The sequence below is a fragment of the Glutamicibacter sp. JL.03c genome (assembly GCF_025854375.1).
Classification (GTDB): Bacteria; Actinomycetota; Actinomycetes; order Actinomycetales; family Micrococcaceae; genus Glutamicibacter.
This window is the reverse complement of record NZ_CP107575.1, coordinates 2925433-2981985: the sequence shown is the minus strand read 5'-3', so window position 1 is coordinate 2981985 and position 56553 is coordinate 2925433. Positions and strand designations below refer to the sequence as shown.

Here is a 56553-nt window from a genome sequence, read left to right as displayed (position 1 = left end):
GGCGTCCATCCTGCAGGAGCCAGCGATGCTGCTCGACTAGCACGACCTGGCCGACACCCCCGGGGAAGACTTTGAAAAGTTCTTCCTCGGGGGGTGTCACAGTTAAGCTCCCTGTTTCGACGTATGTAGTGAGGGCACAAACAATGCCTCCAACATCGATTGAAGGGGAGCAATGCCATGCGCATGAACTTGAGCAAGACCCATAAGAAGGGCTACGCAGCTGTCTTGGGATTGGAATCCTATGCCAGCTCGTCGGTGCCGAAGGAACTCTACGAACTGGTCAAGCTGCGCGCTTCGATCCTCAACGGATGCTCATTCTGCACGGACATGCATTCGCATGACGCGATGGCCATGGGCATCCCGGCAGCGAAGCTCTTCGCCGTCGCCGCATACAACGATTCGCCGCTGTTCAGCGATGCAGAGCGCGCCGCACTGCGCCTGACCGATGAGGTCACGAGCCTGGATTCCTCGCGCGGGGTCAGCGACGAAGTCTGGAATGACGCCGCCGAAGAATTCAGCGAGGAAGAAGCGGGGAATCTGATCTTGGCTATCGCCACGATCAACGTCTGGAATCGTATCGCCATCACCACCCAGCTCGAACCACCCGTCCGCGGTTAATGCCCAAAGCTGCTGCTACGATCGGGCGCGTGGAACAACCGGAAACGACCGCCGCACTGGAGCATTGGCACGAGTCCAAGCCCCGGCTGACGGTGCTGGCCTACAACATGCTCGGTGTCTGGGCTCAGGCTGAAGACGTGGTCGCCGCAGTCGGCGAACAGGTCTTCAAGCTTGAGCCTGTCCAGGCGGCTGCGGTGCAGAACTGGCCGGCATTCCTCACGACCTTGACCACCCGCCGATCCATCGACGTCCTGCGCTCAGCCCAGCACCAGCGCACGGACTATGTCGGTTCCTGGCTGCCGGAGCCTATCGACCAGCAGATGCTGCCTGAAGAAGCCGCGATCAATGATTCGATGCTGCGACTCGGGGTCCTGCTGCTGCTCGAGGAACTCTCCCCGCCATCCAGAGCCGCCTACGTTCTCCACCATGCCTTGGGGTATTCGGCCGCCGACATCGCGCCAGTGCTGGAAAGCTCGCCGGTGGCCGTGCGGCAGATGCTGAGCCGGGCGGCCAAGAAGCTGGGGCGGGCCCGGACTGCGCAACTCGACGTCTCAAGTGTCTCGTCGATCCTGACGGAGATTGTCCAGGCCATCCATCGTGCCGACATCGAGGGAGTAATCAAGCTTCTGGCCCACGATGCAGTGTTGTACTCCGACGGCGGAGGAAAAGTCCGGGCAGCGCGCAACCCCGTTGTTGGAGCCCAGCGGATTGCGCGTTTCCTGATCGGGATCGAGCGGAAGAACCCGGGACGCCAGATATCCACCGGCATGGTCAACGGCGAACCGGCTTTGCGTTTCGCTGTCCAAGATCGGGAAGACGTGCTGGTCATCGACGTGGTTTCCGGGTCGGTTCAGCGGATATTGCAGGTCTCGAACCCCGATAAATTAGGCCTCGTGGGCGGGAACTGGGACGCGCTCGCGACGTAGCTGAGACGATGGCATGCTGCAATAGTTAGTCAACGCTCTGTTGATACAGTAGTTTTCATGACTCGCACCAGCCTAAAGAAGCCACTGCGCCGCGCTGTTTTAGTAGCCTGCACGGTGGCCTTGGCCGGCACCATTGGTCTTGCCGCGCCCAGCCTTCCGGCACATGGTGCAACGCAGGGTACTGCAACGCAATCCGCGGAACCCGTGTATCCCTCGGCCTCGCCAAGCAGTGAGGAGGAGGATGAGGGCACCATCCTCATCCCATCGGTGACTTCCCAAGAAGGCAAGATGTACCTCGCCGTCACCGATACCGCGATCGACGATGTTGATTCGCAAAAAATCATGGATGCGGTCCGTGAAGCCGTCGACGGGCAGAACGCAAAAATCCTGTTGGGCGTGGATAAGAAACCCAATAATCTCAAGGGTGCCAGCCAACTGGTGCGAGGCATGTTGATGTTCGGCGACAGCGACGCCATGAGCGATGACTGGCTGGAGAACGGAAAAACCAAAGGCTACGTGGGGGAGGGCTGGATTGCGGTAGGCGTAATGCTCCCCGAATCGCCCGGTGGCGAAGTCGAAGTCTTCGTTGATCCGGGGCGCAACGTGAAGGAAACCGAAACCGGAAGCAAAGACAAGATCCTGGACGCCGGCACCCAGCATTTCGAAGCCGGTGACTACACCGCTGGAGTCAGTGCCGTCGCCATCTCCACCACCGAGAACCTCCGAGCTCCGCTGGATAAGAAGATCGCCCTGGGTATTGTTTTCGGCGTGCTGCTGCTGATCGCCGCGGTTCTCGCCTTCTTCGGGCTGCGCCAGAAACGCCGCAACGCGGTGCACGCCGCAGCCAAGAAGCGCCTGAAGCAAGCTGAAGGCTGGGATGCTTTGATCCAACAGGATCTGAATGCGCTGTGCCGAACTCCAGCGACCGCTGTTGATGCAAGGGTGTCGAACCGCAGCACCCGGACGCTCAAAGAGATCCAGGTGCAGCGCGAAACTGCACTTGGCGCGAACGGGTCCGTGGCCGCTGGCATCCAAGACGCCATTGTCGAAGGGAAGATTTCCGAAAAGCAGGCGCAGCAGCTTGCAGGGCAAGCCGAGCACCTGGCCCTGCTGCGACGCGCGGTGGAACTGGCCCGGGGCCTGAACGGCACCGCCGGCAACTCGGTGAAGTCATGGAACCAGATCATCGAACAGCATCGCGGGGGACTGCAGCTGCTGGTTCAAATGATGGACCGCGAAGGGGCGGCCCGGCTACAGGTCGCGCCGCAGATTCGCACCGCGATCGTCACCCACACCGATGCGCTTGACCAGATGCATCAACGTGCCAGGGGCAAAGCCGGACCTGGGGAGTCCGCGCAGCTGCTGGAGGACTTGTGGGAGCTTCGCGATGAACTGGATTCACTGATTGACCTGGCGCTGTCCCAAGCCAAGGCTGCCCAGGTGAAAGTTGACGCGAAGCTGGTTGAGCAACTGCTCGACTTCCTTCCGCGCGCGGGAGCCAAAGCCAATGACCCGATTTCGGTACTGCGCGTATTCGCACCCGTTGGCGGGCAGAAATAATGGCCGCACGGTTGATGCACGATTCCATGGGGCGCCGCTTGCGCAGGCCCTATCAATGGACGGCTTTCGTCGCGCTCCTCCTTGCGGTGGTTACCGCCATGCTGGGTGTTCGCGCGGTGTTCGCGGTCCACGCGGCCAGCGTGCCGCTGCCATATGAGGTCACCGTCCAGGTCCAGGGAGAGCACGATTTTAATATCACCCAGGAACGCGTCAACGCCGAGCTGGCTGAGCATCCGGTGCGTTCCTCGCAGCCGTTGACCGTGATCCTGGTGGACCGCTGGCTGACCGGCGATGAGACTCTTCGCGGCCAAGTTCCTGATGGCCAGATCATCATCTCGTCCAAAATGGAGAATCTTGATCCCAAGAACACGGAGGCGGATGAGCGTTTCAGCGGGGTGGCGGTGGCCGAGTACCTGGCCGGCAGCAAAGACGAGCGGACCGACGCCCGCTACGACATCGAGAATGCCTTCACCAAAAACGTCTCCGTAGGCCACGGCGCCAAAGCCGTGGTGGCCGCGGCGCATACCGCCTCGGTGGCGCTGGATCGATCCCCGACAAGTTCGGTTATGTTCTGGTTCTCGGTGGTGGGTCTGAGCGCCATGCTCACAGCCGCGTTCCTCGTGCCAGCGTTGCGTTTCCGTTCGCGGTGGGAGTCCCGGCATCGCCGGCTGGCCGTAGCCCAACGCAAGCTGGCCCGCGTGGTGCTGGATCTGGAAGCCTTGGAAGCCACCTACGTCGCCACCGATGAGTCGAAGCGCCCCGAAGGGTTCACCACAGCCTGGGACCAGTTGCAGAAGCTGTCCCTGAATGCGGCCCGCAATGAAGATCCGCTGGTGGCGGCGATCTTCGATGGCGAACAATGCCTGGCTGAGAAGACCGGGGAACAGCTCGCCGGGTTTGAAGCAACTGCCCGAAAGCTCACCACGCTGGCCGACAGCCTCATGGGTGCCGGGTCGGTCCATGCGCGCCTGGCCGGCACCGGGTCCACCTTCGATCAGCTCAGTACCCCGATCAATGATGCCGCCACAGAACTGCTGATCCGCTTGGACAACGCCCCCGGGAAAATGGTGGATGGCGCCGATCTGGAAGCGCTTCGCAAAGCCCTGGGCACCTTTCTGGATGCCGCACAGGAAGATGCCAAGCAGAACAACGCGGTGCAAGCCTGGGCGAGCGCCGAAGAAGGATTGTCACGGATTGCTGCTCGGGTCATCCGCCAGTTGCGCCGCTATCCCCATGGGAAGCGTCCACCGATCCCCGAGGTGGCGGCAGGGCACAACCAACTGCGCTCGACCCTGGGTTTGGCACCGGTCTCGCAACAGGGTGCCTTGCATCAATTGCAGGTGGCCAACAGCGTCGCTCGGTCAATTCTCGGCGATACGCTCAGCACCGATCAAGGCCAGAAAATAGAAACCAAGCGCGCCTCGCGGCTAGCTGCACTGCTGGACAGATTCGCAGCGGCACGTCCCGGCGGCACAGATGAACCGGGCAAGCTCAGCCGAGCCAAGATCATTGGACTGCTCGCCGTACTGTTGTGCGCCAGTTTGATTGCCGCCGGAAGCGTCGTCTATAACGCCACCAAAAAACCTCGGGCCACCTATGACGGCTCGGGCCAGGGCATGGTGCTGGAAATCGATGACAAGAACGGACTGGTTGATGAATCCGAGATCCGCAAGTACATGGAAGAGGACTTCGAGGTAGAACAGCACCTCTTGGTGGCGGTACGTGATGCTGAATCATACTTGGAATTGCAAGCCATGGAAGGCTCCGAATATCGCGAGTCAACTCCGCGCAGCGTGCAGCAGGCGATTTGGCGGATCAAGAACGAGTACCAGGATCGCATGGATCCGGGCGATCAGGAATTGCCTGAAAACCTGACCATTATTCCCTTGCTGATCACCGATGAAGGCAAGGGCATCATGCCTGGGCTGATTTCAGGCGCAGTGATCAGCGGAACCGCCTCGTGGGGATCCACGATCGGGTGGGACTACGGGAGCATCCATGAATCCCAATACCCGTCTATGGAAGTGGCCCATGCCGCGGAAGACTTCGCGACGGTGCTCAAGCGGGCAGGATACGAGGAGCCCGACTACAACGCGGCCTTGCTGTTCTGGATCCTCGCGTTCATGTTCTTCTTCACCGTGCTCAACCTGATCCAGCTTGTTGCCTACCTGTTGGGTGCGACGTCGCGGATCAACCGGTTCTCCCGCGGTTCACGGACCCTGGATAAGAGCCGCAGGCGTTTGGAACAGCTGGCTTTGGGGCTGGAGGATTCGCAGATCAACGCGGTGGCCGTGTTGGGTTCCGCCGAGTCCGGCCGGGCGGATGAGGCCGGGCAGCGTTTGTTCGAGCGTGCGCTGATGATGGCTTGGCGTGAAGCCGAAGAGCTGTCCACCATGAGCCTGTCCGAACGTCTTGGCTCCAGTTTCGGGGCACGAGCCGAGCACCTGCAGCGCCTGGTGGCATTGCTTGATGAACGAGATGCCGACGTGGCCAAGCGCGCCCGCGATCTGGTGCTGGCCAGCCGAGGTGCCGGCGGCGATGCGCCGGCGAAGGTGGTTTTGCCGGGGCAAGCGTAGGGCTCGCCCCGGCACTGCCTGCATGCTTTAGCCCAGGAGCTCAGGCAGCTCGCCAGGGGCGTTGCCCAAGACCTTCTGCGAGAGGAACTCGGTAACCACCTCGTACCAGATCTTCGCGTGCTGCGGGCTGAGGATCCAGTGGTTCTCCTCCGGGAAGTACAGGAACTGGTGCTCAGTGCTACCGTCTTCCTTTTGCGGCAGACCTGAATCGGCCAGCAATTCGTACCATAGGCGCAAGCCCTCGCCGATGGGCACCCGGTAGTCCTTGTCGCCGTGGATGACCAGCATCGGGGTGACGATATTGCCGATCGAATGATGAGGGGAATTCTGCTCGCGCATTTCCGGGCTCATCTCGCGGGTCCAGTAGAAAGCCGCATCGGTGGTCTTGCCGAAGCCTTCCAAGGCCCACAAGCTGGCGTGGGTGACGATGGCCTTGAAGCGGTCGGTATGCCCGGCCACCCAGTTGGCCATGTAGCCTCCGAAGGAACCGCCCATCGCCGCGGTGCGTGTTTCGTCGATATCCTCGCGGGCTTCGGTGGCATCGGTGATGGCCATGAGATCCGTAAAGGGTGCTTGGCCCCAGCGGCCCCAGCCGCGCTGGATGAAGTCCTGGCCGTAGCCGGTGGACAGGGCGGGGTCTGGCAGCAAGACCGCGTAGCCGTGGGCCACCAGCAGCCAGGGGCTCCAACGCCAGCTCCACGCATTCCACGAACCCAGCGGTCCGCCATGGATCCACAGCAGCAGCGGCACCTTGTTCTGTGCCGAGGCCGAATCCGGCAGGGCCAGCCAAGCGCGGATGACGGATCCATCTTCGGCGGTGGTGCTGACTTCGGTCAGGGTGCCGGGAAGCGCAGGACGCTCGGCGGGCGAGAGCAGCTGCGTGGCTTCTGCGAAGTCGCCGGCTTCGAGTTCGTGGACGTGTGTCAGATCCACCGCCACCGGCTCAGCCGGGTAGAGGTAACTGGAGCGCAGCGCGTAGGCGGTGCGTGAATCACGGCTGATGGCCACATCGGTGAAGCTGCCTTCATCGGTGAGCCGGGTGATCTTGTCGTTGTACAGGCTCAGGTGGAAGATCGGGCTGTGCCCGTTGTCATCCGCGGTGAGCAGCAGCGAACGCCCATTGGGGACCCACTGGATGTCGTTGACCCAGCGATCCCAGCCGGCGGCGATCTGGTGGGTGGAACCATCGGCCAGGTGCATCAGCCACAGTTCGAAGACCGGGGCGGTCTCCGCGGTGGAGCGGTGCCAGCGTGCGTAGGCCAGCTCCTTGGAGTCCGGGCTGATCTTGCCGATGGTGTATTCGTAGGTGTCATCCGGGGCCAAGAGCAGGTCCTGGGCTCCGGTGTGCAGGTCGATGCGCATGATCCCCGGCGCCAAGGAGGCGCGGCCCTCGTTCACATTCCATTCGGTGACCAGGAAATCCCCGTTGGGTGCGACATCAAAGGAGGTCTCTTGCAGATTGGCGCAGATGCCCGGGGTGAGGTCCGTGAGCTCAGCGCGCGAAGCCTCCTGCTGACCCGGCAAAACGCCGGTGTAGAGGTGCGGGGTGGAAGGACCCAGATCGTGGTCCCAGTAGCGCACCGGATAACCGGTATGCAGGATGGCGGAGACCTTCTTGTCCTTGCGGTCCTTGCGCAGTTTCTCTTCGGCCTCGAGATCCTTGGCGCGGGCGTGGGCGCTGGTGCGCAGCACGATGGTTTGCGGAGATTGCTCGCAGACCCGCAGGGACTGGACCCCGGCCGGGTGCGAAATGACCGGGCGGGCTTCGCCGCCGCCGGTGGGCAGCAGCCAGCCTTCGGATTGCGCGTCGTCCTTGCTGGAGCGCTTGGCGACGAAAAGCAGGTCGCCGTTGGCGGTGAACTGTGGCTGAGATTCGCCGTTCTCGCCGAAGGTTAACCGGCGTGCAGGCGTTTGCCCTTTGGGGTCGATGAACCATAGCGCGCTGTCGTAGCTGGTTTCATCCTCGGACAGAGTGCTCAGGGTGGTGACCAGGCGCGTTCCATCGGGGGAGAGCGCCAGGCCGCCGAGCCGGGGCATTGAGATGTACGAATCCAATTTATGAAATGAATGCTTAGAGTGTTCCACCTCACTCATCTTGCCATGCTTCGAATCTCAACTCCAGAGATTGACCGATGTACTCTTCGTAATTAGCGCTCTTGTTGAGGCGCATTTACGTTAGGTCTAAATGTTGGGCGGTTGGAAATACCGGCCGTTGGGATATACGTATTTCAGTTAGTTGGATGACTGAGAGGACATCGAACGATCCGCCGTGAATGGCATACCGGAACTACAAGGACATCGTCGCAGCAATGATTCCGTAGCTGGTCGGTATGGCCGGTTTGACGACCTATTGGATCGGAATGCTCCTCTCTGCGGAGCAGTATTTGGTTGTGTTGTCGTCAAGGAAATTCTGTCCAAGTCACCAGCTCTGTGGTGGCTGCACTTCGCTGGCTGCTCTGTGTGAGGAACACGCAGATACTTATGGGCTAGCGCACGACGCAATGTAAATGATGACCATTGTGGGATCATGCTGCTCGTGCCGGACTGCTCCCGATAAGTGATCTGAGTCCATTCGACGATAACCGCCGGACGCGGATCAGCACGGCTACTCTTTTAGGTTCGGTCTTGTTAGATGCTGATCCAACTCATGCTGTACGCCCGCGAAGTTATGGGGAATAAGATATCGATTCTGGTCTTCAGCGTTGCGGAATATCGTCCGAAGAGCCTCGGGCTCGCACAGGATGAAGTGAATCTCTGTTTGTCGAAAAGAGTTGGTGTCACTGAGTTGCGAGCGGTTGTAGTAGGGGATGATGCCGTGTGTGACTTCTACGATACCGGCGACTGGTAATTTTGGTTGAAGAGCGCATTCCGAAATCATGAGTTATTTCTCTTGGGGCAATCACCCGCCTGGACGCCGATAAAAAGTCTGCGATAAACCAATACTTCTAGTAGTTGCGCCCTCGAGTAATCGCCCGCGAGTCGCGTTCACCTCAGGTGTGTCTACCCATGATGGGTGGACACACCGGATCTGGTGCGAGGTTAGACTCTTGTGGGGTCAATAGCTGGTCTTAAGTTTCCGTCACAGAGGGCCTTGCGGCGAGACGAGAATACCGTGATGAGTTGGAAGACTGCCAGGATATCGACAATTATCAGCATGACGAGCGATCCATGCGCCGCCACCCACATCAGGTTGGAATTAGGGAGCATTTGGGCGACATCCATGCCACTGCCCGCCTCCATTCGATTGATTGCAGCAGTATCTGCAATCTGCCATAGCGTAAAGAAGAGTATGACTGCAACATTCAATCCGATCAGTGCGAATGCAAAAAGAATTCGGAAGGCTCTCACTGCGTTCTTTGACATTATTGCTCCTAGTTACAGTTCTTCTTCACGTGTCCCCAGTATCCGCGATTCGGAAGCCGTGAGTCCAACCCCCAGTATTCTTTATTAGGTGCTCGAAGACGAACAACATCGAAATGGCAAAGAAACTGATTTTTCATTGAAGTCGTGTCTGGGTTGGGCCACCCTTTTCGTGCCGTCTTAGACAGAGTCTCAGACCAAGCAGCCCACCTGGCAGCCAGCCCGGCGTGGTAACGGCCAAACGAAGTTGGATAGACCCTCAACGTGGGACTATATTGCCAAAGATCTCTGGCCCATGAGGTTTTGCTGATCAAGTTATATCCCAGCCAAGGATCGGCGACAACAGGAAAGTCTGTGTCGTTATCAAAAGCAACATGCTGTATCAGTTTGTCGCCAACGATCCGGTACTCTGTCGGAATTTCATTGCCGTTAGCATCCTTTGCCCATGGGCGCGCAACGCCAGCTTCCCATTCTCCGTTATTGTCAAGGATGGAGACACTCCCATCACGCTCCAGTACCATTTTCCCTCCAGAGTTACTGGCGACTGTGTACTCGTAGTCCTTTGGAGCATCGCTCGATTCAATAACGGTAGCGATTTGCAGAGAACCGTCCGCTTTTGGGAGGACGGTGCTCGTGCTGTCGTCGAAGTTGTCAAAGGTGACACCGCCCAAGTCGGATCTTTTCCCCTGGGATGCCTTAGCTGCATTCGGGAGCTTGACTTGTAGCTTCATTGTATTCGAGGAGTCCTCGTAAACTACTGGCTTTGCGGGGTTGGCGGTGATCAGTACAGAGGATTCCTCTGAATCGGCAACAAATGCAGCGCTAGTTTTGGTGACCGCAAAATTTTGGTCAGTGACCATTTCTCCAACGGAAGCAAGGGCTGAATTAGTGCTGTCAACTTCTTTAGCGTGCGAAAGCGGTGCGACTATGCCAGTCATAAACAAGGTCGCAACTATGGCACATGTAACCCGACGAAGGTGGTTCATCCTTTTCATGGGGTTAAAATTATCTATTCATCAAGGAACTGTTAAATCACGGAGATAATATGACTTCAAATCGAAAATTGTTACATGCGGCCAATATTCGGAGTGAGCATAGCGGCGAGGCATAAATCTCACCTTCTGGCTTTTGGGTCGCTGCGAACAAGGACCTAATGGGTTGGCAGTAGAAGGTCCTTAGGGCGAATTGGAAGAAAGAATCAACCGCATTGAATGGCACTCTGTATCAGGGAGATCTCGGCTCCGTAAGGCATAACCTGTCAACACCAGATTAGAAGTGAATGCCAAATCTTGAGACTCGATGTCGAGTTTTGGCTGAAATCTTGAATTCGCTGTGGTCATCCTCACCGGGGGTGCCATCCTAGTGTTCAGATTGATCAGGCCAGTTTGAGGGACACAATCTGTGATTCTGAGGCACGGGAAAAAAGCAGAAAATTTGGTTCAGTTTGCTTGGACTGCTTAGAGAAGGAGCGACGCAGAGGACAGAATCGGTCAGGTCCTCCGCGCCGCTTCAGAGATTAGGCGATCCTGATGTTCCGGGATTACTCCACGGGAGCCTTGGCGTTCATGCGGGCCTTGGCCAGCTCGTTGATGCGGCCGCGGCACAGGTACCAGCCGCCGATGATCATCGGGATGATGAAGACCAGCGAGGCAATGGTCCAGGTGCCTACCGGGTTATCGAAGGCCATCATGACCAGCACCATGACCAGGAAGGCCAGGGTGACCCAGCCGGAAATCGGAGCCAGCGGCATGCGGAAGCTCGGGCGCTCCTGCTCGCCGCGCTTGGCCGACTTCACCAAGGCCATCTGGCACAGCACGATCATGCCCCAGGAAGCGATGATGCCGATGGCGGCAAAGTTCAGCACGATCTCGAAGGCCGCAGCGGGAACGATGGCGTTCAGGATAACACCGAGCACTGCCACCACGGCGGTGATCACGATGCCGCCGTATGGCACGCCAGCCTTGTTCATGCGCCCGGCGAAGCGCGGAGCCGAGCCGTTCAGCGACATCGAGCGCATGATGCGGCCGGTGGAGTACAGGCCGGCATTCAGCGAGGACAGCGCCGCGGTGAGCACCACCAGGTTCATGATGACGTCCATGCCCTGCACGCCGATGGAACCGAAGAAGGTCACGAACGGGGATTCGCCCGAGCTGTAGGCGGTGTAAGGCAGCAGCAGCGAGAGCAGGACCAGGGAACCGACGTAGAACACGGCGATGCGGATGATCACGGTGTTGATGGCCTTGGGCATGACCTTCTCGGGGTTCTTAGCCTCGCCGGCGGCGGTGCCGATCAGCTCGATCGAAGCGTAGGAGAAGACTACGCCCTGCATCAATACCAGCACCGGCATGAAGCCGTTGGGCAGCAGGCCGCCGTTATCGGTGATCAACGAGAAGCCGACGTCGTGGCCCTCCACCGGGGTGCCGAAGATGACGAAGTAGCAGCCGATGATCAGGAAGGCGACCAGCGCGACCACCTTCACCAGCGCGAACCAGAATTCCATCTCGCCGAAGGCCTTGACCGAGATCAGGTTCATGGTCAGCACTACTGCCAGTGCCAGCAGCGCCCAGACCCACTGCGGCACAGCGTTGATCCAGGCCACGTACTTGCCGAAGAAGCCCATATACAGGGCCACCGCGGTGATGTCCACGATGGCGGTCATCACCCAGTTCAGCCAGTACAGCCAACCGGTGGCGAAGGCGGCCTTCTCTCCGTAGAACTCGCGAGCGTAGGAGACGAAGGAGCCGGTGGATGGGCGGTGCATGACCAGCTCACCCAGCGCACGCAGGATCAGGAAGGCGAAGAAGCCGCAAACTGCGTAGCTGATGACAATGCCCGGACCGGCATCGGCCAGTCGGCCGCCGGCGCCCATGAACAGGCCGGTGCCGATGGCGCCGCCAATGGCAATCATCTGCATCTGCCGGGAGGACAGGCCCTTGTGGTAATCATTGTCGCCGGCGGTAAGCGCGGCGTCAGGCACATGTGCCGCTGTGGCGTGCGGGGTGGATGAGTCCATGAGGATCCTTGAAGCTAGTCGGAGAGGTTTGCGAGGCGCTCGGGGGAGAGCAGCTCGTTGAGGTCTTGTGCGGAGAGCAGCCCGCGTTCGAGCACCAGCTCTGCCACGCCGCGTCCAGTGTGCAACGCTTCCAAAGCGACCGAGGTGCTGGCTGCGTAGCCCAAACGGGGGTTCAGCGCGGTCACCAAGCCGATGGAGTTCTCCACCTCGCGGCGCAGCGCTGCTTCATCGACGGTGATGCCGTCGATGCACTTTTCGGCCAGGGTCAAGCAGCCATTGGTCAGGTGCTTGAGCGAGAGGCCGATCGAGTGGGCGATCACCGGTTCGAAGGCGTTCAGCTGCAGCTGGCCGCCTTCGGCTGCCATGGTCACGGTCAGATCGTGGCCGACCACCTGGTAGGCGATCTGGTTGACGACTTCCGGGATCACCGGGTTGACCTTGCCGGGCATGATCGATGAACCGGACTGCACGGCAGGCAGCTGGATATCGTTCAGGCCGGCGCGCGGGCCGGAGGAGAGCAGGCGCAGGTCGTTGCAGATCTTGGAGATCTTCAAGGCCACGCGCTTGAGCACACCGGAGAGGTGCACGAAGGCGCCCACATCACTGGTGGCTTCGATCAGGTCCGGGCTGGTGGTCAGCGGCAGCCCGGTCAGCTCGCGCAGGTGGCGGCAGGCTGCTTCGGCGTAGCCGGCCGGCGCGTTCAGGCCGGTGCCGATGGCGGTGGCGCCCAGGTTGATCTCGGTGACCAGCGACAGCGACTCGGCCAAACGGGCCCGGTCCTCGCCCAGGGTCACGGCCCAGCCGCGGAACTCCTGGCCCACGGTCATCGGCACGGCATCCTGCAGCTGGGTGCGCCCCATCTTCACCACGGTGCGGAATTCGGCGGCCTTGGCGCTGCACGAATCCTGGAGCACCTCGATGGCTGCGAGCAGCGGCTGGGTGGCGAAGTGGGTGGCGATGTTCACCGCGGTCGGGTACGCGTCATTGGTGGACTGCGACAGGTTCACGTGGTCGTTCGGGTGCAGGTACTGGTACTCGCCCTTGTGATGGCCCAGGATTTCCAGTGCCAGGTTCGCGATGACCTCGTTGGCGTTCATATTGGTGCTGGTGCCAGCGCCGCCCTGGATCGGGTCCAGGATGAACTGGTCATGCAGGGAACCCTGGGCGATGGACTCGCAGGCCTGGTCGATGGCCCGGGCGCGGTCGGCGTCCAGCAGTCCCAGCTCGTGGTTGGCCCGGGCGGCGGCCTGCTTCACGCGCGCCAGTGCGCGGATCAGGTGCGGGTTGCCAGCCAGGGTGGTGCCGGTGATGTTGAAGTTGTTCTTGGCGCGCAGGGTGTGCACGCCCCAGTAGGCCTCCACAGGGATGTCGAGGTCGCCAATCAGATCATGCTCGCTACGCGTTTCGCCGCTGAGCAAGGTTTCAGACATGGTGGATGTGTCTCCAAATAAGGTAGTTATGCGAAAAAAAGAAATCTAGAGTGCTGCCAGCACGCCCACCGGGGCGCCCCCGCCCATCGCCGGGCTGCTAGCCAACTCGGCCAGAGCCGCGCCAGCCGAATCGCCGAGGTGCTCGGTGAGCAGCTTGATGGTGATCGGCATGCGGGCCCGGTCGCCGCCATCGGCGATCTTCACAGCCAGCGCGGTGCCATCGGGCAGGGCGACGGCCTGGATGCCTTCGAAGCCGTCCTTGGCCACCGCGCCAGGGATGGCGCGCATCAGGGCGGTGACGTCGCGGCCCTCGCCGGCCACCAGCTCGGGGAAGCTGGACATGGCTGAGGCCACGCGGGCTTCGGGGGTGCCGGCGTCGGCCGTTGCCAGGCGGGCAAAGCCACGCGCCAGGCCGATCAGGCTGATCAGGTAGACCGGGGTGCCGCAGCCATCGGTGCTCACGCCGCCGATGCCCTCGCCGGTGAGTTCTTCCACGGTATCCGCCAGCATCTGCAGCAGGTTCGCATCCTGCAGGTAGTTCGCGGTGTCCCAGCCCTTCAGTTCGCTCAGCGCAGCCAGGGCGGCGTGCTTGCCCGAGCAGTTCTGAGCCAGTTGGGTGGCGGTGCCGCCGGCCGCCAGGTAGTCAGCGCGTTCGGCCGCGCCGTAGGGCAGGTCGGTGGAGTTGCGCAGCGCGGTCTCATCCAGGTTGGCCGCGGCCAGGGTGGAGCTGGCGACCTGCTGGTGGATCGGGGCGCCGGAGTGGCTGGCCGAGGCCAGGGCCAGCTGCTCATCGGTCAGCTGCAATCCGGCGCGCAGCATGCCCACGGCGAATAGCGGCTTGAGCGCGGAGCGCGGGTAGTAGGCGGCCTGCGGTTCCCCGTAGCTGGCCTGCACCTCTCCCTGGGCGTCGAGAAGGACTGCCGAGCCGTAGTGAATAGACTCCACCGCTGTGCCCCGAGTGGCGACGACCAAAGGTTCATGCTTTGGAAGTACCGGGGATTCCAGCAGGGTGCTCTGCGGCTGGGTTGGTGCGGGGTTCACTTATTGCTCCTGACGATTCTGGATACTGCGTGCTGTACTGCGTTGAGGTGATCGCTCATGGCCTGCGTCGCGGCTTCTGGATCCTGGGCTTCAATGGCCCGGTAGATGGCCTGATGCTCTTCATTGGAGGGATTGCGGCGTCCGGCGACGAGGTTCACGGTTTCGGACTGACGGGCCATGGCTTCGCGGATATCGGCCACCACCTTGGTGAAGACCGAATTGCCGCTGGCGCGGGCAATCGCTGCGTGGAAGGCTGCGTCGAGTTCAACCCAGGCGACCGCGTCGTCTTCCTGGTCCATTTGCTCGATCAGCCCGCTGATGCGTTCCAGATCCTCGGCGGTGCGCCGGGTGGCGGCCAGCGTGGCGGCCGGGATTTCGATATGCGGGCGGGCCTCGAGCAGGTCGTCGGAGGAGAACGTGCCCAGCTTCAGCTCACGGGTGGGCCGGTGGGAGATGACGAAGGTGCCGCGGCCGGTTTCGGTGCGGGTCAATCCCAGGGCGGCGCAGGAGCGCAGCGCTTCGCGGATCACCGAGCGGCTGACCTGGTAGTCGGCGGCGAGGGCCGCTTCGGAGCCCAGCTTGCTCCCGAGAGGGATTTCCTGGGCTTCAATGGCTAGGCGGAGTGCGTGGAATACGGCTTCGGCAGCGGAGCGTCGCTCGATCGGCTGCTGTCCGGGTGTCCAGCTGTCTGACAGGTTCACGTGTACCAGTGTGCGGGTGTGATGCACCCAACGTCAAGTCGAAATTTTCAGTGAACGGGAACACGCAAGTCAGTGACGTGCAACCGCCGGTGCCACCCGACCTGAAGTTTGGTGGCACCGGCGGCGCGGCCACCGGCTAGCCGCCTTCCAGGATCCTTTTCAGTGCTCGAAGATCTGCCATATTGGCACGGCGCATCATGGTCCCCATCAACGGGGCGGCTAGTTTGCTGAAGCCGTGTGGCTCCCCGTCATTGCGCAATTCGACCCGGGTGGCCGTGGGGGCCCACTGCTTCGAATCGATAAGTGGTGCGCATCGGAAAGGGGCCTTGGGCGGTGGCCATGACCAGCTGCCTGTCCTCCAGCAACGTGGTGACCTCATAGGTGTACGAGAGGTCCCGTCCGAGGAAGCGAGCCTCGAACGCGGTTCGGGAGCCGAGCCCGAAATCGTCCTGGTCCAGCCGCCGCACCGAGCGGATATTCTGATACCACGCCGGAGCATTCAAAGGGTTCATCGTGTAGCCGGCCACGACGGATAGCGGCCGGTCGATCACGATGCTGGTGGATACATCAACCATGGGACGTCCTCAGGCTGAGACCGGTACGCGGCCGGTGAAGGCGACCAAACGATCCAGGCTGCTGGCGGATTCGGCGATGACCGTTTCCTTGGCGAAGGAACCTGAAGCGCGCTGCTCCGGTCCCACAGTCTTGCGGGCCAGGCCAAGTACGTACTCGGCATGTCCTGGGTGTATTTCGAAGTCCTGGCCGGTGGCCTGGGCGAAGTCCCACCCGTGCACCATCAATTCGAGGTTCAGGATGCTGGCGACAACCTTCGCTGGCATGACCGCGAAGCCGAGGTCGATTTCGCCGTCCAAGCCATGGGCTGCGAAGGCCTCCAGGGTTGGCTGTGCGATGTCGGCGATGCGAATTTCTGGCGCCAGTGCCGGGTCATCAGCAACTGCTGCGCCCAATGCGTTGCCGATCATGGACAGGGAGCCTGCCAGGTGATCCAGCAGCTGGCTAACGCTGAACTCCGCGCAGGGCGTTGCCTGGCCCAGCTCGGCCTCGGACACGTTATTGAGTATGAACTGAAGCGCAGCCAGAGATCCCTCGGCGGAAACGATCGCGTCCTCGGGCTGTGGAACCGCATTCCACTCGTCGATTTCGGCTTGTCCGGATTCGGCGAAGCTCTTGAGGCGATCGAGGAAGTGGTTCCAGCCTTCTGCGTGGCCGGAAGACTGGCCTGGATTCAGGCCTTCGTGGCGCAAGGTGACTGCGGTGCCTTCGTCCCAAGGCTCCAGGGTGATGTAGACGGTTGAATCGCCTGGCGGAACTGCCTCGGATCCTTCCCATCCCCAGGTGAAGGCCAAGCGCTTGCCAGGCTCGATTTCGGTGAAAGTCCCCGACGCCTGGTGGCCCGGGCCCATGGTGAAGCGGTAGCTGCCGCCTGCCTGCAAATCGACGCGGCTGGCGACGGTCTGCCAGCGGCGCAGGCGCTCTGGATTGGTAAGTAGGTTGAAGGCGGTGTCGGCGTCGACGGGGAGCAAGACGGTTCGTTCAAAGCTCATGGCTTTTCTCCTGGCGGCTGGTGTGGCGAGTATGGGGGAGTGCCGAGCGAAGCCAGTTCGCTGGCTTCGGCGACGAGCAGGTCAAGTTCGGTGTTCCAGAATGAGTCAAGGAGGATCTTGAGCTGCGCGATGCCTGCCGGGTTCAGCGAGTAGTAGCGGCTGCGTCCATCCTTGCGCGCTTGCAGCAGTCCTACGTCAATCAACAACAGCAAGTGTTGTGAGATGGCGGAGCGGCTCACCGTGAAGTTCGCCGCGAGTTCCGTCACCGTACGTTCTCCGGAACCCAGCAACTGAATCAAGCGCCTGCGCGATGGTTCCGATGCGACTTCCAGTAAATCAAGCATGAAAGATACGTTAGCAGTCGCTAACGCATTAAGGCAAGAGGGGAGTTGGAGATATTTTGTGCTGGGCAGCGAAATGCGGTTAAAGCGCTAGTGGGCGCCACGGCAGAATGCCGGGACGCCCACTGGCGGTGAAAAACTTACGGGATGGTGATGATCTGGCCAGCGTATGCCAAGCCGCCGCCGAAGGCGAACAGCAGTGCCTTGGAGCCAGGAGGCAGCGGCTCATCCGAAGCCATCATCTTGGACAGCGCCAAGGGAACCGAAGCGGCCGACGTGTTGCCCGAGTAGACAACATCGGTGGCGACGCGCGCATTCGGAGCGCCAATCTTTTCGGCCAATGGCTCGATGATGCGCAGGTTGGCCTGGTGCAGGACGATGGCGTCCAGCTCTTCTGGCTCCAGGCCTGCGCGCTCGACGATCTGCGAAGCGATCTTTGGCAGCTGGGTGACGGTCCAGCGGTAAACGCTCTGGCCGTTCTGCGCAAATTTCATGTCGTTCTCGGCTTCGATGCGAACGGCATCGGACAGCGACGGGACTGAGCCCCACACCACAGGCGAGATGCCATTGTCTTCCGAAGCGGTGATGATGAACGCGCCAGCGCCATCCGCGGTCAGGACGCAGGTGGTGCGGTCGGTGAAATCGGTATAGTCGGTGAGCATTTCCGAACCGATCACCAGGGCGTTCTTTGAAGAGCCAGCGGCAATGGCTCCCTGGGCGATGCCAACGGCATGAGCGAAGCCCGAGCAAGCGACATTGACGTCCATGGTGGCAGGGCCCTGCTCCATGTTCAGGGCATCGGCAACGCGAGCGGCCATATTTGGCGAGCGATCTGTCGCGGTGCAGGTGGCGACAACAATCAGGTCGATATCCGCTGCCTTGATGTCTGCCGAATTGCCCAAAGCCATCTCCGCGGCCTTGACTGCCATGGAGTCCACGGTCTCAACACCGGTGCCCCAGCGGCGCTCTTCGATGCCGACGCGTCGAGTAATCCATTCGTCGCTGGTTTCAACCAGCTTTTCCAGCTCGGTGTTTGGGACGATGCGCTCTGGCTGGAAGTGGCCAAAGGCGACGACTTTGCTGCCCGTCATGGATATAGCTCCTAGGTGGATTCAATTCTGCTCTTCTAAGGGTAGTCGTTTTGTGTGCTACTCGCTGTTCATATACCGCAGAATGCATTTATTGCGGTCAATCTCCCATGAAATCGCCGACTATCGTTCGGTAATCGAGAATCGGGGATTCGTTAGGACTTCACATCTCGTCGGCTCCTTGTTCACCTAATCGTTAGAACCGAAAAGTTCAATGGAATGAACAGCAGCTGGACGCAGGGAGGGATCGATGAAGCCACTGACTATCATTCATCTGAGCGACACCCATCTATGCCCTGAAGGCCAGCTGCTTCACGGAAGCATCGACCCATGGGAACACACCCGACAGGTTTTGCGGGCCGTTGAGCACTTTTCGCCGGACGCCATCGTCGTGACCGGGGATATTGCGGATAGGGGTGCGCCGATCCACCCGATGGCCGCGGCAATGTTCAATGACATCCAAGAAGAATTTGGCTGTCCAGTGATTACCATTCCCGGAAATCACGATCCGGCAGGAAGCGTTGGCCCGGAATTTAATACCCAGCGGCTATCGTCTGGGCCCTATCAGGCCAATACCGTGCATGAAGTCCTGGGCTTGCGGATCATCGGGCTGGACAGCGGTGGATTCCAATTGGCTCAAGGCGAGTTGGATCAGGCGCAACTGGCGTGGCTGCAGTCATTGCTGGCGGCGCCAGCGCCACTGGGTTCGCTGTTGCTGCTGCACCACCCGCCAGTGGAAGCCACAAGCAAGGTACGAGCCGGACGCGGGCTGAAGGATCCGATGGCCTTGGCAGCCATCACCGTTGGCACCGATATTCGAGCCATACTCTGCGGGCACTATCATCAGGCCGCTACCAGCCAATTGATCAATATTCCGGTGTTGATGGCTCCGGCGGTGTTCTACAACATGAACCCGTTTGCTCCGCAAGAAGTACTGGCAGAATCCGGGCCAGGATTCGCAGTACTCCAACTGGGGACCGACGCAGTGAACTGGTTTGCGGCCTCCAGTGGCCCATGGACGACCAAATCGCAGGATGCGGTTCAAAGAACAGCAGCTGAAGGCCACTTGGCTACCAACTGAGAGCGAAAAACTTCGCACCGAGGATCACGCAAAGGATCCGAATGCGCGCGCAAGAAAGAAGAAGATGATGAGCGAACAGAAAATTGTATTGATCCGACACGGGCAGACGGAATGGAACAAGGCAGGCCGACTGCACGGGCGCAGTGACCTGCCGATGAACGACACCGGTGTGCGCCAAGCGCAGCAACTGGCCGTGGACCTTTCCATGCAGGGTCCTTGGGCAGCGGTATATTCTTCCCCGCTGTTCCGCGCGCTGCAGACGGCACAAATTATCGCCAATGGCATTGGCACCCGTGCCCTGTACGAGAACCCGGAACTCATGGAACAGGACTTCGGGGACTGGGAGGGCAAGCTCGTTGGGCACCCTGCCGACGAACAGCGCCAATTGAATATCGGCACCGGCGAAACCGAACAGCATCTCGTTGAGCGCGCGGTCAACGCGCTGTTCAAGATCTGCCAGCAGCACCCGGGAGAAAATGTCCTGGTAGTCAGCCACGGTGCATTGATCAGCTCCGTGCTCAGCGCCTTGACGGGCGAGGCCGACCCACGGGTCGCCAACGGCACGTACCGCGAATTGGACTCGCAGCTGCTGAAGAACTACGTGTCCCGAGAGCCGATGTGGCACTAGCGCCGAATAAGCAATGAAAAGGCTGCCGACGAGAATGAACTGCTCCCCAAGAGTTGGACTGAGGAATCAGAACTACTTTCGGGGAGCATTTTCATGTTTAGGCTACAGCGAGCGCAGCACCACAGACGTGCCCTGGCCGCCGCCGCCGCAGATGCCGATGGCACCAAGCGAACCGGCCGGCAGTTCCTGCATCTGACGGGCCAGGGTGCCGATGATACGGGCACCGGAAGCGCCAATAGGATGGCCCAACGCGGTCGCGCCGCCATGAGGGTTCACGATCTTTTCGTCCAAGCCCAGGACCTTCGAGGATTGAACAACCACCGCGGCAAATGCCTCGTTGATCTCAACAGCCTTCAAATCCTCGGCCTTCGCGCCGGCCTTGTGCAGCGCGGCCGCGATGGCATTCGATGGCTGCTCATGCAAGGTCCGGTCCGGCCCGGCCACGAAGGCATGGGAAACAACCTCGGCCATGGCCTTCAGGCCCAGACGCTCGATGGCCGCATCGCTGGCCAATACCAGGGCAGCCGCACCGTCGGTGATCTGCGATGAGTTGCCAGCGGTGATGCTGCCGTCCTTCGAAAATGCAGGGCGCAAACCCGACAGGGTCTCGACGGTCGTCGAGTCGCGGATGCCATCATCTTCGGAATAGGTTGTCTCGCCCTTGCGAGTGGTGATGGTGAACGGGGCGATCTCCCCGGCAGCGAAGTCACGCGATGCCGCTGCGCGCTGGTGCGAAGCGGCAGCTACCTGATCCTGTTCCTCACGGGTCAGCGACAGCTCGACGTTGTGCTCTTCGGTGGAAGCGCCCATGGAACGCTTCTCAGCGGCATCGGTCAGGCCGTCGTATTCCAGGGTATCGATGAGTTCGATGGCACCGTACTTCGTTCCGGCGCGAGCACGCTGCACATGAGGAGCCAAGGACATTGACTCCTGGCCGATCGCCAAAACGACATCGGCTTCACCGGCATTAATCAGTCGGGTGCCAGCCACCACCGCTTCGGCACCGGAGAGGCACACCGCATTGACCGCGATGGCCGGAACGTCCAGCGGGACGCCGGCGCCGACGGCCGACTGGCGTGCCGGGTTCTGGCCTGCGCCGCCTTGGAGCACCTGGCCGACAATGACCTGCTGCACCTCGCTGGGAGCGATGCCTGCATTTTCCAGGGCAGCCTTGGCGGCATGCGCTCCCAGCTCGGTGGCCGGGACGCTAGCGAAGACGCCGTTGAATTTTGCGAATGGGGTGCGGGCGTAACCCACGATCTTGACGCTCATGCTCTCAGATCCTCCAGGATGTCGACGGCGAATTCGGCTGCCGTGATCTCTTTAATGGTTTCTACGCTTTCACCCGGTGCCACAGCGCGCAAGGTCAACGTCCCTTGCTCGATATCGAATACCGCGCGGTCGGTAATGATGCGGTCCACGACGCCGACACCGGTGAGCGGCAAATCGCAGGATTCGACGATCTTGCTGGTTCCGTCCTTGGCAGTGTGGTCGGTCAGGACGATGACACGGGGCGTGCCTGCGACCAGGTCCATGGCGCCACCCATGCCTTTGACTAGCTTGCCGGGGATGGTCCAATTCGCCAGGTCGCCGTTGGCTGCAACCTGGAGCGCGCCGAGGATGGCTGTTTGCACATGCCCGCCTCGGATCATGCCAAAGGAGGTAGCCGAGTCGAAGAAGCTGCCGCCGGGAAGGATGGTGACCGTTTGCTTGCCGGCGTTGATGAGGTCCGCATCTTCTTCGCCTTCATAGGGGAAGGGGCCCATGCCCAGCAGCCCGTTTTCGCTCTGGAGCTTCACCGAGACGCCCTCGGGCAGGTGGTTGGCTACCAAGGTCGGGATTCCGATGCCGAGATTCACATACTGCCCATCGGTCAATTCGCTAGCGGCGATGGCCGCCATTTCATCACGAGTCCACATGCTCAGGCCTCCTGCCGGCTGCGTACGGTGCGCTGTTCGATGTCCTTGACCTCATCGGCCTGCACCAGGGTCTGCACGAAGATGCCTGGGGTCTCCACGAGGGAGGGATCCATGTAGTCGTCGAGGATGTGCTCTGCTTCAGCGAAGGTGTGGCGCCCGGACATGGCCACCAGCGGGTTGAAGTTCTTGGACGTCATGCGATACCGGAGATTGCCTTCGGTATCGGCTTGGTAGGCCTTGACCAGTGCGATGTCCGCGAAGATTCCACGCTCCAGGATGGCTGGCTTGCCGTTGAACTCCATGACCTCTTTGCCCTCGGCCACTGGCGTGCCGACGCCCGTCGGGGTGAAGAAGGCCGGGATGCCCACTCCGCCGGCGCGCAAGCGTTCAGCGAGGGTGCCCTGCGGGCAGAATTCCACATCAAGAGCCCCGTCGAGGAACTGCTGGGCGAAGAGCTTGTTCTCGCCAACATAGGAGGCAAGGACCTTGGAGACCTGATGGTTTTCCAAGAGGATCCCCAGGCCTTTTCCATCGACGCCCATATTGTTGGACACGATGGTCAGGTTGGTCGCCTTGGAATCCCTCAAGGCAGTGATCAGCCTGTTGGGAATGCCCGAAAGTCCAAAGCCTCCCACCGCGATGGTCATGCCATCTTTGACGACTGCGGCTAGTTCTGCCGCCGCGTCTACTCGAAACTTCGTTGTCATCGATATCTCCCTGCGTCCACTATGTGGAGTGCGGTTGTGTGTAACTTCAAAGTTACGTAGTCGCAGATGAGCATTCAATAGCGATCAGTATTTTGCCTGCCCATTGGTCGGATGGTGAGGAATGGCGAACTACTTGTCCATATTATGAGCGCACGATTTTCGCATCAGACAACATCGAATTCGTTGCCTTCGGGATCGGCCATGCACACCGCAAAATGATCCATTTCGGGGTGATCCATGATTTGGCGGATCGTTGCGCCAAGGGCAACCAGACGCTGCGCCTCCTGCTCCACCTTTTGCTTGCGCACCTCGAAGTCGACACTGCGCCCGCCCCCGACAAGCAGGTCGACATGCAGCCGGTTCTTGATGCTCTTGGCTTCCGGAACCTGCTGGAACCACCAGCGCGGCCCGTGCCCCTGCGGGTCGACAAGGGACTCGGGCAGGTCGCCGACGCCGGGGCCCAATTCATCTTCCGGCACTCCCATGGCCTGCCAGTGCTCGCGCCATGTTGCGTGCGGGGCCGGGGGCGGCTCTGGAATGTAATGCATCGCCTGGGACCAGAACTCCACCATCCTTTGCGGATCGGCACAGTCGATGACCAGTTGCCATGAATTCTCCATGCCACACAGTATGCGCCTTCGTGCCGACATATGAGGGTCCATGGGCAAACATCGTCCATAATATGGCCATGAGCAATTTACCGGCCGGGGCGCAGGTTGTTGGCCGTTTGGCCGCAGTCCTGCGCACCGTGAGCACCTCCATGCCAGAGGGCATCACGACCACCGAGGTGGCCCGCGCGACCTCGCTGGCCAGGCCTACGGTGCATCGGCTGCTCTCAGCACTGGTCACGGAGGGATTTTGCGACCACGAGCATCGCACCGGCAAATGGCTTCTGGGTCCTGAGCTGTATCTGATGGGTGCCGTGGCCGCCGAGCGCTACGACATCAGCGAACTCGCCCGCGAACACGTCGCGGCATTGGCCGAGGCAACGGGGGAGAGTGCTTTCCTCTCCGCACGGCGCTCGGATGAAACCGTCTGCCTGCTTCGGCAGGACGGCGCCTTCCCGATCCGTTCCTTCGTGCTCTACGAAGGGCGGCGCTTCCCGCTCGGCGTGGCCTCGGCGGGCATGGCCATCTTGGCCTTCCTGCCGGAAGAAAGCATGAAGCGCTATCTGGCCTCCAGCGCGCTGGAGGCGGAATACGGACAGGCCCACAGTGCCAAGGAACTGCGCAAGAAGGTCGCCGAAACCAGGAAGCTCGGGTACTCGGTGAACCCGGGGCTCATAGTCGAGGGCAGCTGGGGGATGGGAGCGGCGGTGTTCGACAGTTCGGGGCAACCGGCCTGGGCATTGAGCCTGACCGGCATCCATGCGCGTTTCGAAGAGGAGCGCAGAAAAGAACTGGGAGAACTGCTGCTGCACCATGCCCACGAACTGTCGACCAAGCTCGCTGCGCGCTCGGCACCAGCTGGACGCCAGTGAGCGCTTGGCGTGCTGATAGCAACCTGCGGTAGTCTCTTTGTTCGGCGGATTCGACCCCAGGGCCGACCGTCACCGCGACGCACAACGAGCTTTAGGAAACGGTATACGTGGCCCTTATCCCCGCTGGAACCAGCACGCCGCAGATCATGATCGACGTGGCGCAACTGGAAAAGAACATCGACAAGATGGCCCAGCGGGTCGCCAGCCAGGGCCTGAAATTGCGTCCCCATGCCAAGACCCACAAGACGCTTGAAGTCGCCAGCCGGCAGCTGGATGCCGGGGCCGCGGGGCTGACCGTGGCCACCGTGGGCGAGGCCCTGAGCTTCGCCCTGCAGGGAGTGGCCAAGATCTTCATTGCCTACCCGCTGTGGGTCAACGAATCCCAGGCGCAGCGGATCCGGGAGCTGATCAAGCGGGCCAAGCTCAGCATCGGTACCGACTCGGTGCAGGCCGTGGAGCAGATGGCGCGGATGCTCGGCGAGCAGGCGTCGAAGATCCGCCTGATGATCGAAATCGATAGCGGCCATCATCGCAGCGGCGTCAGCCCGCGCAATGCGCTGGCCATTGCCGACGCGGCGCGGGCCGCGGGGATGCGCGTGCAGGGCGTCTTCACCTTCCCCGGCCACAGCTACAACCCCGATGGAATCGATAGCGCGGTCAATGACGAGCACAAGGCGCTGGCCGAAGCGACAAGGATCCTGCGCGAGGCAGGATTCGCCATCAAGCGCATCAGCGGCGGCTCGACTCCCACCGCCGCGTTGAGCGATAACTCGGTGCTGACCGAAGTGCGTCCTGGAGTGTATGTTTTCGGCGACGCGCAGCAGTTCGAACTCGGACGCACCGGCTATGACGAGATTGCGTTGACCGTGGCTGCGACCGTGGTCAGCCGCCACGAAGGCGATGAGCTGATTCCCCGACGGATCGTGCTGGATGCCGGCAGCAAGATCCTGGGCAGCGACCGCCCGGGCTGGGCGACTGGCTACGGGCGGATCGCCGAATGCCCGGAAGCGCGGATCAGCGCGCTGTCGGAGCACCATGCCACCGTGCTGTGGCCGGAAAACCTGGATCTGCCGGACTATGGCCAGCAGCTTCAGGTGATCCCGAATCACGTGTGCCAGGCGGTGAATCTGGTGGATTCGGTGCTGGCGGTCCATGTCGATGGAACTTCTGAGCTGTGGGATGTCGCTGCGCGCGGATTGAATTTCTAGCACCTGACCGCTCGTTCAGCCCAGAACCGGACAATGCTGGCAGGCAGGCAAAGGGAATTTTCTGGATTCAATAAACATCATGTGATGTTTATGTGCTAGGCTGATTGCATGATCAAGCCATATGCCACCGTCGCAGCCGGATACACCGTCTATTCCGATGTCGAATTCATGAACTTTCCGGCCGGGGAAGCGCACTTCAAAATCGGATCGGCCGCCAACGGTCAAACCCCGAGCCACATCATCATCAGCGGCACCGACGCCAACGACTACATGCGCGCAGGACTGTGGATCGACTACGCACACCAGCATGGCCACAAGGTCAGCGCAGTGATCCCGTACCTGCCCGCAGCACGTGCCGATCGCGGCGAGCCCTTTGGCGCCAAGGTCTACGCCAACATGATCAACGCTTTGGAAGCCGACCGCGTCATCTGCTTCGACCCGCATTCGCCGGTGATCACCACCCTGGTCGAGAACCTCACCATCATCGATCCGGCCGAACCGCTGGCGAAGTGGCTGCAGCTCTTCGGACAGTGCTACGACGGCATCATCGCTCCGGACGCTGGAGCCGTGGACCGCGCCACCAAGGCAGGCAAGGCCTTCGGATTGCCCGTTTACAAGGCAGGGAAGAAGCGCGACTTCGAGACCGGAAAACTCACCGGATTCCACTGCGAAGAACTTCCCGAAGGCGGACGCTACCTGGTGGTTGATGACATCTGCGACGGCGGCGGAACCTTCCGGGGATTGGCGGCGGCAACCGGACTGGCCAAGGAAAACCTGGATTTGTGGGTCAGCCACGGGGTGTTCTCCGGCGCAGCTGGCGAGCTGAATGAGCACTACGGCCGGATCTTCACCACCGACTCCCACCCCGGCCACAGCAACCCCGAGGTCAACGCCAGCATCCTGCCAATCGCATCGATCCTCCCCGACTACCTCTAAGACAAAGGAAGCATCATGAACCTGCTCGCCCCCACCATCACCACGCCCTCGGTGACCGCACCGCTCTTCCTCACCGACTGCTACAAGCTCGGCCACAAGGCGCTCTACCCGCAGGGCACCACCACGGTCTACTCGAACTACACCAACCGCGCCTCGCGAGTCGACGGCGTCGAGCACGTGGTGCACTTCGGGCTCCAGGCCTTCATCCAGTCCTACTGCGTTGAAGCCTTCGCCCCGTTCTTCGCCGCCGACGAAGATGAGGCCATCGCCGAGTACGAACAGAAGCTGGCCAGTGTCCTGGGGCCAGAGCACGGCATCGACACCAGCCACATCCGCGAACTGCACCAGCTGGGTTTCCTGCCATTGGTCTTCCGCTCGCTGCCGGAAGGTACCCGCGTCCCGCTGCGGGTGCCGAGCTTCACCGTGGAAAACACCTTGCCTGGCTTCTTCTGGCTCACCAACTACATCGAGACCGTGCTGTCGGCAGAAATCTGGCAGGCCTCCACCTCGGCCACCACCGCAGATGCGTACCGGCGACTGCTGGACGCGGCGGCCGAACGCACCGGCGGGGACACCGCCTTCGTGAACTGGCAGCTGCACGACTTCAGCTTCCGCGGCATGGGCGGAGCCCACGCGGCAGCCATGTCCGGCGCAGGCCACCTGCTCTCCTTCACCGGCTCGGACTCACTGGCCACCATTGACTGGGTGAACCGCTACTACCCATCACAGCCAGACAGTCAGAACGGGCAGATCCTCGGTTCCATCCCTGCTACCGAGCACTCGGTGATGTGCGCGGGGATTGCGCACGAGGACGAGCTGGCGACCTTCAGCCGGATCTTGGATCAGCACCCGGCGGGCAACGTCTCGGTGGTTTCAGACACCATGGACTTCTGGAGCGTGCTGGGCGAAATCCTTCCCGCGCTGAAGGATCGAATCATGGAACGCGAGGGCAAGCTGGTGATCCGTCCCGACTCGGGCGACCCGGCCGACATCGTCTGCGGCACCCGGAGCAATCCAGGGATTCTCCAGGCCGATGGGGCCAAGAGCCCGGAAACCGACCCCGCCTACTTTGGTGCGGTGCAGCTGCTGTGGAATGAATTCGGGGGCACCATCAACGCGGCTGGATTCAAGGAGCTGGATGCGCACATCGGGCTGATCTACGGGGATTCCATCACCCCCGCACGAGCCAAGGACATTACCGAGCGCTTGGAGAGCCTCGGGTTCGCGGCCTCGAATATTGTCTTCGGCGTTGGCTCATTCACCTACCAGTACGTCACCCGGGATACCTTCTCTTCCGCGGTCAAGGCCACCTGGGCCCAAATTGACGGTGAAGGCTATGACCTGCTCAAGGATCCTGTGACCGACTCGGGCATGAAAAAGTCGGCCATCGGGCGGCTGGCAGTGAAGCGCGATAGCCAGGGGGAGCTGTACCTGGTGGAGCGGGCCAGCAAGCAGGACGAGGCAGAATCACTGCTGGAACCGGTGTGGATGGATGGCGAATTCTTGAAGGTCCAATCCTTCAAGGACGTTCGAGCCGTACTGGGCAACATCGCCTAGCCGGACTGTGCCAGGGTAGTGCGGGCGGCGAATAAGATGGGAAGCATGCCTAACCAGCCCCTTGTCTCCATTGACGCCGTACCGCTGATTGTCCTGAACGACGCCCTGCATGTGGTGACAGCGCGCCGCGAGTGGGAGCCCTATGCAGCAGAGCACGCGCTGCCCGGCGTGCTGCTTAACTCCCATGAGCGGCTGCGCGAAGCAGTGGCCCGGGCACTGGCCGATAAGGCCGGTGTCACAGCGGAAACAGAGGCGGAACTGGTGGCGGTATTCGACGACTTTGAGCGAGATGAGCGCGGTCCGACGCTGTCCATGGCGCATCTGGTGATTTTGGAGCACCTGCCTGGCGATGAAAGGGCCAAGGCTGAACCCCTCAGCAATCTGCCGCAGCTGCCTTTTGACCACAACGCGATCATCGCCCGCGCTGCTGGGATGCTGCTGGACTCCTTGTGGGTCAACCTGCCACTGACCCGGCGCCTGCTCGGGGAGCAATTCACCACCGCAGACGTGGTGGCGCGCATGAAGGAACTGGCCGCTGCCGCCTCGCGTCCCGAACCGGTGGTGAACAACGTTGGCCGCGCGCTGGCAGCCAATAAAGCCGTTGAAAAGCTGCCGGCGATTGCCGTGGGAACCGGGCGCCCGCCGGCGAGCTGGAAGTGGGTCCGATCGGCCTAGCTGCTGGCCATGCCGGGTTGGCCCCAGGGCAGGGCACCGTGCAACGAAATCTGCAGGTTCTCGCCGCTGGCTTGATCGATCAAGTCGCGGTCACCGACCACCACCAGCAGGCTGCGCGCGCGTGAGAATCCGACATACAGCTGCTCGGTGGCCCGGTCCATGTCCTTGAAGCCATTCACGCACAGTATGACCACGCTTCGTTCCAGCCCCTTGAATCCCAGCACATGGCCATAGAATTCTTCCTCGCGGGCGTGGAAAGCAGGCCAATATTCCGAATCGATGGTGCCGTTTTGGAAATGGTCGAGGTGGATGGGATGCCGGTGGTTGGTAGTCAGCAAGGCGATCTGGTTATTCGCCCATCCTTCATCGATCAATCGATCCACGCAATCCGAGGCGACATCCACGGCGGCTTGCGTTGAGCACTGGACGAAACGAACCGGCAGCCCCTCGCCACCGCGTAGCTTGGCGTTATTGCCAATGATGTCCTTGAACGTGCGGGCGATGCTTTTGGTGTTGCGCAGATTGTCGTCGACATGAATGGGAACCAGCCGGCTGCCTTCTCCGATGTTTTCGCCACTCCACCGTTGATAGACGTCTTGGCGGTTGTCCAGGAAAGCATAGACCTTTCCATGCAGCGGATCCTTGGTGCATGCAAGCAAGGCCTCCCACCAGCCCGGGGCGAAGTCCTGGGCCTCATCGACGATGACGGCATCGAACTTGTGCGCCCGGGGCAGGGAAGGACCTAGCTCGCTGAGCAGCTGCGGCATGGTGATATCGAAGTATTCCTGGCCACTGCCATCAGGAACGCCGACCGAACGCGCGAACTCATGGAATTCACCGGTGTGGCCCGGCTTGTTCTGTCGCCACAGATCCACCTGGGATTTCAGGTAATGGCCCAGGCCCTTGTTATAGCAAAACAAGCCTACGCGCAGCCCATCCTTGGCTAGTTGACGCGCTTTCTCCAAGGCCATCCAGGTTTTGCCGCTGCCTGCGCCACCGATGAAACTCACCCGGTTCAATGAGCGAGTCGAAGCGAGCAGGATCGATTGCCTGCTGGTGAGCGTCTCTTGCACGTCCTCATTGGACAACGCCTCAATGGCACCGCGCGAATCATCGGATTCGCCAATGGGGCCGGTGTCCCCGGTCAGGTGCTTGATCATCCGCTGCGCGAACTCGGGACTCAGCCCTGCCAGGCCCCCGCCTTGTTCTTCGATGGCGCTGCGCAGCAGGGCGGCAATGTCCTCCAGCTGGCCGCGATCGATGATCAGCTCCCGGGGCACCCCTACGGAGCTGTAGTGATCGGGCCAGTCGGTGTACGGGAAGCACACGACGTCGGCTAGCCGACTGGTGATCGGCGTGCCCATCAGCGGGGACAAGACGCTCTTGAGCGCATGGGCGGCACTTTGCACCTGGGCCATGGGGCTTTGGATCTTGTGCTTTCCCTTGCTATCGGATTGGTACCAGGCGCCGTCTTCAACGCTGAGGCGGCCGCCCTTGACCTCGATGACTGCAATGCCAACGTGGGGCCACACCACCAGGAGATCGATTTCGTGCTCTGCGCGCTGATTGCGCAACTGCACCGAATGGAAGAGCAAGACGTCATCGGGCAATGACCGGCGAAGGATCTCGAATACCTTCTGCTCGGCGGCGGTCTTCTCAGTGAACTCAGGGTCGTGCGGAAAACAGTGTGCCATGGTTGCCTCCGGGGCCTGGGCGCAAGCGTTTCTCTAACTTAGTTCGCAGTCTAGTTCGTGCCGCGGACATTTCGCTGGCCACATGCGCCGGCGCTTCGCAGACGGTCAGCGAATCGCGTTGCTACCAGCGCGTAGGGCATGATGGGAGCTATGGAGAGAAGCGCTGCGCCCGCATGGGTGGCTAATTACCAGCCAGGTGTCCCTGCTGAAATTGATCTGCCCACCGAACCGCTCAGCCGCATGTTCGAGCGCTCGGTGGCCGAAGCCGGACAGAGCCCTGCCACGGAATTCTTCGGACGGCGCACCAGCTACGCGCAGCTCGGCGAGCAAGTGGAGCAAGCCGCCGAAGGCCTGCGCAAGCTTGGGGTGCGCGCCGGGGACCGCGTGGCGCTGATCCTGCCGAACTGCCCGCAGCATGTCGTGGCGTTCTACGCTGTCTTGCGCCTGGGCGCCGTGGTGGTGGAGCACAATCCGCTGTACACCGCCCGCGAGCTGCGCCACCAGTTCGAGGACCACCAGGCCCGCGTTGCCATCGCCTGGGACAAGGTCGCGGGAATACTTCAAGAGTTCCCCAAGGACGTGCAGCTCGATGCAGTCGTCGCAGTGAACCTGCTCGATGCCTTCCCGCCGCTGAAAAAGCTGGCATTGAACCTGCCGGTGAAGAAGCTGCGCGACACCAAGGCGTCGCTGACCGCCCGCACCTCGGGAACCACCGCGTGGAAAGAATTGCTTGCCGGCGGCCGGCTCGATGCCAATCACCCGCACCCTGAAGTCAACGACCTGGCTGTCATACAGTACACCTCGGGCACCACTGGCCACCCCAAGGGCGCGATGCTCACCCACTTCAACCTGTATTCCAACGCGTTGCAGGGCGAGGCTTGGATGCTGGGCGCCAAGGAGCGCGAGGAGATCCTCTACGCGATCCTGCCGATGTTCCACGCCTTTGGCATGACCCTGTACCTGACGTTCGGCGTGAAGAAGCAGGGGCTTTTGGTGCTCTTCCCGAAGTTCGATGCCGAGATGATCCTCGATGCCTGGAAGAAGTCGCCGGCCACGGTGTACTGCGCCGTGCCACCGATCTACGAACGCACCGCGCTGGCAGCCAAGGAACGCGGCATGTCGCTCAAGAGCGCCAAGTACTGCATTTCCGGCGCCATGAACCTTCCCGACCATGTCGTGGAACTGTGGGAATCAATGTCCGGCGGGTTGCTGGTCGAAGGCTACGGGATGACCGAATCCTCGCCAGTGGCTTTGGGCAATCCCTTCCATCCCAGCCGCCGCACCGGGACCATCGGCGTTCCCTTCCCATCCACGTTGATGAAGGTGGTCGCGGTGGATGACCCGTCCAAGGAGGTAGCGCCGGGCGAAGCCGGGGAACTGCTGATCAAGGGCCCGCAGGTGTTCCAAGGCTATTGGAACAACACGGAGGAGACCGCCAAGACCAAGACCGAAGATGGCTGGTTGCGCTCGGGCGATGTGGTCACCGTGGATGACGACGGCTTCACCCAGGTCGTGGATCGCGCCAAGGAACTGATCATCACCGGAGGATTCAACGTCTCGCCGACCGAAGTGGAAATCGCCTTGCGCCAGCACGCTGATGTGGTTGATGCCGCTGTCTTCGGCAAGCCATTGGCCCGCGGTGGCGAAATGGTCGTTGCCGCAGTGCAGCTTGAACCAGGTGTCCAGCTTAATGAAGACGGTCTGCGTGCCCATTGCCGGGAGCTGCTGGCCGCCTACAAGGTGCCCAAGCGCGTGGTGCAAGTGGAGGAATTGCCGCGTTCATTGCTCGGCAAGATCCTGCGCAAGCAGGTCAAGGATGAGCTGATCGAAAAGATCTAGGCTTCAGGTCCTTTCGGTTTCATGCCCCGATACTCCGCGCAACTTGTGCAGGGTGTCGGGGTATTTGCTGTTTTCGGCCGTCAGCCGACGGCTGTGGACCTGAACGAAGAGAGTTTTCCAGTATTCGCGGAGCAGAGCTGTTCGAAGGGGAGACTAGTAGTTAGCTTCGCTTTCATGAAACCTCGAAGCGGGGCGGATTCTCGATGCAGTCACCCAGAAAACGCACCATTCCTGTGGGTCTTCAGTTACGACGCCGCAGACGAAAGGGTCGTGGAATTGGATGACTGGCTCAACAGTCCTTGATTTCTTCGCGCGAAACCATTATCTCGGAGAAATCGAGGGGCTTTTTGAGGACGCAGCAGCTGTGAAATTAGTAGATGTTCGAAACGCAAATACACCACTGAAGCCGGTGCGGATGGACCCTGAGCTATATGTACTCAGGCTGCAGGTTCTGCACAGAAAACTTCGTTTTTGCCACGGTGAACCTCCAAGCTACCCCACGGTACTAGTTGGCTTGCACAAGCACATCAAGCACATCAAGCGGACCAGGCGCGACGGGAAGGCATCGCAGTCGGGCTCACGGCGGGATGAAAACGAGCAAATAGGATTTGCGATCTCAAGATACCGGTTCACCTGAAGAAGCAACCTAAAGTTGCGCTGCCCGGGGAGTAGGATCATCATTTCAGCCATGGCAAGCACAACCAGTTGGCCCCATTTGTCGGCTTCCGAAAAAATTCGACAACGTGCGAAGAGCCTGTCCCAGTCTCATCGGCAGATGATTTCTGACCTGGTTGACATCCGCGTTGAGCGTGGCATGACTCAGGATGATCTCGCCCTGATACTTGAAGTGACACGCCAACGGGTGTCAAGGATGGAACAGTACGATTCAAATCCGCGCCTGGAAACGATCAGACGATATGCCAATGCCGTTGGCGCGCGGATTGATTCCACGGTGACCATTGGTGAATGGCATGAAAAGCAGCACGGAGCCAAAATTGCCCGCTGATGGCGATGGCGATTCAAGCCCATAAAACGCGCCATTCTTGTCAGGTGGGCCTGCTGGAGTTTCAGATCCTAGCGCAGTCTGGGCATGGCAGAGAGCAGCTTCTGCGTGTATTCCTGCTGGGGTGCTGTAAAAATAGTCGCAGTATCGCCCTGCTCGATGATCTTTCCCTGATGCATGACCGCTACGGAGTCGCTCATATGCTCGATGACCGAAAGATCATGGCTGATGAACAGGTAGCTGGTGCCGGTCTCTAGCTGAATCCGGTCCAGGAGATCCAGCACGGTGGCCTGGATGGAGACGTCCAAGGCAGACACTGGCTCATCGAGAACCAGAACCGAGGGCTTCGGCGCCAAAGCGCGTGCAATGGCCAAGCGCTGCCGCTGGCCGCCGGAGAGCTCACGCGGGGAACGCGAAAGCAGAACACTGGAAAGCTCCACCTGTTCCAGAAGTTGTGTCACCGCCAGGCGATGGCTTTCTACTCGCTTCGTCTTTCCTCGGCTCAGGGCATCGGCCAGCAGCTGCCCGACAGAATAACGCGGATCAAAGGAGCCCAACGGGTTCTGGTAGATCGCGCCCATCTGCTCGCGCAGCTTCTTGCGCTCTGCTTCGGTTTTGGGCGCAAAGCGCTCGCCGAGCAAGTCAACGGTTCCCGAGTCCGGTTTCTGCAAGCCAAGCACCATGCGGGCGGTGGTGGTCTTTCCGGAGCCGGATTCGCCCACGATGCCCAGGGTTTTTCCCTGCGGCAACTCGAAAGTCACCGCGTCGACTGCCACCTGCTGGCCAAAGCTCTTCGACAGGCCGGTAACCGACAGCGCCAGGGGTGCACTGGGGCGTTCCGTTGCTGCAGCTGCTGGCAGCGGCGAACTCGTTGCCGAGAGCGAAGCAAAACGAGGGACCCCGGAAGGAACCGCCTGCAAGAGCTTGCGGGTGTAATCATGTTGCGGATGCTGCAGGACCCGGGCTGCGGGTCCCGCTTCAACGATCTCGCCCTCGCGCATCACTGCGATGTCATCGGCCAGGTGTGATACCTGCGCCAGATCGTGGCTGATCATCAGCACGCCACGGCCCTGCTCCTTCAATTCCCGCAGCTGCGAGAGCACCATCGCGGTGAGCCGCGAATCCAAGGCTGTCGTCGCTTCATCGGCAATCACGACCTGGGGATTGCCTGCCAAGGCCTGGGCGATGAGCGCGCGTTGGCGCATGCCGCCGGACAGCTCGGTGGAACGCTGCTTGGCACGCAGCTCGGGGTCCGGCATGCGCACCAACTCCAAAACCTCGTGGACCCGCTGCTTGCGCTCTGAGCGGGACAGCGAGCTGTGTTCTTTGAGCCCATCAGCGATTTCCCGTCCCACCGGACGCAGCGGATCCAAGGCCATGAGAGCATCCTGCAGGATCATTGAAATCGACTTGCCGCGGATCTTCTGCCACGCCCGGTCGTTGAAGTCCAACGCATCCTGGCCGCAAATAGCCAATTTGCCGGCGCGGACAGTGCCGCCGGACAGTCCAAGGAGGCTGCGAGCGGTGACGGATTTCCCGGACCCGGATTCTCCGACCAAGGCCAGAACACGTCCGGCGCTGAGGGTGAATGAAATGTTCTTGACCGCTGGCGATCCTTTGAAGCTCACCGAAAGATCCTTGACGGCAATCAGCGCCTGTTCATTCATAACGACTTCACCTTTCCGCCCAACGCGCGACCGATCACGGTGGCAGATACCGCGACTGCGACAATGGCCAGGCCGGGGAACAGGCTCATCCACCATGCCAGGTGCAGGTAGGTGCGACCGGCCGACAGCATGGCACCCCATTCCGGAGCAGGAGGGGGAGTGCCCAGCCCCAGGAAGGACAATGCGGCAGCCCAGATCACGGCTTGCCCGATGCCCAGGGTGACCAGTGCCAGCAGCGGCTTGAGTGCATTGGGAATCAAGTGGTTCTTGACCTTGAGCCACGTGCCGCGCCCGAGCACCGTGGCAGCTTCCAGCATTTCTGAATTCTTCAGGCTGCGGATTTGGCTGCGCACCAGTCGTGCGTACCCGGGGGCAGTGGATAGCCCCACGGCCACAATGGCCGGGCCCACGCCCGGGCCGGTGAAAGCGATGATCAACAAGGCCATCAGCAGCGAAGGAATCGCGTAGAGCGCTTCCAGCACTCGCAGGATGATCTCGTCGAGCCACCGGGGAGACAGCGCGGCAACCGTGCCCAGGATGATGGCCAGCCCCATGCCCACAGCGGTGGCGGCCAAGCCGATCGACAACGAGTCCCCGGCGCCGTGGATGACGCGGGTGTAGATGTCCCGACCCGACTCGTCGGTTCCGAAGAAGTGCGCAACACTCGGTGTCTGGAAGGCCTGGGTGGGATTGATGGCCAGGGGATCCGAGGGGGCCAGGACCGCAGGGGCTACGGCCATCAACAGCCATAGTGCGACCACGAGGACAGAGGAGATCTTTGCGGCGCGGCTCATCGCTGATCACCTGCCGGGTTGATGATCCGTTCCAGTCCTTCAGCCAAGGCCATCACCACGATGTAGACCACTGCGGAGAACAAAGCGATGCCGGTGACCATCGGGATATCCCGGGCCAGGACTGCGGAGAGCAGGGAACGGCCAAGGCCGGGGCGGGCGAAGATCGCTTCAACGACAACTGCTCCGGAGAGGAGCGAGGAGAAGGCCCACCCGGTCAGGCTCAGGGCAGGCAGGGCAGCATGGCGCAGCCCGTGGCGCCAGAAGAGCTTGAGCCGGCTCTCGCCGCGGGCACGGGCAGCCAAGGCGAACTGGCTTCCCATTGCCTCGGCCAGGGAATCGCGCATCAACTGGGTGAGGAATCCCGCCAGCGGCAGCGCCAAGGTCAAGACCGGAAGAACCAAGCCTCGGGCGGATCCGTTGTCTACCGCCGGCAGCCAGCCCAGCGCCGAGGAGAAGAGCATGATCAGCACCGCTCCGAGCCAGAAATGGGGAACCGCGGCGGCGACGATTTCCAGGAGATTGCCCAGCTGGCTGCCAAAGCGGCTGGAACGGGTGGCAGCCGCTGCCAATCCCAGGGCGATCAGCCAGGCCGCTGCCAATGCCAGCAGCGACAGCCACAGGGTATTGGGCAGGACCTCGCCCATGACCTGGGTGACCGGCTGCTTCAGGGAAAAGGAGGTCCCGAAATCAAGGGCGATCAGCTTGCCCAGGTACAACAGGTACTGGGCGAAGACCGGCTGGTCCAATGCGTATTCGGCACGGGCGGCGGCCAGGGCTTCGGCGGATGCCTGCGAGCCCGGGCCGCCCATGATCGCTTCGGCCGGGTCGCCAGGAATCAGCCGGATGGCCACGAAGATGGCGGTGGCCACCAGCCACAGCACCACCAGCGCTCCACCGACCTTGCGCCCGAGCCAAGCGATCGTGCCCACCAAATGCTACTTCGTCAGGAAGGTGTCGAAGTAGACCGGGGAGGACACCGCGGTGGTGGTGCCGATACCGTGGACATTCTTGCCGTACAGGAAGTGGTTCTGCTGATCGTACAGCGGCAGCACGTAATAGCCTTCCAGCACGATCTTCTGCGCCTGCTCGTAGAGCGAGGCGCGCTGTGCCTGATCCTCGGTCTCTTCGGCTTCGGTGAGCAGCTTGTCGAGCTTCTCGTTCTTCACCTGGGCGTTGTTGGCGAAGTATCCCGAAGGCGCAGGAACCGTGGAGTCGGAGTGGTAGAGCACGCGCAGCACCGATGGGCCGACCTTGGTATATGGCGCCGAAACCAGGTTGTATTCGTGCTTGGCCAGCGCGCCGTACCAGCTGGAGAGGTCCAGCAGGTCGATCTTCACTTCGAAACCGACGGCCTTGGCTTGGGCCTGGAACTGCTCGAAGAGCGATTGCTCGGCGGGAACCGACTGGTTGGTGGAGACCGGGAAGCGCAGGCTCAGGCGCTTGCCGTCCTTCACGCGATAGCCCTCGGCATCGCGCTGGCTCCAGCCGGCGTCATCGAGCAGCTGGTTGGCCTTGGCGGTGTCGGTGGCGAACAGCGATTCATCCGAGTAGGCCAGAGGCTCCACCGAGGAGAGCAGCGAGTTGCTGCGCTTGGCGGTGCCGAAGAACAGCGAGGACACCCCGGTGTTGGCATCGACAGCGCGGATGAAGGCTTCACGCACCTTCACATCGCTAAAGGGTGCCTTGGAGCTGTTGAGCTCGATGCGGTTCGAGGAGCCTGGACGCGGCGCATCGAGGTGGCCCAGCCCGGCGTCGGCGGCCGAGGAGATGGTGTCCGGCTGGGCGTTGTCGATGACATCGACTTCGCCGGACTGCAAGGCCGCATAGCGGGTGGCGGCTTCGGGGATGAAGCGCCAGGTGATGCCATCAAGATAGGCGGTGCTGCTGGAGCGCTCATCATTGGCCACCGGCAGGACGTAGTCCTCGTTGCGCACCAGGTTCACGGCCTTCTGGTGCTCCCACGACTTGACCTTGAAAGGTCCGGTGCCCACGGGAGAGGCGCAGTTCGTGGCCTGGTCGCGTTCCAGCGCCTTGGGGGATTCGATGGCGGTCCATGGCATGGACAGCGATTCGAGCAGCGCGTTATCCGGAGCCGAAAGCTTCAAGACCGCGGTGAGCTCGTCTTTGACATCGATGCTCACGACCTTGCCCACGGCGAGGTAGCCGGTGGAGGACGCGGTGTTCGGATCCTTGAGGTGCTTGATATTCGCCTTGATGGCTTGCGCGGTGAGCTTGGTGCCATCGGTGAAGGTGATGCCATCACGCAGCTTGATGGTGCGGGTCAGCCCATCCTGGGAGACTTCGGTGCTTTCGGCCAGCCAAGGGATGATCTCGCCGTTGGCGTCCTTGGTGAACAGCGATTCGAGGTACTGGCTGGCTACGAGTGCCTGCGGGTAGTTTCCGCCCACGTGGGGGTCCAGGCAGCTGGGTTCAGCATCTCCCGAGGCATAGACCATGGTTCCGCCGGTAACCGGTTCTTTGCCTTGCGCGGTGGAATCGGTGCTGCCAGTTGAGGAACAGCCGGCGAGGAGGGCGCCGATTAATGGCAAGGCGAAGGTGCCGGCCAGGATACGCGAAGAGCGCGAGTTGCGTTGCATGGGAAGTAACTTACCTCGGTGTGCTAGTGGGATGACCACTTCAACCTTAGTCCTGTACGGTGCATTCGTCAGATCGGCGCCGTGGGCCGGCGATCTGGCGGATGCACCGCGTTGGGGCCGGCGGCGGGTTCCTACTTTTCGCTGGCTACGGTCAGCCGGCGGTTTTCGTGGGCGGGGGTCTCGATTTCGTCGAGGATCGCCACGGCGAAGTCCTGGCTGGAAACGAAGTCGCCAGCTGGGGAATCGGTGCCCTGGGTGTAGCTTCCGGTGCGGCGTCCCGGTGCGATTTCAGGAGCCGGAGCGACAACCGTCCAGGTGATGCCGGAGACCGAGGTGAACATGTCATAGACGGCCGCAGCGGTTTCAGCTTCCGCGCGGTAGGCATCCGGGAAGCCAGGGGCGTCGAGCAGGCGAACGCCGTTGACTTCGGTGGCGCCAGCGCCGCCGATAACGATCAGGCGGGCAGGGGTGAGTGTCTCGGTGATCTCTTCGAAGGCGTCCAGGTATTCCTGATGGTCGCCGCCGGTACGCGATGGCGGAACGGAGATGACGATGACGTCATTGTTCTTGCCCAGGTCGCGGTAGGTGGCGGCGTCATTCAGTTCGGCTTTGACGGCGGTGGTGCCGGCGACCTCGGTGCCCGAGCGGGTTACCGAAGTGACGTCGTGCCCGCGGGAAATGGCTTCTGCAACAACTTCAGTGCCGACCATGCCGGTGGCTCCGTAAACTGCGATCTTCATGGTGATTCTCCTGTTGATTGGTGGTCGTACAGCACGATGATATCCTTTAGATACCGACTACTACAACGAAACTAGGTTTCCTTATGGATAGCCATGAGACTTTCAACGTCTTCGTGCAAAACTGTCCTTCACGTGAAATTATGCAGCGCCTAGGGGATAAATGGACACCGCTGGTACTTTTGGCCCTGGCTGACGGGCCGTTACGTTTCTCCGGGTTACGCCAACTCATCGGCAGCGTCACTCCCAAAGTGCTCACCAGCACCCTGCGCACCCTTGAGCGCGACGGGCTGGTGCAACGCACCGTCTACGCGCAGGTTCCGGTCCGCGTGGACTACGAGCTCACGGACATCGGCCACAGCCTGCTGGGTCCGATGGAAACCCTGCGCAAGTGGTCCGAGAGCCACGCATCCAAGGTGCTCCAAGCGCGAGACGAGTTCGATGCCCGAGATGATCTGATCCGTAGCTGACCTCGCCCTTGAGTTGTCGCCCAAGTCACATAGACTGTGCTCACATAGAGCAATAACGGGCAAAGGAGCCGGTGGTGTTTGAAATAAGCGACGACCAGAAATCGCTGATCGACATGGTCCACGATTTCGCGGAAACCAAGATCGCACCGATGGCCCAAAAATGGGATGAAGAGCAGCATTTCCCCATCGATGTCCTCGCCCAGGCCGGGCAACTGGGGATGGGCGGCATTTATGCCTCGGAGGAACATGGGGGCTCGGCGCTCACCCGCAGCGACGCGGTGCTGGTCTTCGAAGAACTGGCCAAGGCCGACCCCACCCTGGCCGCCTACATTTCCATCCACAACATGGTGGTGTGGATGGTCGATAGCTTCGGCAACGATGAACAACGCGCACAATGGCTGCCGGACTTGATCAGCATGGAACAGCTCGGCTCCTACTGCCTGACCGAACCGGGAATCGGCTCCGACGCCGCGGCCCTGAGCACCCGCGCCCGCAAAGACGGCGACGAATACGTGCTCAGCGGTGTTAAGCAATTCATCTCGGGAGCCGGCAGCTCCGGGCTCTACATCGTCATGGCCCGCACCGCGGATACCGGTGCCCGAGGCATCAGTGCCTTTCTGGTTCCAGCAAATCTGCCGGGACTGGGCTTTGGAGCTAATGAGAAGAAGATGGGCTGGAAGGCGCAGCCTACCCGCCAGGTCATCATGGAAGGCGTGCGCATTCCCGCCGAAAACCTGTTGGGCGAGGAAGGCCAAGGATTCTTTATGGCCATGAAAGCCCTGAATGGCGGACGACTGAATATCGCCGCCTGCTCGCTGGGCGGCGGCCAGCTGGCACTGGAAAAATCGGCCGCGTACCTCAAGGAACGCCAGGCCTTCGGCGGACCGTTGGCCAAGCAGGAGGCGCTGGTCTTCAAGCTCGCCGACATGGATATGGAACTCGAAGCGGCACGGTCACTGTTGCGCCGCGCGGCCAGCGCCCTGGATGCCCAAAGTCCCGATATGGTCCGCCTGTGCGCCATGGCCAAGAAGGTCGCCACCGATGCCGGATTCAACGTGGCCAACAGCGCCATCCAATTGCACGGCGGCTACGGGTACCTTGCGGACTACGGCATGGAGAAGATCTTCCGTGATCTGCGAGTGCACCAGATCCTGGAAGGCACCAACGAGATCATGTCGCTGATTGTCGGGCGCAGCCTGCTCGATAAGTGAGCAAGGATCACGAACCGGGCATCCCGATTTCGCTGGCGCGCACCGGGTGCGAGGAGTGGGAGTCGCGGGGGTCGGGATGAACGGCGGTGATCGCCGCATCATTGGCGATAATGGCCTGCACTGTTCCCAGCTCCATGGCGTCGAGCAGGGTCCGCTGGGTGGGGCGCATCATCTTCAGTTCGCCGCGTTCAAGCGCCGCAAAGAGCTCCTGCGGCTTGGCCCAGTCGGAGCGCACGGCTTCGGTGGTCTGGTGCGCAGGTTCCTGATCCGCTGCCAGCGCTGCGACAAAAAAATAGGTATCGAACCGGCGCGGGAAGCCCGCGGGAGTCACCCAGTTGGCCCATGGGAAGAGCTGGCCGGGGTCGAGGACCAATCCGGTTTCCTCGAACACCTCGCGCAGGGCGGCGGCCAGGATTTCACCGGCCTTCTGCTGGGCGCTGGCTTCGCCCTGATCCCACACGGAGGTGCCTGCCCAGCGTTCGGCGTGAGTCCTGGCGATCGCAGGATCCAGCCGGCCGCGGGCGACCGTTTCGCTGTCTTGGGGATCCACCCTGCCCCCGGGATACACCACCATGCCGGCGGCAAAATCCATGGTGGCGACGCGATGCTGAACGAAAACCTCAAAGCCTTCAGCGCCTTCGCGCAGCATCAGGACACTGGCTGCGCGCCGGATTGGAACCTCGGGCACGGGCTGGGGACTAGATTCGCTCATGTCCACCAGTATGGCGTGATCAGCGACGACCTTCCAAGGCGCCAGCTTCCTCTTGCAGGGACAGCGCCGAGAGAGGGCACATCTTGACAGCCTCACGAGCGGCCTCCAGATGGTCGCCAACCACATGGACCCTGCCGTGGCCGGCAGCCCGGCCATCCAGAGCCAACGGGTAGCCCCAGGGATCGCTATCCAGAACACCGGTCAGCAGTTCAATGCACAATCCCCGGCCCTGGCAACGGGTCCAATCGATATTCAGTTCCGCGCTCATCGCTGCTCCTGGGTGTTGTGGTGGCAGGTGCCGGACAGATGCGCCGCTACCTCGTCGTCAAAAACCTGCAGGGCGCTGATGGCCAGGCGGGCCGAGGCATCGGGATGATGGCATGAGCCCCGGCCAGCCACCAGCGCGCCCAGCCGGTTAATCTGTTCGGGCAGCTTGGGATCGGCAAAACGCTGAGCGAGCGCTTGGACATCGCGAGCCAAGGTCGGAAGCCCATGAAGGCAGGGGCCGCACTGGCGGGCCGAGGCACGTGCCAGATAGTCGATGATCTGCGAGGTCCGCGCCAAGGGGCAGATATCGTGGCGCATTATTTCGATGACTCCGGCGCCGGCGGCCAAGGCTGCCGGGTGGTGGCGATCATCGTTCGCGGCCGATAGCCTCACGTCAAGGTCTATGGTCCATTGGCCGTGGTATCCGCCGATGAGCACCGCCTGGACACTGGCCGCGGAGATCTGCAGCTGTTCAAGAACCAGCGACAGGTCGCTGGACCCGTGGACCTCGTGAACCTGGTAGCGGCCCTGGTCATGAACAGTCAGCAGGCGGCTTCCCGGATCCGCGGCGGTGCCCGCGGTGCGGAACCATGACGAGGAGTATCTGGCTATGAGGGCCAAATGCGCCAAAGTCTCCACATTGACCAGCAAGGTCGGCGCTCCCGCCAAACCGGCGTCACTCAGATGCCCGGAAGCATGCCGCGGCAGAGACGGACCGCCTTCCATGGACGAAATCACCGCGGTGGCTTGGCCGGCCAGGAAATGCGAATCCGTGGCGTGCAATGACACCGAGGTTTCGCCGCGTTCGGCCAGCGCGTCAAGCAATCGCGGATGCAGGCCGGACTTCGCCGCAATGTAGCTCTCGCGCGCCCCGAGGATTCGCGCCGTGAGCAGCAGGCCGTCCAGAACCAGATGGGGTGCGTGTCGCAGCAACAGCTGATCCTTGAAACTCAGGGGTTCTCCTTCTGAACCGTTGCCGATGACAACTGGCGCTCGCCGGCTGCGGGCGGCCGCGCGTTGCACCGCGGCGATCTTCCGTGCGGTGGGGAACGCCCCGCCGCCGCGGCCTGCCAATCCTGAGGCCTCCCATTCGGACAGGATCTGCGGGTCGGAATACTCCTGGGGCAACGGGCCAAAGCAGTCAAGGTGCTCGGCCCAGCCCGCCCCGGGACCTGCCGCGAGCAACCGCGGTTCTTCGAGGACACCTCGGTGCACAGGTGGGGTGCTGGTGGCGCTCATGGTCTCACTCCTTCGCGGGCCACCCGGCGGATAGCCGCATGGCTTGCGTAATCAGCGGTCAGCCGCCAGATGCCGGCGGCGATAACAAGTGCGATCGAAACGACGGTGATCGCGCGGTACCAAAGGGTGCCGGCATCCGACCCGTTGCCCAGCCCGTGGGCCACGGCAATCGGCCACAACAGGTAGGAAGCGAGGTGGATGCCCCGGAATAACCTTTGGCCCAGCCGCTGGCGCAGCAGCCCGGTCAGCGCCACCGCAACCATCAGCATCAGCCCGACGGTTCCCAGTCCCTGCCAGAATGGCCGGTAATCGCCGAGAAACGGGATGAGCAGGTCGATCAGGTGCACCCGGGCGTAGGAATCCGCCAGCAGCGCCGCGACATGCAAGGCGGTAAAGAGCACTGCGAGCAGCGAAAGGCTTCGATGGAGCAGGCTTTGGGTGTAGCGGGAGAGGGCACCGAAGGACCTGCCAGAACGGGTCATGACTCCCAGCAGCAGTGAACCGGTCAGCAGGCCCAGGCTGATGATGCCGCTGGTGCGCGCGATGGACCAGACAAGCTCATCCATTAGCGCTCACGCTCCTTGGGTCATGAGCCGGCGCCGGCCACCGGGAGGTGTGCTGCACCCTGCCGTCGAGGCTGACCAGGCGAGCGGGGAGGTTCATGGATTCAAGCCATTCCAGCGCCTTGGTGCCGCGAACGATGCCTGCGGTCGTATAGGTATTGGCCGCCAGACAGGTTGGCGCGGCGACGGTGATGCTGGAATGGACCGGATGTGCCGGCAGTCCGAAGGCCGGATCGAGGATGTGGTGCATGGCCAATCCGCGGTGGCTCCAGCGGCGCTTGCGTGTGCTGGAAGTGGCCACGGCGAAGCCGGATTGCAAGGAGATTTGTTGCCACGGATCGGCATCGGTGTCCCGAACGAGCACCTGCCAGGGTTCCTTGGCGGTGCCGGCGGTTGCGATGTCGCCTCCGAGGCTGACCAGGACGGCGGTGCCCAGTTCTTCGGACACCCTCGCCGCAGTCCAGTCCGCCGCCATGGCCTTGGCAGTGGCGCCCAGATCCAAGGCGGTGCCCGCGGGCAGGGTCAGCCTGGTTCCGACCAACTGTATGTGCGGCCACAGGATCGGGCGCAAGGGGCGCTGGGTGATGCTCACGCCCTTGATGGTCGTTTCGGGAAGATGGGCGAAATCGCGGTCATAGCCCAGATTGACCAGTTCGCCGCCGAGCAGCGGATCAACATCTCCGTCGCTGTCGCGGGCCGCTTGCAAGGCGCCTTCGATGAGCAATGCCAGCGTGGGGGAGATGGCGGTGCACTCGGCCCCGCTCCGGGCCAGCTTCATCACTTCCGAATCGGGGCGGAAGCGGCTGCAGGCCAGTTCGATGTCGGCCAGGACCGCCTCGGCAATCGCCCTCGCGGCCTGGATCTGGTGCCCGCCTTCTACGGTCATCGCCGCGTTCAGTCCCCAGATTTCCCAGGTAGATTTCCCGCTCATGATCTAGGACCCCGACGATCTTCCGCTGACCGAGCCGCCGGATCCCGGCGATACCGGAGAGACCTCGTCAGCGCTCGAATCCGAGCTTGTCCCGGAATCCCACTCGGTGCCAGAATCCGTGGTCGAATCGGTGTCTGTTTCCGGGGTTTGGGTGGTGTTTTGGGACTGGGAGGTGGAAGTACCGGTGTTGTTGTTGTTGTCGGTGGTGGACAGGACAGTTTCGGATTGGGCGGTTTCGCCGCTGTGCGTAGCGGTGACGGCTGCACCAATACCGATCACCGCGAAGCCCGAGGCGGCGACAGCTGCAGTGATCCTTCTTGACGTCCGAGGTTGCCGGTTGAGGGGATTCATGGTGGCCCTTTTCAAATATCAGTGGGTGGTCATCTGATACTCCCAAGGCATTCTTTGACCGTGCCCTGCCATTTGTAGCTAGAGCCTTTGAACAATTGCGCGCTTCCCTGCTGAACGAGGCCACCTCCTGTGCATGAACGCACATTGACCTGCGGAATCTGCACAGCGTGAATCGTTGACCCGCGTCGGGAAGTGGCCATAACTTGGCAGTAAACACCCGAGGTTCGGGTGCCTGCCGCGATGGTGCGCATGAAGGGATATCACCGGCCATGACTCAAGAATCAGAACTGCCAACGAGCAGCACGCTCGGATTGCACGGGCGGCGCGCATTGGTCACTGGGGGAGCCTCGGGAATCGGTTTTGCCTGCGCCCAAGCCTTGGCCCAAGCCGGTGCGGCGGTGACGATTGCGGATCTGAATGAGGAGGCAGCCCATGAAGCGGCGAGCAAGATCGGCGGAACAGCGTGGGCGGTAGATCTCTCGGATACCGCGGCCCTGGAACAGCACAGCATTGATACCGACATCCTGGTCAACAACGCCGGCATCCAGAAAGTGGCCGCGATCCACGAATTTGATCCCGAGGCCTGGCGGCTGATCCACCGGCTGATGCTGGAAGCACCCTTCCTGCTGATCCGGGCAGCTCTGCCCGGAATGCGCGAGCGCGGGTTCGGGCGGATCATTAATATCTCATCGATTCACGGCCTGCGCGCCAGTGTTTTCAAGAGCGCCTATGTTTCGGCCAAACATGGTCTGGAAGGGCTGTCCAAGGTTGCAGCGCTGGAAGGCGCGGAGCACGGGATCACCAGCAACTGCATCAACCCGGGCTATGTCCGTACGGCCCTCGTGGAACAGCAGATCGCGGATCAGGCCAAGCTGCATCAGATTCCGGAGACGGACGTGGTGCAGAAAATCATGCTCACCGAGGCCGCTGTCAAGAGGCTCGTCGAGCCGGAGGAAGTCGCTTCCCTAGCTGCCTGGCTCAGCTCCGACTCGGCAGGCATGGTCACCGGTGCCTCCTACGCCATGGATGGCGGGTGGAGTGCGCGATAGCCTCGGTTGAATGGCTAGGCAGGCGGGAAAAGCGCGGTTCCGCTGGCTGCCACCGTGATGATGGTGAGCGTTGCGATCAGGCCTAGAAGCAGCGCCTTGATGCCGGAAGTGAAGATGCTGCGCAGGTTCACGCCCAGACCGAGCGCGAACATCGAAGCCGATAAGAGCAGTGTTTGCACCGTGGAGGCGCTGTTGAGCAATGCCTCGGGCAGGTCGATGGTGGTGCGCAGCAGCATCGTTGACAGGAACCCGAGGATGAACAACGGCACCAGGGGCGGATGCTTATCGCCACGGACGCTGTGCTGGCGACGCATATACAGTCCCACCCCGGCAACGACCGGGGCGAGCAAGAGAACGCGGGCCAGTTTCACGGTGACGGCCACAGCCAGCGCGGCGGCGGAAACGGATCCGGCACCGGCCACGACCTGGGCCACCTCGTGGGTGGACGCTCCGACGAGCATCCCGATGCCTTGATCATCCAGGCCCAAGAGCAGGCCCAGCGCCGGCATCGCGGGAATCATCAGTGTTCCAAAAAGCACGACCAGCCCGACCGCCGTGGCTACCTGATGTTCTTTGGCCTTGAGGGTTCCCTCGGCGCCAGCTACTGCGGCCGCGCCGCAAATGGAAAAGCCAATGGCGATCAAGAGCCGCTGCTCCAGTTCCAGGCCCATCAGCTTGCCGATCCACGCGGTAAGCAAGAACGTGACGGCCACCGCGGCGAGAACCACCAGCAGCACTGAAGGGCCCAGGGAGAGAATGGAGCCCAAGGACAGCTGGAATCCCAAGAGGACGATGCCCAGCCGCAAGAGCTTCTTCGCTGAAAACCCCACCCCGTCGTCAAGAACGCGGGGTACCGCGGCAAGGTTGCGCCACAGGGCACCGAGCACGATGGCGATCAGCAGTGCGCTCACCGAGCTGAGGTACTGGCTGATCAGCATGCACAGCGCACCGACTACCAGGCAGAGCAGGATTCCAGGGGCTGGTCCTGCTAGCAGCCGGCGGGTTGCCGAATGGTTCGCGGCGGTGTGGCTGGTGGCGGCGGGGTGTGCAGCGGTCGAGCCGGGGAAGGGGTTCATGCCTACTATTCTCCGCCGGAAGCCTGTCCTGCGGTATTCAACTCCTGGCCATCACAGGCATATGATCATGATATGGATAGTGATGTGCCGGTACGTCAGAGCATGGCCCACTGGCTGCAACTCTCGTCATTGGAGTTGCTGGTGGGCATTGCGGACCACGGGAGCTTGAGCGCGGGCGCTCGCGCGGTCGGCATGGCCCAGTCCAACGCCTCGAGGGCGCTGAAAACACTTGAACGCCGGTTGGGATATGCGCTGGTGGCCAGGAAAACCAGCGGCTCCACCCTGACCGCAGAAGGCGTGCTTACCGTCCAATGGGCGCGTGAAGCGCTTGCCGGGCTCAACGCTTTTGCCGCCGGAGTGCATTCCCTGGCCGCGCATGGCCAGACGGAACTGGAATTCGCAGCCAGCATGACCGTGGCCGAGTACCTGGCTCCCTCGTGGATCGGCCAGCTTCATGAGCAGTTGCCCAGCCTCACCCCGCGGATGAGGATCATGAATTCCCACGACGTGATCCAAGCGGTGGAACAAGAGCGGCTGGGGTTGGGCTTTGTTGAAACACCGCATCTGCCCTCCGCGCTGCAAAGCCGCGAAGTCTTCCGCGATGAAATGCTGATCGTGGTGGCGCCTTCCCACCCGTGGGCAGCCAGGAAGCGTCCGGTAACTCTCGATGAGCTGCATGAGACAGCACTGGTTGAACGCGAGGAAGGCTCGGGCACCAGGGCGTTCCTGGATTCCCTGGCGAGGGCCGAACGGGCCAAGCCGATTGCGGAGTTCAACAGCAATGCCACGATTGGCCAGCTGGTGGCCGGCGGCATGGGGCCGGCAGTGCTGAGCCAGTTGGCAGTTGAAGGCCAGATCAAGCAGGGGACCCTGGTGGAAGTTCCTTTTGCCGGGCCGGCGCTGATGCGCGCACTATGCGCCATCTGGCGCAAGGAACGCGCGGTGAATCCCAATGAGCGCACCCTGCTGGAGATCGCTATCAGCGCTCGCTGAACTCGGCCCTTAACGGCAATATCCCGGATCGAGCAGGGCCGCAGTGCGCGTGGCCATGCCCGAGCCGGGATGCTTGCGGGGAGGGCTAGGAAACCTTCTCGACGGCGTGTCCCAGCTGCTTGGTGGGAACCCGGTAGGTCTCGCGTGCGGTCAATGCCGAGAGCGCGGCGATGATCGCGATTGCCGCGGTGAACAGGCTGATCGGGACCCAGCCATTGGCATCAAGCCCGCCAAGGGCGGCAACGATGGACGGGGCGAAGCCTGCCATCAGGAAGCCCAGCTGGGTGCCGATGGCCAGCCCGGAGAAGCGCACCTGGGAGGAGAACATCTCTGCGTAGAAGCTCGGCCAGACAGCGTTCGCTGCCGCATAGGCGCAGGAGAACACCAGCACCGAAAGGGCGAACTGCAGCAGCGCGTTGCTCGTCTCCATGGAGCGCAGGTAGAAGGGCATGATCGCTGCCGAGCCCAGTGCGCCGTAGATGAAGACCGGCTTGCGGCCGATCTTGTCGGCCAGCATGCCGAAGAGCGGCTGCGAGATCAGCGCGCCGATGTTGCCGGCGACCACAAGCCACAGGGTAATGGATTCGTCCATATTGCCGATGACCTTGCCGTAGGAAATTGCCAGGGTGCCGTACACGGTGGACACGGCGGCGATGAATGCGCACAGCACCACGCGCAGCACGTCCTTCCAATGGAAGCGCAGCAGCACGGCCAAGGGCAGCTTGGCGATCTCGTTGTTCTTCTTGGCTTCTTCGAATTCCGGGGTTTCATGCAGCGAACGGCGGATGAAGAAGGTGACGACCACGACGACGGCCGAAAGCCAGAACGGAATGCGCCAGCCGATGCCGAACTTGATCTCATCGGGAAGGGCCACCACCGGGATGAAGATCATCGCGGCGAGGATCTGGCCACCCTGGGTGCCGGTGAGCGTCCACGAGGTGAAGAAGCTGCGGCGGTGGTCCGGAGCGTGCTCCAGCGACATCGAGGAGGCGCCCGCCTGTTCGCCGGCTGCCGAGAGCCCCTGGCAGAGCCGGGCGAAAACCAGCAGGATCGGGGCGAGCCAGCCTACCTGCTCGAAGGTCGGCAGGCAGCCGATGAGGAAGGTCGATGCGCCCATGAGGATCAGCGTGAACATCAGGACCTTTTGCCGGCCGATCCGGTCGCCGAAGTGCCCTACGAAGATGGCGCCCACCGGGCGTGCGACATAGGCGAAGCCGAAGGTTGCCAGCGACATCACCGCAGCGTTGGTGTCGGTGTCAGGGAAGAAGATATGCGGGAAGATCAGAGCTGCCGCGGAGCCGAAGATGAAGAAGTCGTAGTATTCAACGGCGCTTCCCATGAAGCTGGCGATAGCCGCCTTGACCGGTGTTCTTCCTGGGCTGCCGGTGTCGGCGGATGCGTTGGGTCCGTGTGGGGATGGCATCGGGTAACTCCTCGTCGAGTGTTTAGAGAGGGTGAAGGTGATTACTAGGTGTTCGCTATGCGTACACTTGTTCGGAATGTGTTCATTGGATTACAGTAGATGTAGATCACATCTCAGGCAATACCTGAAGTAGACAAGAAGAGCTGCGGGAGAACATGAGTACACGTGCTGAGTCTTATCTGGTCGGTCTGATCGGTGATGGCGTCATGCCTTCGCTGACGCCACCGATGCACGAACGTGCTGCCCAGGTCCATGGGCTGCATTACCTGTATCGGCCGATTGACCTCGCCGAACTGAATCTTCCGGCCAGCGATATCGGAGAGCTGCTCCACGCGGGAGCCAAGCTGGGATTTAACGCCTTCAATGTAACCCATCCTTGCAAACAATTAGTTCTCGACCACCTAGATGACATCTCGCCTACGGCCCGAGCCATCGGGGCCGTCAATACCGTGGTGATCCAGGACGGAAAATTCATCGGGCACAACACCGATGCCTCCGGATTCATCCGTGGCCTGCACGACGGGCTGCCCGGAGCGGCAAAGCGCAAAGTGCTGCAGCTGGGAGCCGGAGGAGCCGGCGCTGCCGTGGCCTACGCCTTGCTGGCGGATGGAACAGAGGAACTGCACATCGTTGACCTCGATGAGGAGCGTGTTGAGCATCGCGTCCGCGAACTGCAAAAGCACTTCCCGCACGCGTCCGTCCATGCGGCAACTCCAGGGCATGTCCCGCAGCTGCTGGGCCAGGTCGACGGATTGCTCAATGCGACCCCTATCGGCATGCACCATCACCCGGGACTGCCCCTGGATCTCGCCGCGCTCGAACCACGCCATTGGGTCGCCGACTGCATCTACCGCCCGGTGGACACCGAACTCATTGTCGCCGCCCGCGACCTGGGATGCCAAGTCCTGGACGGCGGTCATATGGCCGTGGGACAGGCGGTCGACGCCTTCGAAATCATCACCGGCATCAGGCCGGACACGCAGCAGGTCCGAAGCCACCTGCTCGAACTGCTGGACAAAGGACTGTAATGCGCACCTCGATCGCCACGGTATGCCTCTCAGGAACCCTCGAAGAAAAGCTGCTGGCCTGCGCCAGAGCCGGGTTTGACGGAATCGAGATCTTTGAACAGGATCTCCTGGTCAGCCCGATGTCGCCAGAAGAAGTCAAGGCCATGGCGCACCGTCTGGGACTGACCCTGGACTTGTTCCAGCCCTTCCGCGACTTCGAAGGAGTCACCGAGGAGGCGCTCAAGGCCAACCTGCACCGGGCTGAGGCGAAATTCCAGCTCATGCAACGTCTGGGCATGGACCTGATGCTGTTGTGCTCCAATGTCGGCACTGCCACAATCAACGACGATGACCTGTTCGTGGAGCAGATCCGCCAGCTCTCCGATCTCGCTGCCCAGTACAACGTGCGCATCGCCTACGAGGCCTTGGCCTGGGGCAAATATGTTGATACCTACCAGCACTCCTGGCGGATCGTGAAGCGCGTTGATCGCGCCAACGTGGGGCTGTGCATCGACAGCTTCCATATCCTTTCGCGCGGCGATGACCCGGCCGGAATCGCGAGCATTCCCGGCGAGAAGATCTTCTTCGTGCAATTGGCCGACGCACCGGTGCTCTCCATGGATATCCTCTCCTGGTCCCGCCACTACCGGCTCTTCCCCGGGCAGGGCGGGTTCGCGCTGGACCAGTTCCTCGCAGAGCTCGTCCGCTCGGGATACGACGGCATCATTTCGCTGGAGATCTTCAACGACGTATTCCGCCAGTCCAACGTGGAGCGTACCGCCATCGATGGACTTCGCTCCTTGCAATGGCTGGGATCGAAGACGGCCCAGCTGCTGGACTCGAGCTCGGAGAGCTACGCGCTTGAGCTCGGGGTGCTTCCCGGCATCCAGGACGCCACTGGATTCGACTTCGCCGAGATCAGGACCGAAGACCCCGAACGCGTGGCAGGGATGCTCTCGCAACTCGGATTCAGCTTCCGCGGCCAGCACCGTCGCAAGCCGGTGCAGCTCTGGAGCTCGGGAGAAGCGAAGATCATCATCAATTCCCAACGCAGCCGCGGGGTGGAAGCTGCCGTCTCCGGCTTCGGAGTGCTGGTGCCGGACCCGGTGGCCAGCGGCGAACGCGGAGGCGCCCTGCTGGCGACCCGGGTTCCTCGCCACCGAACCCATAATGAGCAGGACCTGCCAGGCTTCATCGCCCCGGATCGCTCCGAAGTCTTCTTCAGTTCATTGGCCAACACCGAGAACTGGGTGCAAGAATTCGAGGATTCGGCACCGGAAGCCAACGCTTCTCCCACTGGTCCCATCTCGAATATCGACCACATCAATCTGGCCCAGCCCTGGCAATGCTTTGACGAATCCGTGCTGTTCTACTGCAGCGTGCTGAATCTGCAAGCACGGCCGGGCACGGAAGTGCCGAGCCCCATGGGACTGGTGCGCTCGCAGGTGCTGGCGACCGATGATTGCAGCGTCCGGCTGGCATTGAATATCGTGCCCCAGGGCCTGGAAAGCGTGATTGAACGCAACCACGAATACCCGGAACACATAGCCCTTCGCACCAAGGACATCTTCGAGGTCGCCCGCACAGCGCGCGCCCGCGGCATGGAGTTCTTGCAGGTGCCGGCGAATTATTACGAGGACCTGGCCGCGCGCTTCGATCTGGACGCGCAACTGCTGGAGACCCTGAAGGAACTGCACCTGCTCTATGACCGTGATGAGGCCGGAGAATTCCTGCACTTCTACACCAAGACCCTTGGCAACATGTTCTTGGAGGTAGTTGAACGGCGTACTGGCTACGATGGGTATGGAGCGCCAAACGCGCCGGTCCGGCTTGCCTCTCAGTTCGAGAGCAATCGCTGGAGCAGAAACTTGTAAAGCTGGGGGACCAAACAGTGGCAGAGCGGCCGGATTATTTCGTTAAGTCAGCGGAAAAGACCCTGGCCGTGTTGCTGGCATTTTCGGCGGGCAACTCTGAACTAACGGTCTCCCAGGTTGCCACGGCCACTGACCAGACCCGAGCCTCGGCCCGCCGATTCCTGCTGACCCTGGTTGACCTTGGATACCTGCAGGCCCAGGGCAATGCCTTTAAGATGACCCCGCGTGTGCTGGATATTGGTGCTGCTTATCTTTCCGGGTTGACCCTTCCCCAAGCGGCCGTCGGCCATCTGCAGGCGCTGGCCCGCGAGCTCGAGGAGACTGCTTCGCTGTGCGTCCTTGAAGGCCAGGATGTGCTCTATGTTGAACGCGTCGCCGCTCCGCGGCTCCATGCGCTGAACGTGTCCATTGGCAATCGCCTGCCGGCGTGGGTGACGTCGATGGGCCGTGTGCTCATCGCCCATCTGGAGCCGGGGGAGCAGGAAGCATTTCTGCAGCGCGTGGAACTGCAGAAGTACACCGAGCGCACAGTCGAGAGCATCGAGGAATTGAAAAAGGAACTGGCGACGGTTCGCCAGCAGGGATGGTCTTTGGTCAATCAAGAACTGGATGAGGGGCTGCGCGGCCTGGCCGTTCCGGTGATCCGCGGCGGAAAGCTGCTGGGCGCCTTGAACATCTCGGTGCAAACCAGCCGGAATAACCCGCAGTACATCCAGGACCAGCTCCTGCCCAGGCTTCGGCGCGCCGCCAACGACATCGCTGATGACTTTGGCGGACGCCTGGGCTAGGCAGCCGGCTGCAAGCTAGCGGCCGTTGGCCTCGATGGCTGAGGCCAGCAATCCCGACAGGCGCTGGACGCCCTCGGCAATGGTTCCCTCATCGACCGAGCAGAACGCCAGGCGCAGCTTGTTGTCAGCTTGGCCGCTCGGGCTGAATGCAGCGCCAGGAATGAAGATGACACCTGCCTTCACTCCTTGTTGCAGCAGCCCATAGGTGTCGATTCCCTGTGGCAGCGTCAGCCAGATGAAGAACCCGCCTTCCGGACGCGTGTAGCTGACTTCCGCCGGCAGGTGCTGATCCAGGGCTTGGAGCATGGCATCGCGGCGGGAGCGGTAGAGATCGTTGTACTTGGCGATTTGGCCCTTCCAGTCGTGCTCGTTGAGGTAGGCGCTGATGATCATCTGGTTCAGTGTGGGCGGGCACAGTGCCACCGCTTCTCCTGCCAAGTAGAAGCGGCGGAAGAGATGGGTGGGGACGGCCGCCCAGCCGATGCGCAGGCCCGGGGCGAAGATCTTGGAAAAGGAGCCCATGTAGATGACGTTCTCCGGATCCAGGCTGCGCAGGGTCGGCGCGGCCTGGCCTTCATAGCGGAGCATTCCATAGGGATTGTCTTCCAGGATGAGGATGCCTTCTTCGCGGCAGATATCCACGATTTCCTGGCGTCGCCCAGCAGCCAGCGTGATGCCCGAAGGGTTATTGAAGTTGGGGATCGTGTAGAGGAATTTGATGTGTTCGCCGGCCGCGCGCAACTCGGAGATGCGCTCGCGCAGGGCGCCGGGAATGAGCCCGTTTTCATCGGTTCCCACTGGGCGCGCGGTGACCTGGTAGGCCTCGAAAGTGTTCAGAGCGCCCACATAGGTAGGGTCTTCGCACAGCACGGTGTCCCCGGGGTTGCAGAACACCTTGCATGCCATATCCTGTGCGGATTGGGAGCCATTGGTGACCACTACGTCATCCACATTGACGTTGGTGATCCCTTCGGCGGCCATGACCTCGATGATCTGCTCGCGCAGTTCAGCGGTGCCGAGGCCCGAACCGTACTGCAGGGCTTCGGGACCCTGCTCGGTGACGATGCGTTGGCTGATCTGGCCGATTTTTTCGAGGGGAAGCAACTGCAGGAAAGGGTTGCCGCCAGCCAGAGACACCAAGGAAGGGTCAAGGGACAGTTCGAAGACGTCGCGGACGGCCGACTGCTTGATGCCGGCCGCGCGGTCGGAGAGCAAGGCCTCATGGGCAGTAGCGAGGGATTGTGGTGCGGCGGTCATGGTCCTCCTTGGCCAAGGCTCCGGCAATTGCCGAAGCGCGCTCCTCGCGTGCTGGCTCCGCGCGAAGACGTGTTTTCAAATAGAATACTTTGGTATTCCAACAGGAAAAACAGGGCTTGGCAAGAACTTGTCTTCCCAGATCTAGGAACTCTGGTGCCGATCCCTCGTTTTGCGCTCCTCAACATTTAGCTGCGCCAACGCGCCATTGATCCGCTGCTGAAGTTTTTCCGCCACGACGCGCGACTTGCATGAAGCCGGCCAGCTGTCTCGGGCCAGCAGCGCCAAGAGGCCCAGGCAGTCCACCGCGGACCGGTAATGCCCGCCCCTGGAGAGATCCAATGCTTGATCCACGATGAGCAAGGCTGCATCCAGGGTGCTGTCTGTGGCTTGCGTCGAGCGCTGGGAGCTTGGAGCGTACCGCTCCTTGGATACCAGCTCTCGGACCTCGGCCAGTTTCTTGGGCATGGTCTTGATAGCGCGGTAAGCGCGGTTTCGCACACCCATGAATTGCAGTGGAGCCAAGCCGCCCAAGCACAGCGTAATGACGGCGAGGACGAGAATTCTCGGCGCTCCCATTTTTGCAAGGAAGATCCCCAGGCCAGTAGCAACCGCTGTAATCGACATGATGACCAGGAAGATTCCCCACGCGCCGAAACGTGGTTTCTCGGGTTCGGGTCGATCAGCTTTCTCATCGGCAATGCGAGAGAGCTTCTGCTGTATTTGTGGCACATTCGGAACCCCCGGCTCGCCTTGGGTCAGCTCCTGTTCCCGGCTCCAGTCACGCATTCGCTGGTGTTTGCGCCAGAGGTGGAAAATCTGCCATCCAGCCAGCAAGGGGACGCAGGCCAAGAAGAATACCAGCACTGCTGCCGTCATCGGCAGACCGTGTTGGTGGAACCCGTAGCATGCTGCCCATGCAATCAGCGAGTAGCCAGGGAGCCGTATGAGCAAGCGATCCCACCAAACGATTTCCTGCGGCGCCCCAGTAGTCTCGTTCATTGCGATGTCTCTTTAGTCGGTATCAGCTCGGGAATCCAGCCACGCCTGAATGGCGCTGGGGCGGATGCGCCGGTGCGTTCCGCGGTATTCCACCGGAATGGTTCCGGCATCGGCGAGCTTGCGCAGGTAGCTATTGGAAATGCCAGCCATCTGCGCGGCCTGGGAGGTATTGAGCAACAGTTCGGGAGTGCCGATACTGACCGACTCGCCATCGGCGAAGCGTGAAAGCACCTCGATCAGCGCTTGATGGGCTTCCTTGGGTAGTTGCAGCGCCGTTCCGTTGACGAAGACGGTGGTGTCGTCCGATTCATCCAACGCGCGTCGCAATCGTGATGTGGTCTTATCGTCGAGTGCCTCGAAGGTGCGGACCTTGCCCAAAGCTGAAGTTGGTGATGCCATGGGACTAATTTTGCCTGAGTTACCGATTATCTGCACGTAAAGGCAGCATCGAAGCGATATTGCTACGGGGCGTCATATTGGCATAAATCGGTGAAGAGGGGTTGATTTGCGACAAACGGTTCCCGTATGGTGGAAATTGTAGGTCTAAAGAAAGTACTGACCAGCCATCTTCCGGCACACCACGAGGGAGCCTTCAGCCTTACCCGGCGGAGCCCATCTGGGAACTGTGTACATGGAAGCCTGATGCCCTCCTTAATTGCGTGTGGGTCAAGCTCCGTTGCGGTCGGATGAATGGTTATGCGCGTTCCTACGCTATGCCACAAGCTTTGTGGGTACTGCGTTCACGTCATTCAGAACTTTCTTGAAAGAAGAGCAATTCAATGTCTGTTGAATCCACCAAAGACCTGTCCACCATCACCGATGCAGAAGTATTTGACGCCCACATTGGCGGCAAGCTCACCATCCAGTCGCAGATGCCCCTGAACTCCAAGCGCGATCTGTCGATTGCCTACACTCCCGGAGTGGCCAAGGTTTCCCAAGCGATCGCCGAAGATCCAACCAAGCACTCCACCCATACCTGGGCATCACGCCTGGTAGCCGTCGTTTCGGACGGAACTGCAGTCCTCGGCTTGGGCGACATCGGTGCAGCAGCGTCGCTGCCAGTGATGGAAGGCAAGAGCGCGCTGTTCAAGGAGTTTGGCGGGCTGGATTCCATCCCGCTGGTGCTGGACACGACTGACGTAGACGAAATTGTTGAGACGATCGTTCGCCTGCGCCCAAGCTTCGGTGCAGTCAATTTGGAAGACATCTCGGCGCCGCGATGCTTCGAAATCGAAAAGAAGCTGATCGAGGCACTGGATATCCCAGTAATGCACGATGACCAGCACGGCACTGCCGTGGTGGTCCTGGCCGCGCTGATTGGCGCTGCTCGCCAGACCCAGCGGGATATCAGCTCGCTGAAGGTTGTTATCTCGGGTGCGGGATCCGCTGGAGTTGCAGTAACGAACCTGTTGCTCAAAGCTGGCGTAGCCGATGTGATCGTGCTGGACTCGCGGGGAACCATTCACCGCGAGCGCGATGACTTGAATCCCATCAAGGCAGAGCTGGCCGGGCGGACCAACCGTGAAGATGTCATGGGTGGACTGGCCGAAGCCCTGGACGGGGCTGACGTAGTGGTTGGACTGTCCTCGTCGAAGTTTGATG

At 61.5% G+C, this 56553-nt stretch carries 55 protein-coding genes (2 of these 55 cut by a window edge); 23 read left to right on the top strand and 32 right to left on the bottom strand.

Features of this window, described 5'->3' with window-relative positions:
- From OF385_RS13840 to OF385_RS13820, 5 genes are all read left to right on the top strand, one after another.
- A protein-coding gene (locus OF385_RS13840) for a dihydrolipoamide acetyltransferase family protein (protein ID WP_264275889.1) crosses the window boundary here: on the top strand, positions 1 to 40 show its final stretch. 1376 nt of this gene lie to the left of the window's left edge; 40 of the gene's 1416 nt are visible here — the last part of the coding sequence; its start codon lies beyond the left edge, outside the window; its stop codon occupies positions 38 to 40.
- 137 nt (positions 41 to 177) lie between these two features.
- Positions 178 to 618, top strand: coding sequence for a carboxymuconolactone decarboxylase family protein (locus OF385_RS13835; protein WP_264275888.1), 441 nt, complete (start codon positions 178 to 180; stop codon positions 616 to 618).
- Between the two features lie 29 nt (positions 619 to 647).
- On the top strand, positions 648 to 1544 hold the full coding sequence (locus tag OF385_RS13830) for a sigma factor-like helix-turn-helix DNA-binding protein (RefSeq protein WP_264275887.1): 897 nt from the start codon (positions 648 to 650) through the stop codon (positions 1542 to 1544).
- 57 nt (positions 1545 to 1601) lie between these two features.
- Positions 1602 to 3104: a hypothetical protein gene (locus OF385_RS13825; RefSeq protein ID WP_264275886.1), complete on the top strand. Its 1503-nt coding sequence runs from the start codon at positions 1602 to 1604 to the stop codon at positions 3102 to 3104.
- Positions 3104 to 5680 carry a DUF5129 domain-containing protein gene (locus OF385_RS13820; RefSeq protein WP_264275885.1) on the top strand — a complete coding sequence of 859 codons (2577 nt, stop codon included), beginning with the start codon at positions 3104 to 3106 and terminating at the stop codon, positions 5678 to 5680. The genes OF385_RS13825 and OF385_RS13820 overlap by 1 nt, the downstream gene beginning before the upstream one ends.
- 27 nt (positions 5681 to 5707) lie before the next feature.
- On the opposite strand, the gene OF385_RS13815 is transcribed toward OF385_RS13820, so the two are convergent.
- Complete coding sequence (locus OF385_RS13815; RefSeq protein WP_319019132.1) at positions 5708 to 7735, bottom strand: S9 family peptidase; 2028 nt, start codon at positions 7733 to 7735, stop codon at positions 5708 to 5710.
- A 577-nt stretch (positions 7736 to 8312) separates the two neighbouring features.
- Here OF385_RS13815 and OF385_RS13810 point away from each other — a divergent pair.
- Complete coding sequence (locus OF385_RS13810; protein WP_264275883.1) at positions 8313 to 8528, top strand: hypothetical protein; 216 nt, start codon at positions 8313 to 8315, stop codon at positions 8526 to 8528.
- A gap of 191 nt (positions 8529 to 8719) precedes the next feature.
- On the opposite strand, the gene OF385_RS13805 is transcribed toward OF385_RS13810, so the two are convergent.
- The 10 genes from OF385_RS13805 to OF385_RS13760 all read right to left on the bottom strand — a co-directional run bounded on the left by OF385_RS13805 (position 8720) and on the right by OF385_RS13760 (position 18222).
- The gene (locus OF385_RS13805; RefSeq protein WP_264275882.1) at positions 8720 to 9043 is read right to left on the bottom strand and encodes a hypothetical protein; all 324 of its coding nucleotides are present in this window, start codon (positions 9041 to 9043) and stop codon (positions 8720 to 8722) included.
- 8 nt (positions 9044 to 9051) lie between these two features.
- Positions 9052 to 9978, bottom strand: coding sequence for a DUF2599 domain-containing protein (locus OF385_RS13800; protein ID WP_264275881.1), 927 nt, complete (start codon positions 9976 to 9978; stop codon positions 9052 to 9054).
- Positions 9979 to 10580: 602 nt separating this feature from the next.
- Positions 10581 to 12053, bottom strand: coding sequence for an amino acid permease (locus tag OF385_RS13795; RefSeq protein WP_264275880.1), 1473 nt, complete (start codon positions 12051 to 12053; stop codon positions 10581 to 10583).
- 14 nt (positions 12054 to 12067) lie between these two features.
- Entirely contained in the window at positions 12068 to 13483 is a 1416-nt protein-coding gene (locus tag OF385_RS13790) for an aspartate ammonia-lyase (RefSeq protein ID WP_264275879.1), read from the bottom strand.
- 45 nt (positions 13484 to 13528) lie between these two features.
- On the bottom strand, positions 13529 to 14524 hold the full coding sequence (locus tag OF385_RS13785) for an asparaginase (RefSeq protein WP_264275878.1): 996 nt from the start codon (positions 14522 to 14524) through the stop codon (positions 13529 to 13531).
- Positions 14521 to 15225, bottom strand: a complete 705-nt coding sequence (locus tag OF385_RS13780) for a FadR/GntR family transcriptional regulator (protein WP_264275877.1) — start codon at positions 15223 to 15225, stop codon at positions 14521 to 14523. Before OF385_RS13780 ends, OF385_RS13785 begins: the two co-directional genes overlap by 4 nt.
- Before the next feature lie 248 nt (positions 15226 to 15473).
- Positions 15474 to 15800 (bottom strand): SRPBCC family protein, encoded by a 327-nt coding sequence (locus tag OF385_RS13775; protein WP_264275876.1) that lies wholly within the window; start codon positions 15798 to 15800, stop codon positions 15474 to 15476.
- Positions 15801 to 15809: 9 nt separating this feature from the next.
- A complete protein-coding gene (locus OF385_RS13770; protein WP_264275875.1) occupies positions 15810 to 16790 on the bottom strand; it encodes a TIGR03086 family metal-binding protein in 981 nt (326 codons plus the stop codon).
- Positions 16787 to 17134: an ArsR/SmtB family transcription factor gene (locus OF385_RS13765; protein WP_264275874.1), complete on the bottom strand. Its 348-nt coding sequence runs from the start codon at positions 17132 to 17134 to the stop codon at positions 16787 to 16789. The genes OF385_RS13770 and OF385_RS13765 overlap by 4 nt, the downstream gene beginning before the upstream one ends.
- A gap of 137 nt (positions 17135 to 17271) precedes the next feature.
- A complete protein-coding gene (locus OF385_RS13760; RefSeq protein WP_264275873.1) occupies positions 17272 to 18222 on the bottom strand; it encodes a beta-ketoacyl-ACP synthase III in 951 nt (316 codons plus the stop codon).
- A gap of 247 nt (positions 18223 to 18469) precedes the next feature.
- Here OF385_RS13760 and OF385_RS13755 point away from each other — a divergent pair, with 247 nt between their 5' ends.
- Both OF385_RS13755 and OF385_RS13750 read left to right on the top strand, forming a co-directional pair.
- Positions 18470 to 19300, top strand: a complete 831-nt coding sequence (locus OF385_RS13755; protein ID WP_264275872.1) for a metallophosphoesterase — start codon at positions 18470 to 18472, stop codon at positions 19298 to 19300.
- A gap of 67 nt (positions 19301 to 19367) precedes the next feature.
- Positions 19368 to 19928 (top strand): histidine phosphatase family protein, encoded by a 561-nt coding sequence (locus tag OF385_RS13750; protein ID WP_264275871.1) that lies wholly within the window; start codon positions 19368 to 19370, stop codon positions 19926 to 19928.
- Positions 19929 to 20030: 102 nt separating this feature from the next.
- Here the strand turns inward: OF385_RS13750 and OF385_RS13745 are convergent, their stop codons facing one another.
- The 4 genes from OF385_RS13745 to OF385_RS13730 all read right to left on the bottom strand — a co-directional run bounded on the left by OF385_RS13745 (position 20031) and on the right by OF385_RS13730 (position 23174).
- Entirely contained in the window at positions 20031 to 21200 is a 1170-nt protein-coding gene (locus OF385_RS13745; RefSeq protein WP_264275870.1) for an acetyl-CoA C-acyltransferase, read from the bottom strand.
- A complete protein-coding gene (locus OF385_RS13740) occupies positions 21197 to 21847 on the bottom strand; it encodes a CoA transferase subunit B (RefSeq protein WP_264275869.1) in 651 nt (216 codons plus the stop codon). Before OF385_RS13740 ends, OF385_RS13745 begins: the two co-directional genes overlap by 4 nt.
- Positions 21848 to 21849: 2 nt before the next feature.
- On the bottom strand, positions 21850 to 22554 hold the full coding sequence (locus OF385_RS13735; RefSeq protein WP_264275868.1) for a CoA transferase subunit A: 705 nt from the start codon (positions 22552 to 22554) through the stop codon (positions 21850 to 21852).
- 164 nt (positions 22555 to 22718) lie between these two features.
- Positions 22719 to 23174 carry a VOC family protein gene (locus OF385_RS13730; RefSeq protein ID WP_264275867.1) on the bottom strand — a complete coding sequence of 152 codons (456 nt, stop codon included), beginning with the start codon at positions 23172 to 23174 and terminating at the stop codon, positions 22719 to 22721.
- A gap of 68 nt (positions 23175 to 23242) precedes the next feature.
- Between OF385_RS13730 and OF385_RS13725 the strand changes: the two genes are divergently transcribed.
- The 5 genes from OF385_RS13725 (at position 23243) to OF385_RS13705 (ending at position 28410) form a co-directional block, all read left to right on the top strand.
- Positions 23243 to 24034, top strand: a complete 792-nt coding sequence (locus OF385_RS13725) for an IclR family transcriptional regulator (protein WP_264275866.1) — start codon at positions 23243 to 23245, stop codon at positions 24032 to 24034.
- 107 nt (positions 24035 to 24141) lie between these two features.
- Positions 24142 to 25242, top strand: coding sequence for an alanine racemase (locus tag OF385_RS13720; protein ID WP_264275865.1), 1101 nt, complete (start codon positions 24142 to 24144; stop codon positions 25240 to 25242).
- A gap of 108 nt (positions 25243 to 25350) precedes the next feature.
- The gene (locus OF385_RS13715) at positions 25351 to 26178 is read left to right on the top strand and encodes a ribose-phosphate pyrophosphokinase-like domain-containing protein (protein ID WP_264275864.1); all 828 of its coding nucleotides are present in this window, start codon (positions 25351 to 25353) and stop codon (positions 26176 to 26178) included.
- A gap of 15 nt (positions 26179 to 26193) precedes the next feature.
- On the top strand, positions 26194 to 27735 hold the full coding sequence (locus tag OF385_RS13710; protein WP_264275863.1) for a nicotinate phosphoribosyltransferase: 1542 nt from the start codon (positions 26194 to 26196) through the stop codon (positions 27733 to 27735).
- 45 nt (positions 27736 to 27780) lie between these two features.
- A complete protein-coding gene (locus tag OF385_RS13705) occupies positions 27781 to 28410 on the top strand; it encodes a hypothetical protein (RefSeq protein WP_264275862.1) in 630 nt (209 codons plus the stop codon).
- Here OF385_RS13705 and OF385_RS13700 read toward each other — a convergent pair.
- Positions 28407 to 30104 (bottom strand): NERD domain-containing protein, encoded by a 1698-nt coding sequence (locus OF385_RS13700; RefSeq protein ID WP_264275861.1) that lies wholly within the window; start codon positions 30102 to 30104, stop codon positions 28407 to 28409. The two genes, OF385_RS13705 and OF385_RS13700, sit on opposite strands and share 4 nt — an antisense overlap.
- A gap of 150 nt (positions 30105 to 30254) precedes the next feature.
- Here OF385_RS13700 and OF385_RS13695 point away from each other — a divergent pair, with 150 nt between their 5' ends.
- Together OF385_RS13695 and OF385_RS13690 are read left to right on the top strand one after the other, a co-directional pair.
- A complete protein-coding gene (locus OF385_RS13695; RefSeq protein WP_264275860.1) occupies positions 30255 to 31943 on the top strand; it encodes a long-chain-fatty-acid--CoA ligase in 1689 nt (562 codons plus the stop codon).
- Positions 31944 to 32631: 688 nt separating this feature from the next.
- Positions 32632 to 32949 (top strand): helix-turn-helix transcriptional regulator, encoded by a 318-nt coding sequence (locus OF385_RS13690; RefSeq protein WP_264275859.1) that lies wholly within the window; start codon positions 32632 to 32634, stop codon positions 32947 to 32949.
- Positions 32950 to 33017: 68 nt separating this feature from the next.
- Here the strand turns inward: OF385_RS13690 and OF385_RS13685 are convergent, their stop codons facing one another.
- From OF385_RS13685 to OF385_RS13665, 5 genes are all read right to left on the bottom strand, one after another.
- Positions 33018 to 34613, bottom strand: a complete 1596-nt coding sequence (locus tag OF385_RS13685; protein ID WP_264275858.1) for a dipeptide ABC transporter ATP-binding protein — start codon at positions 34611 to 34613, stop codon at positions 33018 to 33020.
- Positions 34610 to 35407, bottom strand: coding sequence for an ABC transporter permease (locus tag OF385_RS13680; RefSeq protein ID WP_264275857.1), 798 nt, complete (start codon positions 35405 to 35407; stop codon positions 34610 to 34612). Before OF385_RS13680 ends, OF385_RS13685 begins: the two co-directional genes overlap by 4 nt.
- Positions 35404 to 36336: an ABC transporter permease gene (locus tag OF385_RS13675; RefSeq protein ID WP_264275856.1), complete on the bottom strand. Its 933-nt coding sequence runs from the start codon at positions 36334 to 36336 to the stop codon at positions 35404 to 35406. The genes OF385_RS13680 and OF385_RS13675 overlap by 4 nt, the downstream gene beginning before the upstream one ends.
- A gap of 6 nt (positions 36337 to 36342) precedes the next feature.
- A complete protein-coding gene (locus OF385_RS13670; protein ID WP_264275855.1) occupies positions 36343 to 38004 on the bottom strand; it encodes an ABC transporter substrate-binding protein in 1662 nt (553 codons plus the stop codon).
- A gap of 131 nt (positions 38005 to 38135) precedes the next feature.
- Positions 38136 to 38744: an NAD(P)-dependent oxidoreductase gene (locus tag OF385_RS13665; RefSeq protein ID WP_264275854.1), complete on the bottom strand. Its 609-nt coding sequence runs from the start codon at positions 38742 to 38744 to the stop codon at positions 38136 to 38138.
- 140 nt (positions 38745 to 38884) lie between these two features.
- Here OF385_RS13665 and OF385_RS13660 point away from each other — a divergent pair, with 140 nt between their 5' ends.
- Entirely contained in the window at positions 38885 to 39211 is a 327-nt protein-coding gene (locus OF385_RS13660; RefSeq protein ID WP_413468021.1) for a winged helix-turn-helix transcriptional regulator, read from the top strand.
- A gap of 74 nt (positions 39212 to 39285) precedes the next feature.
- The gene (locus OF385_RS13655) at positions 39286 to 40422 is read left to right on the top strand and encodes an acyl-CoA dehydrogenase family protein (protein WP_264275852.1); all 1137 of its coding nucleotides are present in this window, start codon (positions 39286 to 39288) and stop codon (positions 40420 to 40422) included.
- A 7-nt stretch (positions 40423 to 40429) separates the two neighbouring features.
- Here the strand turns inward: OF385_RS13655 and OF385_RS13650 are convergent, their stop codons facing one another.
- The 6 genes from OF385_RS13650 to OF385_RS13625 are packed head-to-tail and all read right to left on the bottom strand — an operon-like array spanning position 40430 to position 44485.
- Positions 40430 to 41134, bottom strand: a complete 705-nt coding sequence (locus OF385_RS13650) for an NUDIX hydrolase (protein ID WP_264275851.1) — start codon at positions 41132 to 41134, stop codon at positions 40430 to 40432.
- Positions 41135 to 41153: 19 nt separating this feature from the next.
- Positions 41154 to 41402 (bottom strand): ferredoxin, encoded by a 249-nt coding sequence (locus OF385_RS13645; RefSeq protein ID WP_264275850.1) that lies wholly within the window; start codon positions 41400 to 41402, stop codon positions 41154 to 41156.
- A complete protein-coding gene (locus OF385_RS13640; RefSeq protein ID WP_264275849.1) occupies positions 41399 to 42640 on the bottom strand; it encodes an NADH-ubiquinone oxidoreductase-F iron-sulfur binding region domain-containing protein in 1242 nt (413 codons plus the stop codon). Before OF385_RS13640 ends, OF385_RS13645 begins: the two co-directional genes overlap by 4 nt.
- A complete protein-coding gene (locus tag OF385_RS13635; protein ID WP_264275848.1) occupies positions 42637 to 43206 on the bottom strand; it encodes a ferric reductase-like transmembrane domain-containing protein in 570 nt (189 codons plus the stop codon). Before OF385_RS13635 ends, OF385_RS13640 begins: the two co-directional genes overlap by 4 nt.
- Complete coding sequence (locus OF385_RS13630) at positions 43199 to 44134, bottom strand: FAD:protein FMN transferase (protein WP_264275847.1); 936 nt, start codon at positions 44132 to 44134, stop codon at positions 43199 to 43201. The genes OF385_RS13635 and OF385_RS13630 overlap by 8 nt, the downstream gene beginning before the upstream one ends.
- Positions 44135 to 44137: 3 nt before the next feature.
- Positions 44138 to 44485 (bottom strand): hypothetical protein, encoded by a 348-nt coding sequence (locus tag OF385_RS13625; protein WP_264275846.1) that lies wholly within the window; start codon positions 44483 to 44485, stop codon positions 44138 to 44140.
- A gap of 269 nt (positions 44486 to 44754) precedes the next feature.
- Here OF385_RS13625 and OF385_RS13620 point away from each other — a divergent pair, with 269 nt between their 5' ends.
- Positions 44755 to 45534: a 3-hydroxybutyrate dehydrogenase gene (locus OF385_RS13620; protein ID WP_264275845.1), complete on the top strand. Its 780-nt coding sequence runs from the start codon at positions 44755 to 44757 to the stop codon at positions 45532 to 45534.
- A gap of 14 nt (positions 45535 to 45548) precedes the next feature.
- On the opposite strand, the gene OF385_RS13615 is transcribed toward OF385_RS13620, so the two are convergent.
- The gene (locus tag OF385_RS13615; protein ID WP_264275844.1) at positions 45549 to 46610 is read right to left on the bottom strand and encodes a YeiH family protein; all 1062 of its coding nucleotides are present in this window, start codon (positions 46608 to 46610) and stop codon (positions 45549 to 45551) included.
- Between the two features lie 72 nt (positions 46611 to 46682).
- Between OF385_RS13615 and OF385_RS13610 the strand changes: the two genes are divergently transcribed.
- Positions 46683 to 47603 carry a LysR family transcriptional regulator gene (locus OF385_RS13610; RefSeq protein WP_264275843.1) on the top strand — a complete coding sequence of 307 codons (921 nt, stop codon included), beginning with the start codon at positions 46683 to 46685 and terminating at the stop codon, positions 47601 to 47603.
- Between the two features lie 85 nt (positions 47604 to 47688).
- Here the strand turns inward: OF385_RS13610 and OF385_RS13605 are convergent, their stop codons facing one another.
- Entirely contained in the window at positions 47689 to 49026 is a 1338-nt protein-coding gene (locus OF385_RS13605; protein WP_264275842.1) for an MFS transporter, read from the bottom strand.
- Positions 49027 to 49181: 155 nt separating this feature from the next.
- Here OF385_RS13605 and OF385_RS13600 point away from each other — a divergent pair, with 155 nt between their 5' ends.
- Genes OF385_RS13600 through OF385_RS13590 form a run of 3 tightly spaced genes read left to right on the top strand, consistent with a single transcriptional unit; the run spans position 49182 to position 52695 of the window.
- Positions 49182 to 50054 (top strand): shikimate dehydrogenase, encoded by an 873-nt coding sequence (locus OF385_RS13600; protein ID WP_264275841.1) that lies wholly within the window; start codon positions 49182 to 49184, stop codon positions 50052 to 50054.
- Positions 50054 to 51907, top strand: coding sequence for a bifunctional sugar phosphate isomerase/epimerase/4-hydroxyphenylpyruvate dioxygenase family protein (locus OF385_RS13595; protein WP_264275840.1), 1854 nt, complete (start codon positions 50054 to 50056; stop codon positions 51905 to 51907). Before OF385_RS13600 ends, OF385_RS13595 begins: the two co-directional genes overlap by 1 nt.
- A 17-nt stretch (positions 51908 to 51924) precedes the next feature.
- The gene (locus OF385_RS13590) at positions 51925 to 52695 is read left to right on the top strand and encodes an IclR family transcriptional regulator C-terminal domain-containing protein (protein ID WP_264275839.1); all 771 of its coding nucleotides are present in this window, start codon (positions 51925 to 51927) and stop codon (positions 52693 to 52695) included.
- Between the two features lie 15 nt (positions 52696 to 52710).
- Here the strand turns inward: OF385_RS13590 and OF385_RS13585 are convergent, their stop codons facing one another.
- From OF385_RS13585 to OF385_RS13575, 3 genes are all read right to left on the bottom strand, one after another.
- The gene (locus OF385_RS13585) at positions 52711 to 53952 is read right to left on the bottom strand and encodes a PLP-dependent aminotransferase family protein (RefSeq protein WP_264275838.1); all 1242 of its coding nucleotides are present in this window, start codon (positions 53950 to 53952) and stop codon (positions 52711 to 52713) included.
- Positions 53953 to 54093: 141 nt separating this feature from the next.
- The gene (locus OF385_RS13580) at positions 54094 to 54951 is read right to left on the bottom strand and encodes a hypothetical protein (protein WP_264275837.1); all 858 of its coding nucleotides are present in this window, start codon (positions 54949 to 54951) and stop codon (positions 54094 to 54096) included.
- Between the two features lie 12 nt (positions 54952 to 54963).
- The gene (locus OF385_RS13575) at positions 54964 to 55350 is read right to left on the bottom strand and encodes a helix-turn-helix domain-containing protein (protein ID WP_264275836.1); all 387 of its coding nucleotides are present in this window, start codon (positions 55348 to 55350) and stop codon (positions 54964 to 54966) included.
- Between the two features lie 380 nt (positions 55351 to 55730).
- Between OF385_RS13575 and OF385_RS13570 the strand changes: the two genes are divergently transcribed.
- Positions 55731 to 56553, top strand: the 5' portion of a protein-coding gene (locus OF385_RS13570; protein WP_264275835.1) for an NADP-dependent malic enzyme. 353 nt of this gene lie beyond the right edge of the window; only the first 823 of its 1176 coding nucleotides appear in the window; it begins with the start codon at positions 55731 to 55733; its stop codon lies off the right edge, out of view.

Bases quoted from the DNA above. Each gene is read 5' to 3' on its own strand.
- OF385_RS13835 (WP_264275888.1), top strand. From the start codon at position 178: ATGCGCATGAACTTGAGCAAGACCCATAAGAAGGGCTACGCAGCTGTC.
- OF385_RS13825 (WP_264275886.1), top strand. From the start codon at position 1,602: ATGACTCGCACCAGCCTAAAGAAGCCACTGCGCCGCGCTGTTTTAGTA.
- OF385_RS13820 (WP_264275885.1), top strand. From the start codon at position 3,104: ATGGCCGCACGGTTGATGCACGATTCCATGGGGCGCCGCTTGCGCAGG.
- OF385_RS13810 (WP_264275883.1), top strand. From the start codon at position 8,313: ATGCTGATCCAACTCATGCTGTACGCCCGCGAAGTTATGGGGAATAAG.
- OF385_RS13805 (WP_264275882.1), bottom strand. From the start codon at position 9,043: ATGTCAAAGAACGCAGTGAGAGCCTTCCGAATTCTTTTTGCATTCGCA.
- OF385_RS13800 (WP_264275881.1), bottom strand. From the start codon at position 9,978: ATGACTGGCATAGTCGCACCGCTTTCGCACGCTAAAGAAGTTGACAGC.
- OF385_RS13795 (WP_264275880.1), bottom strand. From the start codon at position 12,053: ATGGACTCATCCACCCCGCACGCCACAGCGGCACATGTGCCTGACGCC.
- OF385_RS13790 (WP_264275879.1), bottom strand. From the start codon at position 13,483: ATGTCTGAAACCTTGCTCAGCGGCGAAACGCGTAGCGAGCATGATCTG.
- OF385_RS13775 (WP_264275876.1), bottom strand. From the start codon at position 15,800: ATGGTTGATGTATCCACCAGCATCGTGATCGACCGGCCGCTATCCGTC.
- OF385_RS13770 (WP_264275875.1), bottom strand. From the start codon at position 16,790: ATGAGCTTTGAACGAACCGTCTTGCTCCCCGTCGACGCCGACACCGCC.
- OF385_RS13765 (WP_264275874.1), bottom strand. From the start codon at position 17,134: ATGCTTGATTTACTGGAAGTCGCATCGGAACCATCGCGCAGGCGCTTG.
- OF385_RS13760 (WP_264275873.1), bottom strand. From the start codon at position 18,222: ATGACGGGCAGCAAAGTCGTCGCCTTTGGCCACTTCCAGCCAGAGCGC.
- OF385_RS13755 (WP_264275872.1), top strand. From the start codon at position 18,470: ATGAAGCCACTGACTATCATTCATCTGAGCGACACCCATCTATGCCCT.
- OF385_RS13750 (WP_264275871.1), top strand. From the start codon at position 19,368: ATGAGCGAACAGAAAATTGTATTGATCCGACACGGGCAGACGGAATGG.
- OF385_RS13745 (WP_264275870.1), bottom strand. From the start codon at position 21,200: ATGAGCGTCAAGATCGTGGGTTACGCCCGCACCCCATTCGCAAAATTC.
- OF385_RS13740 (WP_264275869.1), bottom strand. From the start codon at position 21,847: ATGTGGACTCGTGATGAAATGGCGGCCATCGCCGCTAGCGAATTGACC.
- OF385_RS13735 (WP_264275868.1), bottom strand. From the start codon at position 22,554: ATGACAACGAAGTTTCGAGTAGACGCGGCGGCAGAACTAGCCGCAGTC.
- OF385_RS13730 (WP_264275867.1), bottom strand. From the start codon at position 23,174: ATGGAGAATTCATGGCAACTGGTCATCGACTGTGCCGATCCGCAAAGG.
- OF385_RS13725 (WP_264275866.1), top strand. From the start codon at position 23,243: ATGAGCAATTTACCGGCCGGGGCGCAGGTTGTTGGCCGTTTGGCCGCA.
- OF385_RS13715 (WP_264275864.1), top strand. From the start codon at position 25,351: ATGATCAAGCCATATGCCACCGTCGCAGCCGGATACACCGTCTATTCC.
- OF385_RS13710 (WP_264275863.1), top strand. From the start codon at position 26,194: ATGAACCTGCTCGCCCCCACCATCACCACGCCCTCGGTGACCGCACCG.
- OF385_RS13705 (WP_264275862.1), top strand. From the start codon at position 27,781: ATGCCTAACCAGCCCCTTGTCTCCATTGACGCCGTACCGCTGATTGTC.
- OF385_RS13700 (WP_264275861.1), bottom strand. From the start codon at position 30,104: ATGGCACACTGTTTTCCGCACGACCCTGAGTTCACTGAGAAGACCGCC.
- OF385_RS13695 (WP_264275860.1), top strand. From the start codon at position 30,255: ATGGAGAGAAGCGCTGCGCCCGCATGGGTGGCTAATTACCAGCCAGGT.
- OF385_RS13690 (WP_264275859.1), top strand. From the start codon at position 32,632: ATGGCAAGCACAACCAGTTGGCCCCATTTGTCGGCTTCCGAAAAAATT.
- OF385_RS13685 (WP_264275858.1), bottom strand. From the start codon at position 34,613: ATGAATGAACAGGCGCTGATTGCCGTCAAGGATCTTTCGGTGAGCTTC.
- OF385_RS13680 (WP_264275857.1), bottom strand. From the start codon at position 35,407: ATGAGCCGCGCCGCAAAGATCTCCTCTGTCCTCGTGGTCGCACTATGG.
- OF385_RS13670 (WP_264275855.1), bottom strand. From the start codon at position 38,004: ATGCAACGCAACTCGCGCTCTTCGCGTATCCTGGCCGGCACCTTCGCC.
- OF385_RS13665 (WP_264275854.1), bottom strand. From the start codon at position 38,744: ATGAAGATCGCAGTTTACGGAGCCACCGGCATGGTCGGCACTGAAGTT.
- OF385_RS13660 (WP_413468021.1), top strand. From the start codon at position 38,885: ATGCAGCGCCTAGGGGATAAATGGACACCGCTGGTACTTTTGGCCCTG.
- OF385_RS13650 (WP_264275851.1), bottom strand. From the start codon at position 41,134: ATGAGCGAATCTAGTCCCCAGCCCGTGCCCGAGGTTCCAATCCGGCGC.
- OF385_RS13645 (WP_264275850.1), bottom strand. From the start codon at position 41,402: ATGAGCGCGGAACTGAATATCGATTGGACCCGTTGCCAGGGCCGGGGA.
- OF385_RS13640 (WP_264275849.1), bottom strand. From the start codon at position 42,640: ATGAGCGCCACCAGCACCCCACCTGTGCACCGAGGTGTCCTCGAAGAA.
- OF385_RS13635 (WP_264275848.1), bottom strand. From the start codon at position 43,206: ATGGATGAGCTTGTCTGGTCCATCGCGCGCACCAGCGGCATCATCAGC.
- OF385_RS13630 (WP_264275847.1), bottom strand. From the start codon at position 44,134: ATGAGCGGGAAATCTACCTGGGAAATCTGGGGACTGAACGCGGCGATG.
- OF385_RS13625 (WP_264275846.1), bottom strand. From the start codon at position 44,485: ATGAATCCCCTCAACCGGCAACCTCGGACGTCAAGAAGGATCACTGCA.
- OF385_RS13620 (WP_264275845.1), top strand. From the start codon at position 44,755: ATGACTCAAGAATCAGAACTGCCAACGAGCAGCACGCTCGGATTGCAC.
- OF385_RS13615 (WP_264275844.1), bottom strand. From the start codon at position 46,610: ATGAACCCCTTCCCCGGCTCGACCGCTGCACACCCCGCCGCCACCAGC.
- OF385_RS13610 (WP_264275843.1), top strand. From the start codon at position 46,683: ATGGATAGTGATGTGCCGGTACGTCAGAGCATGGCCCACTGGCTGCAA.
- OF385_RS13605 (WP_264275842.1), bottom strand. From the start codon at position 49,026: ATGCCATCCCCACACGGACCCAACGCATCCGCCGACACCGGCAGCCCA.
- OF385_RS13600 (WP_264275841.1), top strand. From the start codon at position 49,182: ATGAGTACACGTGCTGAGTCTTATCTGGTCGGTCTGATCGGTGATGGC.
- OF385_RS13595 (WP_264275840.1), top strand. From the start codon at position 50,054: ATGCGCACCTCGATCGCCACGGTATGCCTCTCAGGAACCCTCGAAGAA.
- OF385_RS13585 (WP_264275838.1), bottom strand. From the start codon at position 53,952: ATGACCGCCGCACCACAATCCCTCGCTACTGCCCATGAGGCCTTGCTC.
- OF385_RS13580 (WP_264275837.1), bottom strand. From the start codon at position 54,951: ATGAACGAGACTACTGGGGCGCCGCAGGAAATCGTTTGGTGGGATCGC.
- OF385_RS13575 (WP_264275836.1), bottom strand. From the start codon at position 55,350: ATGGCATCACCAACTTCAGCTTTGGGCAAGGTCCGCACCTTCGAGGCA.